Origin of the sequence: Candidatus Chlorohelix allophototropha, assembly GCF_030389965.1 — a bacterium.
GTDB classification, from domain to species: domain Bacteria; phylum Chloroflexota; class Chloroflexia; order Chloroheliales; family Chloroheliaceae; genus Chlorohelix; species Chlorohelix allophototropha.
On sequence record NZ_CP128399.1, the window covers coordinates 1,384,117 to 1,441,787 of the forward strand.

The window sequence follows — 57,671 nt, forward strand, 5'->3', positions numbered from 1 at the left end:
CGCCGCTAAGTATCCATTCCACCAACAGCGCGGGAGTGAGTTGTGCCGCTTCTTTGCGACACTCGGCGATAAAGGTTTGTAGTTCTCGCAATTCTTGAGGTACTTCCGCCAACTCCTCTATCCCTGCTTCAAAACTCCAGTTGCGTTCTTTGGTTACGGCTCGTGCCTTTAACGCTAGTTCATAAAGTAGCGCTTGCTCTAGTTTGAAAAGGGGTGAATGTGCCAGTCGGTAAAATGCCTGCCCATCAGAGGGGTCTTCTACCAGTCTCAAGATGGCAATGAGGTCTCTTACCTCTTGCCGATCGTAAAACCCTCCTGCGCCCCAAGTTACATACTCAATTCCCTCTGCCCTGAATATTTCTTCGTAGGGTCTGCTCTGGATTCGCACACTCCTGAGAAGCAGAGCGATAGTTTTATCCGGTTGCGTTTCCTTGAGTTTCTTTATCTCACTAGCAATAAAACGCGCCTCTGCTTTCAGCCCCTCTTCTTTTGACACGCTATCTTCTGGGCAAGCCAAAGTGACACAGCCTTGCGGACCACTCTTGTTATTAGCGGTAATAGTGAGTTCTTCGGGTAGGAAAAGCTGAGAATCCGCCAAGGGGAGGATTACTCTGGCAGCAATATCGAGGATTTCTTGGTAAGAACGGTAGTTAAGCGTCAGGGGAACTTGGATTGCTCCGGCAAGCTGCGGGTCATCGAAGTTTTCAGGGCGAGCGTTTCGCCAGCCGTAGATGGATTGTTTGCGGTCTCCTACCACCGTCACTCGGCTTAAGTCCGGGGAGAGGAGTTTTAGTAATTGTAGCTGACCCCGACTGGTATCCTGAAACTCATCTACCAGAATGTGATGAAATCGCTCTCGGTAGGTTTGGCAGAGGTCGGGATTATCTTTCAAGTGATAATATGCCTGATAGACCATTTCCGGGAAGTCCAATCGCGCCATTTCTGCCAGCTTTTCCCGGTAATAGCGGTAGAGTTCGGCGGTAAAGCCCATAATATCCCGCCGATAACCCTCTTCGCCTGAACTCCCGACAGGGTGGAGTTTTGCCAATATCTCCTCCGGAGTACAGTAAGAATCCCGCAGCCTTTCGATAGCGAGAAAAGCGGCATCAAAAAGAGCAGGGTGGTCGGCAAAATCCAGATGGGGATAGCTTTCCGACAAGTCAGGCAGTAATAGAATTTCACGAGATAGTTCTTGCCGTAGTTTCAGCCGCTCTAGCTCGGTCATTATGTGAGGACGGGTTATCTCTGTCTCCGCTTGTCCTCCCAGTATCCGGAGGCAAAAGCCGTGAAAGGTGCTAATCCAGTGCTGACTTAGGGTAAGCTTATTTTGCTGATAGAGTTGGCTGGCTCTTTCTACCATTTCCCCGGTGGCTTTTTCGGTAAAGGTCAGCGCTAGTACCCGCTCTGCCGGAAGCGAATTTCCCAGTGTCAGCGCAAGAAAACGTGCCACCAAGGTTTTGGTTTTCCCGGTGCCGGGTCCTGCTACAATCCGAAGCGACATTTCAGATGCGCTGGTTACTGCAATCCGCTGATTTTCGTTTAATTCTTCAATCAAAAACTCTTCTAGGTTCATACCGCTGCTCATTCTTCCTCACCTTCCTCTTCTCCCGCTCCCTCGCAAGCGAAGGTGTAGGGACACATCTGGCACTCCCGTACACTGGAGGGGTGCGTGGGGAAGTTCTGGTTCGCCTGATCCATTTCCTCAAGTACCTGAAGGAGAGCGGGAAGTATTTCTTCCATTTCCTCCTGATACAGATATTTGCGGTTACCCTTTAGCCGCTCTTCAGGAGTAGGCGCACCCGGTCTTATTTCAATCAGGGTAAGGCGAGGACCTTTGGAATGTTTGAGTTGGTAATGCCCGATATAGCGGGGAGGCGTGCCGGCTACCGCACTCCAGTAGAAGTAGTAGAGAGGCAACTGGTAATCGGTAGGCTGCCAAGTGGACTTTTGTGCTAGGTTGATAAAGTCCTTGATAAGCGCATTGTGACCTTTTTCCCCACTGCCGGTTTTGTAATCTATTATGGCGACTTCCCCACTTCCAAAGTAATCCACCCGGTCTATCCGTCCTGCTATTGGGAAGCGACCTAGATGAAAGTTTTGTTCAAAGGAGCTTTCGCTGGTGGTGCGGATGGGAACATCTGCGCCGATACGCTGAAACTCGACCTGCGTATAGCGCTTGAGGAGGCGTTGCGCCTTTTGTCGATAGGCTTTTTGAACTGCCGGGTAGATAAACCCCTTACCTGCTTCTTGCCAAACTTCCTCTAGGACTAGTTGGCTCTGGGCATTCGCATCTTCGTAAATGGGGCGAATGGGCTGTGCCCCTGCCCAGTTGTGCAGCTTTTCGAGTGTATCGTGAATGATTGTGCCGAATGAAGCGGTAGTGGAATAGGGCTGCGGCAGTCGTAGAAGGCTGGAGTAGTAAAACTTGCGGGGGCAGCGCAAATACTGGTTTATGGCAGACGCGCTAAAACGATAGCCTGCCACATCCGTTAAAACTATTGGTTTCATGCTTTCACGCCTTCCTGATTTGTACCGAGATTCCACTTGGTAGGGTCAAAACCGGAGAGAAGGGGAGAAGTGGTCTGGGCGGGAATCAGTATGAGTAAGGTTCGCATAGCGCGTGTCATTGCTACGTACATAGTGCGCCGTTCTACCGACAGGTATTCGGCTTTTTCATCTTCCTTTATATTGGGAGGTTGGTTTGGATAAGCAGTATCCTGAAAGCCTGCTAAGGCTACCACCGGAAATTCCAGACCTTTGGAGGATTTAAGGGTGATTACTTTTACTTCCCTTCTGGAAAGGTTCAATTCTTTGCCGGGCATAAAGGTGGCTTCCACACCTAGTTGGCGCAAACGGGCTGCCACAGACCTACCCGAATTTTCGGTTGGGCACAATACCGCACACGCACCGAGGCTCATACGCGCTTCTCGTGCTGCCTTTGGCAGAAATAGCGCCAGCAGTTGGGCTTCTTCTTCGGTATCTTCAACCGATCTTGCGCCGGGAGGTAGTCCCGTATTGATATATTCGCGTTGGGCTTCTTCAGCTTCAAGGCTACCATTGGAAAGGTAGGAGTGAGCCGCCTCCCCTATTTCACGGGTAGAGCGATAGTTGGTGCGTAACACTCCGGTGCGTCCCTGAAACCGTAGATCAGTATGCACATCTTGCCAACTGAACCCGCTTCCGTAGATGGATTGGTTGGCATCGGCGGTAACGAAAAAGCGGTTTGGGCTTTTACAGAGAGACACCAGTATGCGTAGGACACTTGGCTCTAGGTCTTGCGCCTCATCTACCACCACCGCGTCATAAGTTTCGCGGACAGAAGAAGTAGCCAGCATTTTTTGAGCATCGCTGCGGGCGTGGGAAAAAGTGGTCTTTTGTGCCTCTTTCAGCAGTTCCAACAAGGCTAAATGTACCTGCCAAACTCCTTTGCGTTGGTTGGCATTGAGCGACATCCTTCTACCGGGACGGGCTGCTTTCAGGTATTCTTCCAGAGTTTCAAGTTGCCTGCCTACGAGTAGTGTGCAGATTTCCTCTAAAAGGTAGTTCTCACTCATGCGGTCAAGCGCCAGTTCCTGCGAAGTTTTTTGAATAGCGTTCCCCTCTAAGTGGCTTTTCGCTCGCACTTTCGCTCTCCGCAGCAGCGCTTTTAACTCTTCGTCTGCGACAGGGTGGTGCTGTTTGCCTGCTTTTTGCAAAATTGACCAGACTAGGCTATCAGCGGTTTGCACCTCTACCAACTTGGCATCCTCGCCAAGCAGTTGTTCTAGAAGTTGGCGCGAGGAGGTTACAAGAGCGTTGGTGTAAGTGGTAAATAGAATACGGGGCGCAGTTACGCCCTGTGATTTAAGCGCCTTTAGCAGCGAGCGGATGCGGTAGAGCGCAATGGTGCTTTTTCCGGTGCCGGGACCGCCTTTTACCAGCGTTGGACCTGAGGCTTCTAGCGCCCAGTTTACATACTTTTCTTGGTCAGGGCTGAGTTTGAGCAGGAAGGAAACCAGTTCCCCTTCTTTAAAGCGCAGCAAGTCTTCAACTTCGCCCAGAAGGTAATCTGGCTGCTGGGTTACCTGTACGAGGGGACGCTCGAACATGTACTCGTCGAGTTTGAGGAGGTATTCGTCGGGAATGCCGGGGCAATCATACAGCGCATCGCGAGTGGTAAGTTGTATCAGACGGGCATGACATTCGGGAGGAATCCTTAACATATTCAGGAGTTCTGGGGTAATGGCTTCTGGCAACTTGGTCTTTTCCGGTTCGTGGGTTGCGAAAAACTTCTCCCAATCCGGCTGGGTTTTGGGGGTATCTCCTCCCAACTCAACATCCAAGCCACCGAGAAATTCCACATCATAATCTTCGTCGTAGGTGTCTTCGGCACGCTTTTTGAGAGCGAGAAGGCTCACATATTTCTGGTCAAAGGTGTAAAAGATGCGGTAATCTCCGCTCCGAATTCGATGCAACTTGCCGTCTAGATATTTAAGTTGTTTTTTAACCTTGGCATCGGGATGGGGGTCTTGTTCGAGGAGCTTGATTTTTTCAAGCACTTGGTGCAATTCTTTAGGCGGGAGTTTTAGCCAATCGGTGGTAAAGCTGGGTTTCATGGTTGTGAGCCAATTTGTAGCCAAAATGGGTTTCTCCGGTTTAAGTGTGCGATTAATTAGTAAGAAAAAACTGGATTTGGCAAAGATTTAGGGTGAAGTAAGGCAATCAAGGCTGTAACCGATCATTAGCTTTATGAACTTTCGTATGTCCAAATTATGCAGGCTCTTATTCGCCTATCGTTTGCATTGTAATTCCTCAATCGGAATTAGGCTCTATCCAAGGTAAATTGCTAATTTGTTCATCTCCATAATAGCACACGTTTCAATCCCTCAAGCAGCACAGTAGTAGGCTCTATCTGATAGGGGCTAAGGTCAAAACTTTGGTATCACCGATTTTAAGTTGACCATGCTTTTATGCCTAAAATTGTTTCATTAAGTCGTCAATATTCACAAAAGTTGTTATAATCCATTCGACATTCATGCTTTCCTCCGTTGCTAAAGCTGGTTTTGACGCACAAATCTTGCAACAACAGCACATAAACGGCAATTAGCTATCAAGATAGGATATATATCACTATGACCAATTCAAAATTCCTGAACGATACTTTCTCGATCGGTGGCGATTTAAAAGTACGCAGACTCGGTTTTGGCGCAATGCGTATCACCGGGCAGGGCATTTGGGGCGAACCGCAGGATAAAAATGAAGCTATTGCGGTTTTGCGCCGCACTATCGAACTTGGCATCAACTTTATAGATACTGCCGACTCTTACGGACCGGAAGTGAGCGAGCGGTTGATTGGCGAAGCGCTCTACCCATATCCGCAAGATTTGGTAATCGCTACCAAAGGTGGGTTGATGCGGGGCGGTCCTGATAATTGGTATCCCAACGGCCGCCCTGAACACTTGCGTGCCACACTGGAAGGTAGCCTCAAACGGTTGCGCCTTGAACGAATCGACCTTTACCAGTTGCACCGGATTGATCCCAATGTACCCGCTGAAGAAACGCTGGGAGTACTGGCAGATATGCAACAGGAAGGCAAAATTAGACATATCGGTCTCTCCGAAGTTAGCGTTGAACAATTGGAACAAGCACGCAAAATCGTCAAAGTGGTTAGCGTGCAGAACCTTTACAACCTGACCAACCGCAACTGGGAAAATATGGTAGATGCATGCGAAAAGGATGGAACAGGTTTTATACCATGGTTCCCACTGGCGGTGGGGCAGTTAGCGAAACCGGGCAGCAAGCTTGACCAAATAGCCCACAAATATAACGCTACCCCTTCGCAAGTGGCTTTGGCGTGGCTACTGCAACGTTCACCGGTAATGCTGCCTATCCCCGGCACAGGTTCGGTGGCACATCTAGAAGAAAATGTGCTGGGAGCGGAAATTGAGTTGAGTGCCGAGGATTTAGCGGAAATCTCCAAACAATAAGAGCTTTTATTGCGAAGGCGCAAAAAAAGAGAAGCTGGCTATGCTTCCGGCTTCTCTGGCAATTGAGTAGGATAACCCTGTTAAGTTATCAAAAATGGACATCGCTTTAGATCGCCCAAAAGGGTAAATTTCTAATTCTTATGAGTGTGTTTGTGGTTGGTTATATCATCCACTTTCTCTTTAACCGCATCTCCCACGTCTTTAACCGCATCTTTAACTTTTCCAACGGCATTTTGGGTTTTACCCTTATCAATGTTAGCTTCACCTTTGGCTTTAAGTTCATCATCACTCAGCACCTCGCCAAGCTTACGCTGAACATTGCCACCAATTTCTTTTGCTTTTCCTCTGGCGCGATCGTTTTTGCCATCTTTCATAATTAAATCCTCCATTATGATATTTTAGAAATCTTAGGTCACTATCAAAAACACAATGAATTTCTCTATTGCAATTCTTGTGCCATCGGTTTACCTAAAATCTAAGCTTGTAAAACTACTCTACCATTTTTACTGGAGTCAGCCTGATTAAAGTCTGTTGTACTTATCGGCTGCTCTACTTAGGAACAAATAAATCATAAAGTAACCTGACAATATCCTTTGAGGGTAATGGTTAGATTTATTGTTTAACAACTTTTTCTCGGCGAATGTGGAACGTTGGCAGGATTTTCTATTGTTATTTAGTCATTTTTCAAAGTTAGGCGTGTCTTGACAGGCTTAATAATTATTTCTTGGAAAAAGAAATAAAATCAAGTCGAGGCTAAAACGTATCATATCTAACCCCATGATAAACTGAAAAGATAAAGTCGTCTGTTTGTTACCACACTTATGGTAAAACTGGAGTAATCGTAATCTAACTGGTTTGAACTCTACTAAAGATTTTAAGTGCGGAGGCACAAAAAAAGAGAAGCTAGATATCTATCCGGCTTCTCTTATAAGCAAGTCTGGCAGACCTAGTTACTTCTTAAAACCGGGTTCTAATTCAATTTCCAACGCACTGGCAATGCGAGTAAACATATTGGCGGCAGCCACCGAAAAAACCAGTTCTACAAGCTCCTCATCATCGAAATAACTTCGCAAGCTATCAAAAGTAGCGGCAGAAAGTGCAGGAGTGCGGGTTAGTTCTTCCCCCATTTCAACAATTAGCCGTTCACGCGCATCAAAAGCCGGATCGCTGGAAATATTCCCTTCTCGTTGAAAAGCAGCGGCTTGCTCAGATGTCAAACCCGCTTTCATAGCAGCAGCAGTATGGCGCACTAGGCAATATTCGCATCCGTTAATTCGGCTGGCAGCGAGATAGGCAATTTGCTTATCTTTAGGCGGCACGCGGCTGGGCGCACCTATGAAAGCGGCAACATCAAAAGCCGAACTGAGCATGCCGTTGTTATAGCCAAGCGCCATAAACATATTTGGAACAGAGCCGCCACGCGCTTTTTCAATCGCTTCATAAGTAGCGGTTAGTTCGCCACTAGTTTCACTTTTCTGGACCAGTTTTACCCGATTCATTTTCTTATCCTCTTTCCGAAAAATAATCAAATCCCTTGCCCGATTGTGACCACCCTCAGCATATTGGTTTGCCCCGGCACGCCCACGGGCAAGCCTCCGGTTACTACTATCTTGTCACCGGGCTTAACTAACGAACGTTCTAGCAACCTCTGCTGCAAACGATTTACCACTTCGGAAGTGATAGAATAATGCTCGGTTTTGATCGCTTCCGTACCCCATACCAACGCGAGTCGGCGATAGGTGCGCTCCTCGGCGGTAGCTACCAGCAACGGCACTGAGGGGCGGCAGCGTGAAATCATTCGGGCAGTCGAACCACTGGAAGAAGTTGCCAATATCAAGCTGACACCCAACTCCAAAGATATATCCACCACCGATTGACTGATAGCATCAGTAATATTGGTAGCATAGCCGTAATGGATACGGGTGTGATACGAACTAAACAACCATTCGCGTTCGATGGTTTCCGCAATGCGGCTCATTACCCGCACCGCTTCGATTGGGTAAAGCCCGCTGGCAGTTTCGCCGGAAAGCATTGTAGCATCTGAACCATCGATAATCGCATTAGCCACGTCCGAAGCTTCGGCACGAGTAGGGCGCGGATTACGAGTCATTGAGTCGAGCATCTGGGTGGCGGTAATTACAGTTTTGCCCGCATCGTTGCATTTGCGAATAATCCGCTTTTGTAGCACCGGTATCTGCTCGGTGGGTAATTCCACTCCTAAATCCCCACGTGCTACCATTATCCCATCTGCTGCTGCCAAAATCGCATCGAAGTTAGCAATTGCTTCATGCTTCTCGATTTTAGCAATAATTAGCGGCAAATGTAACGGGTCGTCCGTTCCAGCATATTTCTGAATCAGTTGGCGTAATTGGATAACATCTTCGGCTTGGCGTACAAAGCTCAACGCTACATAGTCCACATCCTGTTCAATACCAAAACGCAGGTCTTCTTTATCCTTATCGGTTATCGTTGGTACGCCTAGTGTTACGCCCGGCACATTGATACCCTTATGGCTACCAAGCAATCCGCCCTCAATCACTACACAATGCACGGCATCAGCAGTAGTATGCAAAACCTGTAACTTAAAAAGCCCATCTTCAATCAGAAGCAAATCACCTGACTTCACATCAAGCGATAACCCGGCGTAATCCACCCCGATCATATCCGGCGAAGTTGCTACAAAATCAGGCTGAGTGGTAAGAACTACTTCTTTTCCCTGTTCTAGTTGGATTTTTTCTGCCACCTTGCCGGTGCGAATTCGCGGTCCCTGCAAATCCTGCAAAATAGCTACATTGCGCTCGTTTTCATTGGCTAAGCGACGCACCAGTGCGATAGTTTCAGCCGCTTTGTTGTGTTCTGCATGTGAAAAGTTCAGCCGCACCACGTCCAACCCCTCTTCAATAAGGCGGTGCAACACCGGTTCGTCCCATGAGGCAGGTCCAATGGTTCCCACGATTTTTGTCCGTCGCGTCATATTGCTCCTTAGCTTTATCTTTCTCTCGGTAAATATAATGGCATATTATACACTAAACCCTGCTAAGCAAAATGAGAAGGGGCTGAACTATCCCTATACATTATCAAAAGCAAAGACACTTCAAACACAATAAAGAACGAAGCTTTAAACATTGTTATCCTTCTTGACAGCTATACCGTCCAGACGGTACAGTATTTGTGTGGGTAGCATATGATATTCGCCGTATAGGCATATGAATTATGTTAAAGCAGATAAACAATAAATGGTTAGTCAAAGGATAAGTAGAATTTGAGATGAATAATAATAACAAAAGTACCTTGATAATCGAAGGGGCTTTCCGATTGGTGGAACGCGAGGGGACGGAAAAGCTGACCCTTGAAGCGGTAGCACAAGAAGCCGGTATTAGCAAAGGCGGATTGCTATATCATTTCCCCTCCAAAGAAGCACTTGTAAGCGGGATGTTGCGTTATATGGGAGAGCAGTTCGAGCAGAAAATAGAATTAGCAGTGGCGAATGACCCAGAACCACAAGGACGCTGGCTGCGGGGCTATATTCGCGCCAGCCTTGAGCCGGATGAAACACCACAAGCAGTATATATGGCAATTACCGCAGCGGTTGCCACTAACCGCACACTACTGGAGCCGTTGCAAAAAGCTAATACCGAATGGCAAAAACGCATTGAGGAAAGCAGCGGCGACCGTGCTACTGCAACCCTCCTGAGAATGGCGGCAGACGGGTTCTGGTACACCGAAGCGTTGGGGTTTGGGGCAATGTCTCCTGAACTAAAACAAGAGATTATGGAATTAATGTTGAAATTATCGAAGCAGAATAGCAGCACAGAAAACGGGGAGAATTAGTATGGGGCTGGTATTGCTGGGCAGCGCAATTGTATTGGAAGTGTGCGGTACAACCTGCCTAAAATTGAGCGAAGGCTTTAGCAAACCGCTGTTTGGGGCACTAATGTTCGTTTTCTACGGCGGTTCTTTCACCGTAATGTCCTTTGCTCTGAAAGAAATAGATGTAAGCGTGGCTTATGCTATCTGGAGTGCGATGGGTACGGCGATGATTGCCACTATCGGTATCCTTTGGTTCAACGAACCGCTAAACGCCCTCAAGCTAATTTCGCTGGTGTTGATTATTGCAGGGGTAGTGGGCTTGAATCTGAGCGGGACAAGCCACAGTTAGCATAACAAAAGGTAAAAGGCGCGGTTGAAATTAGCACCATCCGCGCCTTTTGAGTCGGCTAAAGGACGAGAATATCAGGGCGGCGTATGTCGCCCAACCCTTCGATTTCAACGTTGGTGCTAGGCCATTTCGAGTTGGGAGACTGGGTTAAAATCTCCATGCCCTTTTCATTGCTCACCAAAATAGTATCTTCGCTTTTAGTGCCTGTTATGGAGGGATTCCAAGCAAACGCCTGCCAATCTAGCGCGGTTTCAGAGCTATCAGGTGTACCAACATAATCGCGGGCTTCGTAGCCTGCCGCACCGCCCTGATGATGCAATTGCCATTCGTCCGGGAAACCTTCGCGGGCATATTGCGCCAAACCCTGCTTGAAAACCTCACTAATAGCTGCGCCCGGTTTTGTAGCTAGATTAAAGACCGCATCAATACGCTGAACTGCTGCATGGCGCTTTGCCAGTTCCGGCGCAAGCGCACCAAAATGTACCAACCGGGTGCAACTGGCGATAAGACCACCGCTGCGGGCGCATACCACCAGCATGGCGTATTTCTCCAGCTTCTTCGAAGTTGGTACAGGATGGCGATATTGCCAAATACGTTCGTCCGTAGCTACCAACGTAACCGGAGCCAACAGAGAACGGCTAAAACACTCTTGTGCCAGCCTTCCCGCAATCTCCCATTCGCTCATACCGGGCTTAACCTCTGCCGTAGCGATTTCTAAAGCTTCGCATGCCAATCTACCAAGTTCCCGGAAACGCTGCGCCTCATGCGAGGTCAAACTCCAACGTTCGCGCGCTAATAATGGGGCAAGATTTTCTGCTCCTTCGAGCGGGAAATCCGCGCCAACTTTTGCACCTTCTCCACTTAACAACGCTTCCAAAACTACTTGTTTGGCGGAGTTCCCTTCCCACCAACGATGCGGTACAACCTCAAAGCCCAGTTCTTTCAAACCTTCTTCATTTTCAAAGCGAAGAACTTCAATATTCTGAGTAAGGGCGTAAGCCTTACCAGAAGCAGTATAAACCAACGAGGCTGCGCCAAGATCCGTAGCGGTATTCACCCAATTCACCCCGCCTCCTGTAGCCCACGCAAAGTTGTTTTGTCGCCCTAAAACCAGCGCCCCCAACCCGTTTCGCGCCATAAAAGCGCGGATACGAGTATGTTTTTCCTGTGCCTCCAACTTTTGTGCTTCACCAATTGCCATCTTTCTAATCTCCTCTCTGTGAGGGTATAAAATATTAATATCTTTTCTCAATTGTTTGATTTTTTTAGCCGTGCTATAATTCGCAGCAAATATCCGTCGTAGAATTGGTTTACATTATTATACTGCTCAGGCAAACATTAATATGAGCAGCCAGAACGTTATCTGACAGGTGATCAGATTTGTTAACCAGCAGTTTTACCGGGACACTAAGCTCTATTCGAGCTAATAATGAGCAAGAACCTCAATTTGCTATTATTCTTTATGCCCCTACAGAGGTTTCTACCGCACTGGATTATGTCAGATTTAGATATGATCCGGGCTTCAAGATGAAAATACCCCCTCATATTACCTTAAAACGACCAGCTTCAATCGGTAAGCAACCTAATTTATCCGCCCATTTTCACACTGTATGCCGCGCTATAGAAGAAATAACCCCTACTATTAATCCATTTGCGGTTGCGCTATCGGGCTATGATGTTTTCAGGAAACCGGATTGTAATGTGGTTTTTCTGAAAATTGCGGATGCCTCGCCTCTGTGGCATTTGCACCAGAAATTGATTGAAGTGCTTTCACGCTTCTATCCCGATGGAGCAGCAGATTCTCTCGAAGGTGCAAAATACCACCCGCACCTAACAATTGGCAACAAATTAAGCGATATAGAACTGGCTGTGCTTCAACATGAGTTGGATACCGGTAGCTACAAACTTGATTTCCGTTTTATTGCGGAGGAGATGGGCTTACTGGCGCAGTTACCTATAGCGGATGATCGCTTTGATTGGCGCACCATTTCTCATTTCAAATTTGGGTCAATTCCCGCTGCAAAATAAAAGGCGGCTGATTGCGCCGCCTCTACAGTTCGTATTGTAATACTACAGCTTATTCCTTGCTGCGTTTTTCCGGATACAGCTTAGCAAGCTTGGCACGTGCCGCTGCCTTATCGCTGAAGTAAAGCTTATTAATGCCGATGAACGCATTCCACTTATCCGGCACTTCTTCTTCCGCAAAAATCGCAGAAACAGGGCACTCTGGTTCGCACGCGCCACAGTCAATGCATTCATCCGGGTTAATAAAAAGCGAGCGGTCTTCCTCATCATTATAGATGCAATCAACCGGACAAACGTTGACGCAGGATTTATCCATTACATCCACGCAAGGCTCGGTTATAATGTAAGCCATCTCTTGTCTCCTCTTTTCTAGTTTCTATTACGCCCAATCGGGCAAATCATTTGTGGATACCAACCTAAGAGCCTAGTTAGCGATTGGTGGCAGTAGCAGAGGTTCACTTCAGCATATGGCACTTTAAGATCAACTCTTTGTGAATGCAAAAGTGTATATAACCGGAAATTTGTGAAATCATACCACTTTCTAGTATGGTTGACAAGTGCGTTTTTGCACAAGCTTCACACAAAAAAAGATGGGCCAGGTGGGAGTCGAACCCACACGAGTTTCCTCAAGCGATTTTAAGTCGCTCGCGTCTGCCATTCCGCCACTAGCCCACGCAGCTTTTGATGTTCTAAAGTATAGCAGAAAGCTAGCGACATGTCATGTCGTGCTTATACAAAAACGCAGATTCAAAGCAGAAATATTAAAATGTGTACCATCTCTTTAAGGCTAAGAGAACGGTACACTAATGTTTCAGGAGAGCAGCATCCTTACCCCTATTAAGCAGTTACCAAACCTTCTCTAAGGGCGAATCGCACTATCCCTGTAATATCAGTAACGCCGATTATTTTCATTATCTTGGAGCGGTACAAATCTGCTGTTTTAGGACTCAGGTGTAATTTTTCGGCAATCTGCTTACTGGTTTTACCTTCTGCAATCAGCTTCAAGGTTTCGCGCTGTTCGGGTGTCATCAGGGCAAGCAAGCTAGGGCAAGATTTCACCGCTTTTAAATAATCCTTGATGAGACCACTCGATACGCGAGGGCTGATGAAGGTTTGTCCGGCAGCTAGAGCATCCAACGCAATTTGCAGTTCTTCCTTGCTAAAACCCGCCAAGAGAATTCCGGCAGCGCCTTTTTGCAGCAGCGACCAGAGAGATGATTGGTCATCCTGCTCTGAGATAACCAGAATGCGATGATTAGGACTTTGGTTCAACTCACCGATCATATTGAAATTGTGAGTAGAGGGCTTAGCCAACCCACAAATAATGGTAACAGGTTCGCTTTCAACGGGGAGTTCCTTTGTAGTGCTAACCTCTTTGAAAAGCGAATAATTACGAAGTTGGTTTAGGATTCCAACAACGCGCATTTTATTTTCACGGCTTAAATCAAACAAAATTATTTTGCTCACAAGCTTACTCTATTTATTTCAATGTAATTGTTTTATTCACAATGATTGAATTATAGTAAACTACGCGCCGATTTACAAGATGTATTTCATTACTCATCGTTAATGATACAAGGTCATTATACTTACATTTTATTAACAGCAATAATCTTCCATAAGCACTTATTAAATCTAGTTTCCTAGAATTGATTTATTATATTATTTATCTATATATAATATAATTATAATCTATATGATAGCTTCGGCTAGTTCTATTCACCTCTTTTATCGATTATTAGATAGTTCGCCGAGATTTGAGAATAAGAGGAAACTTACTTTTAGAATTATCTGTAATGATTCCTTAAAAATAGATTAGGAAAACACCTGATGCATTCCCAAAATAGGTTTGGTATCTTAGTAGTATAGAATTTCTGATGTTGGGAAAACCTTATTTCCCACCTAGCACTTTGTTCTTGTAGAAGATCGTGGAAACTCATGCTTTAGCCTCCCAGTGATCAGTTGAGGTCTATTTGTTCTAAGCAGCATTTTGGGATAGGGGTGCTAAGTATGAGATACTTAAATATATTACTGGCAAGTGCTTCACCTGAATTCCTGATATCGTCCAAACATTTTATCTCGTCCTTACCGGCAGTTGATTATGTAACCAGTGTAGTGGCAGCCAGTTCGATATTTGAAAAGCTGGCTGTAAAAGACTTTGACCTTATCGTATTAGACGCTAGGTTACCGGATATGACCGGTATCGATGTAGCAAGATTAGTAAAACTACAAGCGATGCCACCAAAAATAGCGTTAGTTGCTTCTAATGATTACGAGTTTTATCTAGATACAAATACATCCACTAATATAGACGGTTTTATTGACCGGACTGAGTTCGTAACACAGTTTCAATCTTTACTCGAATCTCTCTTCCTTCTGGAGAAAATGGAAGGGGATGACAATTAACTCAAAGACATTGGACAAATAAAATTTAAACGAGGCTGACTATGTGCAGTTTATCGCGCCTAGTCGGTAGCATTGTTTAGTTTACCCTCCGAGTGTGGCGGATAGGGAGAGTTTATTTTGCCTCTTACTATTTCCATACCCACTAGATAATTTTTGGCTGTCATTTTTGGTTTACCCATACTCCGGTTTAATTACCTTAAGTTAGTCGTGCCTATCAGAAAATTCCCTTAAGCTGAGGATCATTCTTCAGAATGACGCAGGCTTACTAATAACAGTAGATTTTCTACGAATACATTGGTCGTAGTTGTCTTAGGTTTGCTTTATTTCTCGGGGAAATTTTCCCCGGGAGATAAATGCATGCCGTAGTTCTTCGATTCGAAGGAGTAAAAATGAGACGAAGAAGAAATCCCAAAATCTTGTTGAGGCTCGCGCTGATAGCAGTGATGATAATTACTGCGATGCCTGCCCTGCCATTCGACAATATAGTTAGTGTTGCAGATGCTGCCAACACTAGAATCCTGAAATTACAGGTAATCAGCGCGCGCGACGAGCCAAATTGGAAAAACGCCGCTGGTACTGTGGTGGGAGTCCATCAAGGCGATATCGTCCCCAACTATAAATTTATTATTAACCAAGATACGTCCGGCAATCCGTTGCAGGCGCGTTATCCCAATTGTTCGCCATTTACCGACGCGACCAATACTACAATCAATACTAACTATCCGAATAATTGTAATTGGCCCTCGATTCATCAAAACGACGCATATAATCCGATTGTAGCGCAAGGCACGCAAGCCAACTTGAACGCTACCACCGGGTTGAACTTGACGGGTTTACCCAACGGAAATTACCTAATTTCGGTTTGGGCAGATGGCTACAAGATCGATGGCACAAATTTCAGTCTTCCTCTGACAGGCGCTTCAGGACCTACCCTTGGGCTAGTAACAGTAGCAGCACAACCCTACCCGCTACCTCTCGCCGCTATCAAACTCCAAACCTTTGAAGACTGCAACACTGTAAACGGGCAATTCGACTCGCCGGGTGAGGAATCTACGCCGGGCGTGGTTACTTGCACTTCAGATCAATTCAAACTTGACCTGCCTAATTTCAAAGGGAAACTTTTTGATGTATTGGGCGAAGTAACTACCGATTGGTTCGGCAATCCGCTCTGTACAGTGTACGCCGCAGATGCAGCTAACACCATTCCGGCGCAAAATCCCACCAATGGTAATCTCCCTGTTTACCTTGACCCCACCAGCGGCAGACCTATCGTATTCAAGTTAGGCGCAGGTTGCCACCCCGATACCGATGGGGTAATCACTTTCAACAACATGGGACCTAACCGCTATACTTCTCAGGTAGTGCCACCGGACGGCAGCAATTATATCCAGACTACGACTCTAGAAGGTAACCATGACTACGACGTATGGACTCAGGAAGGCGCGACCGGTTTCGACACCGAAATGATCGGTCCCGGCGGCGAGCCTGTGCCTCCCACGCCTTTTGGTTATGTTTCTCCTACCAACAATCCTACGCTAGTTAAGGCCCCTACCACCGGAACCGCCGCAGACCTCGGTTCTATTAAAGGCTGGATACGCGGCTCCAAAACCTACATCCCGCAGCAAGGCGGCTTGCCTTATAACGGTCAAAACGGTGGCGTAGGTGCCAGCGGTACCAAAATTGACCCTAAACCGATAACCGACGCAGTAATAGCCTTATCTGCTTTGCAGGGGGGCGACCGCCCGGTTTATATTGGAATGGCAAACACCGATGGTACATTCCAGATTAACAATGTGCCAAACGGCGACTACTCGCTGACTTATTGGGATAAATCCCAAGAGTTCTTGCTGGACACCTTGAACGTCACCGTTGCTAACGGACAAGTCGCCGATACGGGAACTTTGTTGTTAGCGGGTTGGTGGACTACCTTCGAGGGAAGAGTCTGCATTGACCAGAACGGCAATGGCAAATGCGAAGCAAACGAACCGGGCATCCCCAACGCTCCTGTACAATTACTCTCTCGCGCTAATAATACGTTGGAACGCGGTATTTCCGCTGTATCCACCGATAACAACGGCAACTATATTTTCCGCGAAGCCTACCCGATGACCTTCTGGTTAGTCGAGCAGGTTTATATGGATCGTTTCAAGACGGTAGGTGTCACCTATCAGGCCGATAATGACCCGAATGAGCATACCATTCTGGGAGTTGGTCCGGACGTGAGCGTTTTCCCGGTTATCGGCTTGAGTGGTCGTATGGACTGGGCATTACAGCCGTATAACCTCGCTACTCTGGAAAACGGCGGTATTGTGGGTACGGTTACTTACGATAGCACCCGCAACGAGCTAAACGCACGCGAGGCTGTTACCGAAATCTACCAACCCGGTATTCCCAACATCCCTGTGCGACTCTATGCCACTACTTCCTGCACACCTAATCCCGCGCTTACCAGCGACCCTACTTGTACCTCTCCTAATGGTGACGGTAAGTTTTACCTGACCAATGCCACTACCGGCGCATTAGTTAAGGGACATCAACTCAACGAGTATATTTCGGAACAATGGCAACGCCCAACAGATTGTACGCCGCTGGATGTCAACGGCGCTCCGGTGGTTCAATTGGTAACCCCACGCACTACCGGTAAAGATTGCCTAGAAGCGCCTTTCATGGGCACTCAATTCCAGACCGGGTTCTCCACAGTGGACGGCAACTATGGCTTTAGCACCGTTTGGCGTTACAACAGTAACGGTAACCCGGTTATGTTAAACGGCAAACATGTCGAAGACCCGATGCCAATTGGAGATTACATCGTGGATGTAAATATACCCAATGACAAATTTAACAAACCCCAGTACGAAGTTACCAAAGAAGAAGATGTCAATATCTTCACCGGCGATGCCTATACCCCCCAGGTACTGAATCCACCTTGCGTAGGACCTTTGCATGTGGTTGACGTAAAAGGAATCCTACCAGATGGTGCGAACGCAGTAGATAATCCGGCTTTTGCAGCGGGTGGCGGTAGCCCCTTCGAAGGCAAGAATATGCCGCTTTGCGATGCAAGGTTATTTCAGGTGAAACCCGGTAAAGCCGCTTCTGGTAACTTTAACCTGTTCACCCAAGTGCCTATACCGGGCAAGCTATGGGGGTTGATTAATGATGACTTGAACCTTTCGACCAATCCTCAAGACATCATGTTTGGTGAAAAACGTGGGTTGGCGAACGTACCGGTCGGCATCTACGACTACAGCAACCGCCTGATCACCACCGTAATGTCGGACCCGAACGGCTTCTACGAAGTCATTCTACCTTCGACCAGCACCTATAACTGTCCGCTTCCGGCAGGTCCCTGCCCGAACGTTTACCGTCTGGTAGGCAATGACCCCGGTCAACCCGGTAACCTGAACCCATACTACAACCCGCAATACCGCACCATTTCGGCTTCCTTTGAAGTGTGGCCCGGTCTGGTAATTCCTGCCGACCACGCGCCGATAGCAATTGGTTCGATGATTGCAACTCCCGGTTCGCAGAATAACCAACCTGCTCAATGCAAGTTGGATACCACTACACCACAGATATTGGCGGTTGAGAAACCTTACATTCGCTTGACCGATACGGCAGCTAGCAAACGTATTACCATTAACGGTACTGGCTTTGGCACTACTGCCGGACAGGTATTGCTTGACGGTGTTGCTGTACCGATTGTTGCCGGATCGTGGCAGGATGGGCGCGTTGTCATGAACCTTGCCAATTACAACACTCCGGGCACACATCAGCTAGTGATTAAAGATAGCAACGGGCAGTCAACCGTTACTAACCTAACCTTCCACGTACTCGGTACAGTTGGTCCTAACAGCTACACTCCTACGTTATACGAAGTTGGATATGGAACGCAGTACGGCAAGTACAACTTAAATAATTACACCTTCCCTTATACCAACACTGCTGGTAAAGGACCAATCCAAACCGCCTTGGATGACGCTGCCACCAAAACACAAGCCTTGGTAGTGGTGTATCCGGGAACGGGGAAAATTCCTACCAACCGGAACGGCAATAGCTTGTTCAATGCCAACGGCGCTTACTTTGAGAACCTCGTGATCCATTCCAATGTTAAGTTGCAGGGTGTGGGACCCGGCGGTTTCCGCAACCCCAACAGCATTTTGAATACAACGGTCAACGGTACGGTAATTGACGGTCTCGCTTTCGGCGACGAAACCTATGGCGACACCTGGCGCACCAATTATTCGGGGTTGGCAGGTGCAACACCGCTAGGTGAAGGCTCAGTTATTACCGTAATCGGCAATAACAGCTTTAACAGTACAACTTGGAAAGCCTCTATTGATGGTCTCCTTATCACCGGTGGCGATCAGATGGGACAGAATAGTAAAGCTAATTCAGTACCCGGTGGTGTAGTAGTGACGCAGGGCGGCGGTATCTTCGCCTACAACAACGCCAATAATCTGCAAATTACCAATAACATAATTCGCAGCAACGGCGGCGCATACGGCGGCGGTCTCCGGGTAGGTACACCTTTTGCTAATAGCAGCAACGCCAACCTGAAGGTTTCCTACAACCGGATTATCTCCAGCGGTGGTACTAATCTAGCGGGTGGTATCGGTCTCTTTAACGGTTCCAACGGCTACGAAATTGACCACAACGATGTTTGCGGCAACTATTCGGGAGAATACGGCGGTGGTATCAGTCAGTATGGCTACAGCCCTAACGGCAAGATTCACGACAACCGTATCTACTTCAACACCTCCTTCGACGAAGGTGGCGGCATATTCCTTGCCGGAGAATTACCGGCTAATCCGCTAGCTTTGTCGGCTGGCACAGGTCCGGTTGATGTTTACAACAACCTGATCCAAGCTAACTTGGCGAATGATGATGGTGGTGGTATCCGCTTGTTGATGGTGGAAAACTTCCCGATCAACCTCTACAACAACATGATTGTGAACAACGTCTCAACCCATGAGGGTGGCGGTATCGCAATGGATGATGCGCCAAACACTCGTATCTATAACAACACTATCATGAAAAACCTAACCACCGCAACGGCTGCTACCAGCAACGGACAACCGGCACCCGCAGGTATCTCTACTACCGGTAACAGTTCCATATTGCAGGCAACTTTGCCAATCGGTTCACCCACTTTCAGCAACCCGCTGTTGTTCAACAACATCCTGTGGGACAACCGGGCAGGTCAGTGGAACCACACTACCCTGCAATTGCAAGGCATCGGTCTCACTGGCGACACTAGCCCAATCAACTACTGGGATATGGGAGTAGCGGACGGTTCTGGACAGTTGTCACCTACCAATTCAATATTGCAACCGACAACTAATCCGGGTGTAATCGCTAGCCCTACCAACATTTTGTCTGACCCGTTGGTAGTGGACAGCACTTACAACGTGAGCGTGGCGGTCTTCCCGTGGCGCACCAACCCCACTTTTACCGGTGCAACTGTTGTAGCGCTAGATTTGCCAGTTAACCTGATGGGCAACTATCACCTATCGGCTACTTCTCCGGCGCTCAATCTGGGTGCCGCAAGCAAAGTAATTCCTTCTTACCAAGTGGTGAATGGGGTTACTAACCTGGCTGCGCCAGCCTTCGATATTGATAACCAAGCACGCCCATTAAACGGCGGGTTCGACGCAGGTGCAGACGAACGCTAGTAAGCAGGAACCAACTTCTCTTCGCTCGCTTCCTACGGGAAGTGAGCGGGGAGGGGTGAGGTATAAAAAGGAGATGAATGTAACATGAAAAATTACAAGCCTCTACGCAATGTCTCCCGGCGCCGGTTCCTGGCTCTGGGTGGTGGCGCGATGGCAGCAGCAGCGGGCTTAAGCGCATTGCCCGTCAATAGAGTTTTAGCCTATAACGATTTACTTGCACCCAATCAGGCAACCTTGCCTTTAACCTTCGATATGGTGGCAACCGATGGTTGGATTGCCCTGCCCGGCTCGCTTAACCCTATTCCGGGCGTAACAACCTCATACTATCCCGACCCTTACGCCGCCGCGAACGGCAACCAGCAAGGGCAAACCACCTATATCTTCGGTTTTCGGCAAGTTCCGACAGGTACTGACCCGCTAAGCCTTAAAGGACAGGCGCAAGCCAGCGCCCCTTTACTCTATGTGAATGAGAATACCGATGTAACCATCCGTTTGACCAATGCCGGATTACAGCAACGCCCTGACTTAGTTGACTCGCATACGATACATTGGCATGGCTTCCGCAACGCCATTCCCCTGTTCGATGGTGTACCGGAAATGTCGATTTCTGTACCGATCGGGCAAAATTTCACCTATTACTATAAACCCATCAATCCGGGTACATATATGTACCATTGCCATTTTGAAGACGTAGAACACGTGCATATGGGCATGACCGGTGTAATTTTCGTTCGCGCTCTCCAAAACACTGGGATGATGCGATCAAATCCGGCAGACCCGATCAACAGCACCCTAGTCCCGGCTGTAGATTCCACCAATACGCCTATTCCGTTAGCGCGTCTTGCGGGGGGTCCTGCTAGTTCACCACTCGGTTATGTCTACAACGATGGGCTTCAGCCGACCGACCCTAACTCATCCGCTTACGACCGTGAGTTTACGATTTTCCTTTCAGAGGTATGGGCAAAAGCACACTATAACGACGCTCATATCCAACCAACCGATTGGAGCGAGTACGCTCCCGATTTCTGGCTGATGAACGGGCGTTGCTATCCCGATACGCTCGCACCTAGTAGCAATCCACTCGTAGCTCCTAGCGACCCAAGACTCCAGTTCCAACCGATTTCGTCACTGGTTACGGCGAATGAAGGGGAAAAAGTGCTGCTACGCGCGGTTTCACTGGGTTACCAGCAATCTTCATTGAATATAACCGGAATAGATTTGCGATTAGTGGGCAAAGATGCGGTATTCCTCCGATCAAATACCGATGAAGCCCTTCGTACCGGCATCCCGCGTATCAACCCGGTTAATACCGAGTTCAGCACCAACACTATTTATATCGGACCCGGTGAATCAGTTGATGCAATATTTATCGCGCCTACTTTCAGTGGTGGAACAGGAACTAGTGGGTTGGGCTATGACACCTACCTGTTCTACAACCGAAATTTTGCCAACTCAACCAGCGGCAGTTCATCGAGTTACGGTGGGCAAATGACCGAAATTCGAATCTACCCGGCGGGTACTTTACAGTCTCAGACTGCCCCTAACTATTAGTATTTCAGGTTTCCGGTCTCGGCTTTCAAAGCCGCAATTTGAAACTGATTAAGGAGATTAAACGATGCGTCTAGCGCAGAACAAGATAAATCTTAAAAGGGTGAGCCTGGGGCTAGTGCTGTTGATGGTTGCGATGCTGGTAGCGACCGTGCCAACCGGTAGCGCAGAAGTCAAGGCTGCCACCACACCACCCAAAACCGGGTTGATATGTACCACCGGTACATCACCTAACCCTACCTTTAGTCTCACCGCTCAATCCGGTTATATTACTTTACCGGATGGCAACATTTCGTTTATGTGGAGTTACGCCCCCACCGGAGGTACTTTCCAGTTGCCCGGTCCGTTCCTGTGCGTCAATGAGGGCGATCTGGTAACAATTGTACTAAATAACAAGTTGCCGGAAGATACCTCAATCGTTATTCCGGGTATGGAAGGGGTAATGGCAAACGGCGTGGCTGCCCAACCCCAGTTCGATACAACCAACACGCTGACTTCGCTGACCAACGTAGCGAAAGCTAACGGCGGTAGCATCACTTATACCTTCACTGCCGGCATGCCGGGTACTTACCTGTATGAGAGCGGTACTGACGAAGGCAAACAGGTCAATATGGGCTTGTTCGGCGCTTTGATAGTACGACCGAAAGCCACGGGTTTACCTGTTATCCCCGGAACCGCCTACGCCTACAACCGGGCTGACAGCATTTACAACGCAGGTAACGAGTATGTGATGATTACTTCCGAGCTTGACCCTGCTCTGCACCAAGCGGTGGAAAACGGGCAGGCTTACGACATTACCCAAAACCACCCGCGCTACTGGATGATCAACGGGCGCAGCTTCCCGGATACGATTGCCGATAATGGGGCGGCTTGGCTTACCACTCAGCCTTACGGGGCGATGGTACACATGCAACCGTATGACCCTAGCGCCACTTCCGCTTACCATTATCCGGCGATGGTGCACTATTTAAACGTGGGTATGCTAAATCACCCCTTCCACCCCCACGGCAATCACGGTCGTGTAATCGGACGTGATGCCCGCCCGTTGGCTTCGCCAGCTGGGGACGACCTATCCTATGAAAAGTTTTTGATCTTGCTGGGTTCGGGTCAAACTTGGGACGTGCTGTACCAATGGTCGGATGAGTACCACTGGAATGCTGCTACCAATCCGATTCCGGTAACTGTACCACAGTTGCAGAACCTGACTTTCAAAGGTGGCATTACATGGTATAGCGGTAGCCCCTATCTAGGTGTTCAGGATGGTCTGCCAACTGGCACAACTTCTTACAACCAGTGCGGTGAGTACTATCAGGTCTGGCACAGCCATGCTTTGAACGAAGCAGCAAACTATGACCTAGGCTTTGGCGGTATGTTCACCCTTCAGCGAATTGACCCACCGATGGCGCAACAGGTGAGTAACAATCGCCTGTGCAATTAGGAAGGATTTTGAAGAAGATGCAAATAAATTTCAAGCAAATTCTGAGGGCGGGTATGTCGCTGTTGCTGGGAATCGCGGCTTTGTCAGGGGCATTCGCTCTGACAGCCTTTAACCAAGCAAGCGCGGCTCCCGGAGAGGCAAATTTCGGGGTGATACGTAACCCACTGCCTCTGGCGGCAACATTGCCACCTGCAAGTTGTACCTTGACCGGTACGGTACGTGCCTGCGACCTGTGGGCTACAACCGGAACAATTAATGTACCCGGATTAGCTACACCGATTAACATCTGGGGGTATTCAACTACTCAGACAAGCGCAGCTACCTTACCGGGTCCCACTATTATTGCTAATCAGGGTGAAACGCTCCAGATTACCTTGCACAACACCCTGCCCTACATTACCAGCCTCTCTTTACCGATGATGTTGGGCGCGCCCGACCTGAACGGTATCGGAGCGGGTAATGTTACGCCAACCAGCAAAACCTATACCTTTAACAACCTGAAACCCGGCACCAGTCTGTATGAAGCCGGATTGGCTAAAGGTGCAAACGGTAATGTACAGGTAGCGATGGGTATGTTTGGCGGTTTAATTGTGCGCCCTACCGGGCAACCGCTTCAGGCTTATGACGCAAACAGCACGTTTACCGATGAAGCCTTGCTGGTTTTCAGCGATATTGACCCGGCGTTGAACGCAGCCCCTACCACCTTCGACCTACACACCTACGCGCCCAAGTACTGGTTGATTAACGGGCAGGCTTACCCGAACACTGCGACTATTAGCAGCGCAGCGGGCAACAATGTTTTGTTGCGTTACCTAAACGCGGGTCTGCGCGACCATGCTATCGGCACTATGGGTCTCCATAGTTGGGTCTATGGGGTGGACGGTAAAGCCCTGAAATACCCCTATCAGGTGGTAGTAGAAACCATTGCCTCTGGTCAGAGCATGGATTTGATTACTACCATTCCGGCAACTGCTCCGGCAGGCAGCAATTTCGCCCTGTATAACGCGGCTAACCACCTCGACAATAGTGGGGCGCGTACCAGCACAACAGTAGCAACCAGCCCAATCAAGTATGGTGGCATGCTTACCTTTATCAATGTGAGCGGTACTCCAAGTGGCGGTACTAGCGGTCCGGTGGTCAGCAACGCTACCGTTAATCCGAGTACGGCTAACGGTTCGGTTAATGTCGTGCTAAGCGCCAGCATCGCGCCTGCCTTTGCCAGCGCCGAATACTTCATTGACACGATTGGCACTAACGGAGCGGGTATTGCTATGAACACTACCGGCTGCCCTACCGGAGCCAATGCTTGCGCTACTATTACTACCGCTACACTGGCAACCCTTTCTAACGGTAATCACACTTTCTATATCCACGCCTTAGGAACAGGCACTACCGGAGTATATGGCGGGTTTGGTTCGGCAACCCTGAACTTGTCGAAAACCGGTCCGGTTGTAAGCGGTACTGTGTTGCCTACTCCTGCCAACGGTAGCGTTGACGTAAACATTAATGTTCACGCCGATAGCACCAGCACCAGCAACCTGAATGTAACAGCAGGTGAATACTTCCTTGATCCGGTCGGCACACCTGCTACAACTACTCGCGGTACAGCGCTTACCCTTGGTCCTGCCGGAGCAGCGCCGATCACAACCTTGACCGGTGCAATTCCTGCGGCTACTGTTACTGCTTTGAGCAACGGGACACATACCGTAGCAGTACGCGCTCAGGATGCGAACGGTTCATGGGGCAACTTCGCCAATATCACGGTGACGGTGGATAAGATTGGTCCGACAACCAGCGCAGTGACAGCCTTGCCCTCACCAAACAACGGTACGGTAATGTTCGACCCTAACACTCCGTTCAAGGTAACTGCAACGGTTTCAGATACCGCTGGTGGTAATTCAAACATCGTAGCAGCAGAAGCCTATGTGGACAATACCACCAATCCGGCGGCTTCAATCCCGATGCTTCCCGTCACCGGGTTCAACTTCGGTAGTTCTGCAAGCGTGAATGTGTACATCACTATCGCGCTTAACGACATCAAGCAACTGGGTCAAGGGCAACACACGCTTTTTGTGCGGGGGCAGGATGCTGCCGGTAACTGGAGCGCGTTTGCTTCGAAAACCTTTATTGTTGATGTGACTTCGCCTACTGTTACTGGATTAACTGCTACAGCAGTCACGAATAGAAGAATCAGACTGAACTTTACAGCCACCGACCCGGTCAATACAGCCAAGGCACCAGCAACTGTTTCAGCGCCTGCTTCCAATATCGTGGCAGCAGAATACTTTGAAGGCACCGACCCCGGCGCAGGCAAAGGTACTGCAATCACCCTGCCAGCAGCAGGAACAACCTCTAAAACCGTAAGCTTTACTACAACTCAACAGTTCAGCCGTGGCACGCATACTCTGTATATCAGAGTTAAGGACGCAGCGGGTAACTGGAGCGTAGTGTACTCAGTAAGGGTTACCGTTTAACGGCAAAAGGGACGGGACTCGTTGAGCCTGTCCCTGAATTGGATTACAACAAACAGTTCCAAGTAACAAGTTCCGGGCTTAGGTCCAAGCCTGAGCCTGGAACTCCATTAAGCCAAATCAGGCAACTTGGAAGGTAAGATTTGGCATTTGGAACTCATAACAATGTAGTGAATAAAATAGAATTTGGAACTTGAAAGGGATTTTACAGAAATGGAAAAAGTAACCGGAAATAGCATCAAAAGCCGTCCAAATTTCGCGCTTTTTACTCGAATCGGCGCAGTGGCGCTGTTGGTTTTTATAGTTGCGGGTGCGCTATTTGTCATAATGAACCAGCAAAGCCCCAAACCAACACAAACAAACGTGCCACCTATGCCAACTAACCCCCAAATTGAAGAGAAGTGGGGCATACGAGTCACTCAGATTGGCGTAACAGCGGATGGGGGTATGGTAGATTTCCGCTTTATGGTGATAGACCCTGAAAAAGCTTTGAATATGATGTCCGTACCGGATAACTTGCCTATTTTGGCGGCGGAAGATTCTGGGATATATGTAAACTCGGCTGCAATAATGTCCACTCGCCACGATTTAAATGCCGGTGGAATCTATTTTATGCTGTTCCGCAATACGCAAGGGGCAATCAAACCCGGCGGTAAGGTAGTAGTGCTATTCCCTGACGAACAAAAGCTTGAACATGTGGTTGCTCGCTAGCAATAAGAGGCGTAACTCTTGTAATTCGAGGAATTGAAATGTCAAAGCAGCAAATTAGAGCAATATCAGCATTACTGGCTTTTAGTTTCGCATTGTTTTTCGGCAATATGGCGAGTGCATCGGCGCACGCGATTTTAATTCGTACTGACCCGCAGGATGGGGCAAATCTAGCAGAGACACCAAAGCAAGCGCACTTGTGGTTTAACGACCTAATCATTATGGATTTTACGAGCGTCGAATTGGTGAATGATGAGGGGCAGCATCTTCCGGCAAAAGCGTTGCGACTCAATACCGAAATGACCGCCGCTGCCGTCAAAGAATACGACAACCCGAAAATTATGGTACTGGAGGTGGATTTACCTGAATTAACCCCCCACGCTTATCGTCTGGACTGGAAATCGCGCAGCGCGGACGACCTACATACCATAACCGGCACAGTTATTTTCGGAGTGCAACACTCGATAGCGCCGGAAACCCGAAAAGTTACTGAAACTACGCCACCTCCGCTAGAAGTTTTTATGCGTTGGCTCAGCTTTGGCGGGATTTCGGGGCTTGCCGGGGCGTTTACCTTAAGCCTGACCATCCTACCCAAAGCTCGAAAAAAATTAGAGCAAGAGGGAGAGTTCGCAATTCCAGTACGCGCCAGATTAATGAAATTGGCAGGTTGGTCGGGATTGTTAGCCTTTGTAGCCGGATTAGGGCTTTTATTGGTGCAAGGCTTTGCCGGAGAAGGCGGAGTGGACGGTTGGTGGGTGATAATTTCGCGTACCGCCTATGGGTTGCGCTGGCTAATCAGTCAAAGTTTGTTACTAATACTGGCGGTTTTATTCCTGAAAGCAGTGAAGCCTGAGAAATTCAGCCAGTCTGTTGTCCGGGTAGCAGTAATAGCCTTGACATTGGCTTTGCTGGTAGTTGAAGCTTTGAACGGACACGCCCCTGCTGAAGGGGTTTCGGGGCTGAGCCTGAGCATAGATGTAATTCATCTATTGTCCAGTGGAATGTGGGTAGGCGGATTGTTCGCGTTGGTAGTAGCGGTAGTGCCGCTCCTACACAAGAATCAGGCGGGAAGAGCCACCGCAATTGCGATGCTAAAACGGTTCAGCGGAGTTGCCGCCGTAAGTCTAATTGCGGTAATTGCCAGTGGGCTTTACAAAAGCGGTAAGCAGGTTGCCTCTATCGATGCGCTGCTGGTTACTTTGTACGGGCAGGCGTTGATGCTAAAAGTATATTTGGTGCTTTTTATGGCGCTGCTAGGGCTGGTAAATACTGCCGTGCTACACCCGCGAGTGGGAGCTTTTCTGGGCAAACTTTTGCGAAAACCGCAAGACTGGAAACCCACTTCTTCACGCTTATTGCGCCGAACTATTCTAGTAGAAGCGGGAGTTGCCACACTGGTGTTACTGCTGGCAGCATTGATCGGAACTTCGCAACCGGCGCGCGGTCCTGAGTTCGAGCCACTCTTTACAGGTGAGGCATCGAGTAGCCTAACCGCAAACGCCAACGATCTAATATTCAATCTATCCATTAAACCTAATCGTCCGGGGCAGAATTTTATCTCTATAGGGATTTTCAATTCGCGCCGTCCCGCCCCTGCCCCAATAGAATCGGTAGCTGTAAAGCTGGATTCACCGGGACAACAAGGCAGTGGTATTACCGTAAATGCGGAATCTTTAGGCAACGGACGTTATCAAATTGCGGGCGGCTATCTAAATAAAGCCGGGATTTGGAATTTAGCGTTGGTGGTTAACCGTCCCGGTATGGAAGAGACAAAATTGAGCGTACCATGGACGGTTGCCGCCGGAGAAGATGCCAGCGAGAAGCGTCCTGTAATTGTATCAAACCAATCTATTGGGAGTTTACTGGACTGGGCAGCCGCGTTGGTAGCGTTGCTAGCGTTCACCGGGCTAGGCGGTTGGCGGCTCAGTAAGAAATTATCTTGGAATTTTAATAGTTTTCTGTTATTCAAAACTTTGAGACAAACCCGCTCAGAGCGAAGGGAGTAAATATGAGAAAAGTAAAAACTACTTTGGTTAGAGGAGTCCTATGCTTCTGGCTGGTTTTCGGGCTTGCCTTGAGCCTTTTCGGGTCATTAGCTTTCACCAGCAACAACGTGGCTGAGGCAGCTTTCAAGCCTGTTTACGTAGAAGATAGTATTCTAGTAGGCTATCGTGCCGGGGTTAATGATACCGAAAAAGATAATATTGAACATAACGAAGGGGGCGTTCGCGATAAAGTAGTGGGCGCTAAACAAACCCACGTTGTAAAAGTTCCTAAAGGTCAAGTAGCAAATAAAATTGCGAGCTTCAAAAAATATGGGGCAGTTGCCTATGCCGAACCAAATTATATAATTACCGCCGCGGACGTACCTAACGACTCCTATTACAACCAACTCTGGGCGATGAAGAACACCGGGCAAGCGGTGAGCGGGATTAGCGGCACCGCCGGAGTGGACATCCAAGCCGAGGCAGCTTGGGCTGTTACAAAAGGCAGCCAATCCATTGTAGTAGGTATTGTAGATACAGGCATCGACTACACTCACCCGGATTTGGCAACTAACGTTTGGAGTAATCCCGGTGGAGTGGGTGGGTGTGCAGTGGGCACACACGGCTTTAATGCCCTCACCAACACCTGCGACCCAATGGATGATAATGACCATGGCTCGCACGTATCGGGAACTATCGGTGCGACTGGAAACAACGCAACAGGAGTGACCGGAATCAACTGGAATGTCAGCTTGATGGGCTTGAAATTCCTGAATTCTACTGGTTCAGGCAACACCGCCGGGGCAATTGCTGCGATTGATTTCGCAGTGAAAGCCAAGCAAGCGGGTGTAAATATCCGGGTTCTGAACAATTCGTGGGGCGGTGGTGGCTTCAGCCAAGCATTGCTAGACGAAATTAATCTCGCTAATTCCAATGATATTTTATTCGTAGCGGCGGCTGGTAACTCTTCTCTCAATCTTGACTCAACCCCAAGTTACCCCGCTAGCTATAACGCGCCCAACATCGTGGCAGTAGCTGCCACCACCCAAACCGATGGACTGGCAGGCTTTTCCAATTACGGCGCTACGTCAGTACATCTGGGCGCACCCGGCGTGAATATTCTTTCTACCACCCGCTATAGCAGTTATTCCTACTTCGACGGTACTTCGATGGCTACGCCACATGTGGCAGGGGCTGCTGCGCTGGTACTTTCTACCGGCTCTTTTACAACGGCGCAGCTTAAAGACAAATTGCTGAGCAACGTGGATACCGACCCCGCATTGGTAGGTAAAACTGTTACAGGCGGTCGTTTGAACTTGTGTAAAGCGGTAAACGGTAGCTGTGGAGTGGTAGTAGCGCCTGACTTCACGCTGAGCGCGTCTCCTGCTTCCCAAACCATTAGCGCTGGTTCATCCGCCAATTACAATGTGACACCTACCGCAATTAACGGTTTCAGCAGCGCAATTAGTTATTCCGTGAGTGGACTTCCGAACGGGGTTACTGCAACATTCTCACCTAATCCGTCGACAGGTACAACTACCCTAACCGTTTCAACCGCCAGCAGCGTTGCTGCCGGAACTTCTACCTTGACTATCAGTGGTACAAGCGGAAGTTTGTCGCACACTGCTAATGTGAGCTTGACTATAAGCATACCAAAAGCAGATTTTAGTCTGAGCGCGTCGCCTGCTTCTCAAACTGTCAAGCGTGGTTCGACTGTTGCCTATACCGTGACACCTACCGCAATTAACGGTTTCAGTAGCACAATTAGTTATTCCGTGAGTGGGCTTCCGAGCGGAGTTACTGCAACATTCTCGCCCAATCCGACGACTGGCGTTAGTACCCTTAGCGTAAAAACCACTAGCAACACCCGAACCGGCACTTACACCCTGACCATTAAAGGTATTAGCAGCAGTCTATCACATACCACTACCGTAACATTAACAGTTACTCGGTAAGATACTTTTCCTCAGTTCTATAACTATCAAGTACTCAACAAACCCGGCTAGCTATTTCTGAAATAACTAGCCGGACTTTTATTCCCACAATACTGCGTAGCCATCGATACTAACATTTTTGCCTCTTTACACCATAATGGTAACTATTGTGATAAACTCTATTCGTAGCTCCCAATGATATATGATGGACAATATGGTAGCAGTTTTGGAGAGAACAAGATGAAACGTTTGGTAATTCTTGGAGCAGGATACGGTGGGCTGACGTTGGCTCAAAAGCTGGACTCTTTAAGTAAAGGACACAATAACTGGAAAGTGACTCTGGTTGACCATAGAGATTATCACCTTATTCAGGTACGTATTCACGAAGTTGCAGCGAATAGTGTCCCAGCGTCTCAGATAAAAATCCCACTTTCCCAACTTCTAAATGGTCATAAAGTTGAATCAATTCAAGCAAAGGTATTAAAAATTGACCCAGTGGGGCGAACGGTGGAGACTACCTCCGGCACTATCAACTATGATCGGTTGGTGATAGCGTTGGGAAGTGTTACCGATTTTCATAATATCCCCGGCTTGCAAGAGCATGCCTTCGCCATGAAAACGCTGGAAGATGCGATTTCATATCGAAAAGCGGTTATCGAGGCTTTCCGCAACGCCACAGCAACAGGTGCAGAGCCTTTGCGCAAAAATGACCCGCGCCTAACTTTTGCGATCATTGGGGGAGGGTTGACAGGCACAGAATTAGCGGGAGAGATGGTAGATTTCTGCAATGATCTGTGCAAGAAAGTTCCGGCAGCCCGCCACGCCTACCGAATAGTGCTGGCAGAGTTAGCGCCACGCTTGTTACCAGAGTTGGAGCCGGAGAGTGGCGAGTATGCCATGAACGACCTGCGTCGTAAAAATGTAGCGATTCTCACCAACAGCGGCATCGACCAAGTTGTGCCCGGAAGTGTTCATCTGATGAATGGGAAAACAATCAAAAGCAATGTAATTTGCTGGGCAGGTGGAATAAAAGCGCAACCATTGATTAAGGAAAGCGGCTTCAATACTACTAGAGACGGTCGTGTTGAGGTAAATCATTATCTGCGCAGCAAACAGTTCGAATCGGTTTATGTCATCGGTGATAGCGCCTTTATCCACGATGGACGTAACGGCAAGCCAGTTCCTCAAACCGGACAATATGCCGAGCTTCAGGCGGGGTATCTGGCAAAATGTTTCGCCAACGAACAACCGGATGTCAAACCCGAACCTTACGTACCTTTCTCGATGGGTATTTCAATTTCGCTTGGACGTGGAGAAGCCCTTAGCTTGAGCGGTCCGTTAAAGCTGACCGGAATACCGGGGCGGGTAGTAAAAGACCTTTCCTACACCAAACACGAACTAGGGGTACGCAATGTGTTACCGGAAGTGAGGCTCGGTTAGGGTCTGTTTCTTGTTTCATTTGCAATCGCCGACCTCATGCCTTGAGTGTGAGGTCGGTTTTGATTCGATTGTCTTTTACGTAGTAAGAAGTTCAGTCTCACCAGCAGACTTTCGGTACTTTTCCCCAAGTAGTTGGTTATAGTTAGCCAATCCTAGCTCTATGATAAAATTTGCCAATAGCAATAATTGTGTAAGCAGACGGAAGAATGTATTGTTTATTTGCTAGTTCGGTTGGACAGGTGAGAATACATAGATAATCAAATAGGTTACAGTCTGACCGACAAGTATCATAGTCAGCCGCGCTTGAGCCAGCGATAAACGATTGTGTATTACCAACAATGCGGCAAGCGCCAGCGGCGTGTGGTACTTATCTGCGATTTTTTTCACTCGGAAAGCGAGTTATAGTGGTATAACTAATATAATCATATGATAGTGGGTTAACGGAAGAGGAGTATTATCTGGTGAATCCAATAAAAATTAGTTCCTTTAGACGCACAATGCGGCTTTTCGCCTTGATTATTGCTGAAATAATCGTGTTGAGTCTATTTATGTTCGGGCAAACCCCGGAAGCAGCCCAAGCTTATGGCGGCAGAACTCCCGGCTCGGTGGTGGCTTTTTACTATCCATGGTACGATCAACGCGACCCAAAGGTGTGGAATCGGGGCTTGATGAGCAGCCTCCCCAGCCCAATCTACGATAGCCGCGATGCTAACGCCTTGCGCGGGCATATGGATAAGGCGCGGGCGGCGGGTATCGATGCTTTCGCTGTGACTTGGAACGGCTCAACCGGAGATTGGGCGGATCGTTTCAAAACCATGCTCAATTCTGCCAGTGGCGGCTTCAAACTGACAGTTCATTATGAAACGACCCTTTCGGATACGTCAGTCAACGGTACTATTAATAACCTACGCTTCATTCGCGATAATTATATGAGCAGCCTCAATTATCTGCGCTACGAAGGCAAGCCGGTATTATTCTTCTGGCGACCCGATGCGGTAGGTGACATGAGTGTATGGCAGAATATTCGCAATCAGGTTGACCCCAATCATGAGCAACTTTGGTCAACCGATGCGATTGATACCACGCCGCTCTCAGTGTTCGATGGCATACACTTGTTCAGCGCAGCAAAGTGGGATAACAACCCGGTCGGGAAAGATCAGCAGTTCCGCAACGATGTGAACAATTATCAGGCACGTACCGGACAGCGACGCTATTGGTTGGCGGGAGTAACTCCCGGTTACGATGACCGCAAGTTGCGCTCTCCCGGCGAGTTTCGCGACCGCGAGGGTGGCTCATATTACCAACGCAGTTGGCAAGCCGCCATTAGCAGCACTCCCGATTTGATTACGATTAGTACTTGGAACGAATGGTACGAGGGCAGTTCCATCGAACCCGGTGAGCAGTGGGGCAATCAATATGTTGATATGACCCGACAATATGCGCAGCAATATAAAGGCACGCTCAAGATGTTCGGCGAAAGCAGCATCATGAAAGTGTGGAGTCACACCGACCTGTTGGTGGACAACGGGGCAGTGCCACGCACATGGCTGTGGGGACCTGAAAACTTTGCGATGTACCGCGAACCTTACAATGAGGGACCGGGCGGTTCACGCATAGTTTATTACTTCGACAAGAGCCGTATGGAAATTACGCGCCCTACCACCGACCCAAACGGGCAATGGTTCGTCACCAATGGCTTGCTGGTGCGCGAAATGATGCGGGGCAAAATTCAGGTGGGCGATAACCCCAACGCCGAGCAGAATAAGGGCGCAGCTAATATTCCGGTGGCGGGGGATTTCCAGAACAACCCGAATAGTCCCACTTTTGCCAGCATGGCGGGAGTCGCTTCATTGGCTGCCGACAAGCGCGTGGATAACAAGAACGGACAATTGGTGCTTTCGACTATGGCTGCCAACGGACAGGTGGGCGAAAACGCAGGTTTCACTCAGTATAACGTGCGTTATAACGCTTATGTGAACGAAACCGGGCATAACATCGCCTCGCCCTTCTGGGATTTCTTCCAGCAGAGCGGACCAATTTGGGAGAACGCCAGAGTCACAAATGCCAATGTGATTGATTGGGTTTTCGCGATGGGCTTCCCAATCTCCGAAGCCTACTGGACTACCATCAAAGTAGGCGGCAAAGATATGAAGGTGCTGGTGCAAGCTTTTGAACGCCGTATAATGACCTTCACGCCTGATAACCCGGACGGCTTCAAGGTGGAGATGGGCAACGTCGGTCGCCAATATCACCTGTGGCGCTACGGGAAGTAGCCTATTCTTAATAGAAATGGAAGTCAGCAAGGGGCGGGTTTTGAACTCGCTCTTTTTATTCTTTATGCCAAGCAAATCCTCACAAAATTGTGGTAAAATTTTGCAAAGAATGTTACCTGATAATAGCGCCACAACCTACTCAAATATAGATTAATAAGGTGAGTTTTATAATATAAAGGTTAGAAAAGAGGTCGCTCTTGGGTGCGCTCGACCGGATTAAAATAAGTGGATATAAATCTATTCGGGAAGCTGATATAAAGCTTGGCGCATTAAATGTGCTTATCGGCGCGAACGGGGCGGGCAAAACCAATTTTATATCTGTATTCAAGTTGCTCAACCAAATAGTAGAGGAAAATTTACAGAGGTATGCTGGGGAGGTAGGAGGCGCAGAGTCTCTTTTATACTTCGGGCAAAAAGTTACTGGTGGCATTTCTATAGGATTACAGTTTAACGTAAATGGTTATCAGGTCGAATTAGTACCTGCAAGTAGCGATACTCTCATCTTCGGTGAAGAAATTTGCTGGTTTCACAACAAACGGTATCCAATTCCTTATAGAATCAGCCTTGGCAAAGGTCATAAAGAAACATTATTGATTGAGGAATCCTTGAAAAAAGGGGGAAATATTCCAAGATATGTTCTTGAGAGTTTAAAAAGCTGGCAAGTTTATCACTTTCACGATACCAGCGATAGCGCAAAGATTAAAAAAACGGGTGATATTGGCGATAATCGTATTCTAAGGGCAGATGCCTCAAACCTAGCAGCCTTTCTTTATCTTCTTGAAAAAAGACACCGTGAGAATTACGATAACATTGTCAGAACTATTCGTATGGTTGCGCCTTTCTTTAGAGATTTCAACCTAAAACCGAACTTGCTTAATCCTGACAAAATACAACTAGAATGGCGAGAGGTAAGCGCGGATACTTACTTCAACGCAAATTCTTTATCAGATGGTACATTACGCTTTATCTGTCTGGCAACGTTACTGCTGCAACCCACTTTACCGTCAACTATTCTAATAGATGAGCCAGAGTTGGGGCTACACCCTTACGCCATAACAATTTTAGCGGGGTTGTTAAAAAGTGCGGCTACTAAAACACAGGTTATTGTTTCAACACAATCAGTTCCGCTGGTAAACCAACTTTCACCGGAAGATATTATTGTGGTTGACCGGGAAGATAACCAATCGGTATTCAAAAGATTGGATCAACAAAACGTAGAGGAGTGGTTGGAAGATTACGGCTTGGGAGAACTTTGGGAAAAAAACATTCTGGGTGGCAGACCGCATAGATGAAAAAGGCGCTTATTCTAGTAGAGGGTCAGACGGAAGAAACCTTTGTGCGTGAGATTCTTGACCCCTTTTTAAATGAGAAGGGGATTTTTATAATACCGAGCCTAGTTGTAACCAAAAGGGTTAAGAGCGGGTCGAATTTTAAGGGCGGTATAGTTTCCTATGATAAAGTTAAAAATGACCTCTTAAAGTTATTGAAAGACTCAAGCGCCGCCATAGTAACTACGATGATTGATTTTTACGGATTACCAAATGATTTTCCCGGAAAAGCCACCTTACCGACAGGAAATTGTTACCAGAAAGTTGAATACCTCGAAGGAGAGTTCAGCAAGAATATAAGTAACCCCAAATTTCTCCCTTACTTTTCCATACACGAGCTTGAAGCATTGGTGTTCGTTGAACCAGCCCAAATTGCGCGCGCTTTTCCTAACTCAACAAAACTTTCAGACCTTGAAAAGATAAAAGCCGCTTTTAACTCACCGGAAGAAATAAACGACAATCCGCAAACTGCCCCCTCAAAACGGCTTTTGACCGCTTTTCCTGAATACCAAAAGGCTTTATATACTCCGCTTATCCTTCTTGATATTGCTTTGGATAAAATCAGGCAAGAATGTCCCCACTTTAATGCTTGGGTTTCCAGTATTGAGAAAATAGTGGCAAACTAACCGAATTCTTTCTAATTGACAAACAGAAAATTTGTTTCTATTATTTAAACGGCACTCCCTCTATGGTGACCTTTATTGAAAGAGTGTGAGTAATTATGTCAAGTGAAGCAGGGCTTTTACTGGATAAATTGAGACAACTTAATGCAGAGGTAGTACAGCTTGTAGAGAGCATCTCGCCGGAAGATTGGCAAGGGCAGCACACTGGGGAGAACTGGACGCTCGGCATTGCAGCGCATCATATTGCGCTGGGCTACGACTACGGCATGAGCTGGATTGAAAATGCCAGCAGCGGACAGCCCATTACCACAACTCCGAACGGTATTGATGCGCTTAACGCTGAAGGGGTTACGCTCTATGCCAACCTTAGTCAAGGCGAAGTGGTGGCACGCTTGAACCAAAATTTGGCGACACTGGAAAAAATGGTACTTGGTTTGAGCGAAACAGGCCTGAACCGCAACGTGCTATGGGTTACTTTTGGGCGAGAGGTTAACGCCCTCTACCTAATGCGAACTACGATTCGCCACACCACTAACCATCTGGAGAGCCTTAAACAGGCGCTAAATTCACAGAGTGTATAGAGCGATGGATACAATTTTCTTTCAAACCGAAGCGGAATTTCGAGAATGGCTAGAGCAGCAACACGCTCAAATGCAAGAGCTTTGGGTTGGTTTTTACAAAAAGAGCACAGCTAAACCCGGCATCTCCTACGGGCAAGCGGTGGATCAGGCGCTTTGCTTTGGCTGGATTGACGGTATCCGCAAAACCATAGATGTGGAAAGCTATATGATTCGCTTTACGCCTCGCAAGCCCAGAAGCATCTGGAGTGCGGTGAATCTCAAGCGGGCGGGGGAATTGGTTGAACTCGGCTTGATGCATGCCTCCGGGCTTAAAACCTATCAGGAGCGCGACCCAGATAAAGCTCAGCTTTATTCTTATGAAAACGATAAGCGCGCCCTTGTGGATTCATATGAGGCACAATTCCGCGAGAATCCCGCCGCGTGGGATTTCTTTCAGGCGCAACCGCCCTATTATAAAAAGGTTGCCAGCTTCTGGGTGATGAGCGCAAAAAAGGAAGAAACGCGCTTAAAAAGGCTTGCCACTTTGATAGAGGATTCGGCGCAGGGGCGCAGGTTAGCGCAAGTGACTTACCAAGCCGCTAAAAACGCTACCTCTGAAAATGGCGAAGATTCTCGCTGATTACCGCACCTCGCTAACTGTTATTCAGAAACTTTACAATTATTTTGGACTTTTTTAACCTCAATATCACTCCCCGCTGATTTAATTCAACTATACTGTAGCAGGGTTGCTCGAATCGGGTGTTATGGTTTTAGCACAATTTAGCCCTATCTAGTTGGATGAACTTCATTAAGGATATAAAATTTGCTGCGTTTTTTTAGATTATCATATCTATTTTTGATATTGCTAGCGCTTAGCCTGTTGTTGGCAGCTTGTGGAGATAGTACCGCTACTCCGATGCAAACTACCGCTGCTGCAACCCCCACCCTTCAACCTGTAGCGACTACCGCGCCCACGCTTACAACTGCTGAACCTTTCACGGTGGCGCTAGACCCTGGTCATGGAGGGAATGATTGGGGAGCAGGTCACTTCGACTCTAACGATCAGCCCGATTTGCTAGAAAAGGATTTGACTTTACAATTGAGCATGGCTACCGCGACACTACTGCGCCAAAGCGGTTTCAAGGTGGTGCTAACCCGTAGCGGGGACACGCTTGCCAACAATCCGCCTCAAGACCTTAACGGGGACGATGAAATCAACGAATTGGATGATTTGCAAGCCCGTTTAAATCTTGCCAATAATAGCAAAGCCGATTTATTGCTATCCTTGCATATAAACAGCAGTACGCCGGGTGACGGAGCGGGCGGATTTGAGACATGGTATTGCGCCGACCGTTCTTTCGAAGATCGCAACAAGCTATTTGCGCAACTAATCCAGCAAGAGAGCGTGGCAAGCATGTCCTCTCTCGGCTATGAGGCGCAAGATCGCCGGGTTGCGGACGACCTTGAAATTGATTGGAACGGGAATCACCTATTTATGTTTGGACCACCCACGCCCACCCGCAAGATTGCCACCGCCATGCCCGGTGCATTGACCGAGGCATTATTTATTACCAACGATACCGAGGCAAATTTACTGAGGGATAACAAAACTATTAAGGCTTTGGCGGAGGGCTACACACGGGCGATTCAGCAATACTTCGCCCGTTACAAGGTTTAAGCGCCTCCCTTGTAGCCAGCCTTCGATAAAGTTCAGCGGTTTTCGCAAGCGTATAATTTCCTTTAGCTTTTGCTACAAACCCGGCTACTTCACCCAGAAAACGCGCTCTACCCCAATGGCGCGTGCCAACGGTTGGGGATTCTTCAGGTCGGGCGCGCTGCCCCAGATGGTGTTGTTCTGGTAAAACGCTAGAATCGGTTGGGAGGGCGACCAATCGAAAAAGCGCGAACGGAAAGCGTAATAGGGGGGGTTATTAAGTTCCAAATCATATTGCTGCCCGTTGCTAAGCTGAATTACGGTTACGCGCTGCGAATATTGGGACGAGATTGCGCCGTTTCGGGTTATATCATAGCGCGAATAAACCGCCACATACTGCCCGGTAGCATCTATTTGCGCGCCGCTGCCGGGTCCATACATGCGCCAGTTGCCGGTGGCAAGATTTAGCACCTGCAAATCGTTGTTCTGGCTGTAGTTGGCAGTGGTGGCGACCAATCGAGTACTATCGGGGCTGAAAGCGTTGATACGATTTATTACACTACCCCCGGTTATCTCTGTAACCTGACCTTCAGGAGTTACCAGCCAAGTGGTAAAGCGCGAATAGGTGCTACTTCCGGTTATCGCGATGGTTTTGCCGTTCGGCGACCACAATAAGCCCTTGCCAAGCGCCGAATAATTCGAGTTAACCGCTCCCACTTTTGCCACAAGGCGATTGTTAGAGCGGGGTGCATCCACTTGCGAAAGGTAAAGCTCGTATTGTGTTTTGTCTAGCTTGTATGCCAGCGTGCGCCCATCGTTTGACCAATCGAAAGCCGATACCGACTCCGTGGTAATTAGGCTGGGAACAGGGGTTTCGTTACCGCTTTGTTCCAGCGACAACACGTACAAACCCGCCACCAAACGCGGGTCGTTGCCAAGCGCTTGATATGCCACCCGCTTGCCATCCGGCGACCAGCGCACCGATTGAGTCAGATCGTCCGGTTCGCCCACGCCTTCGCTCAATTTCACCCGTTGCTTGCCGTCAAGACTACTAACCCACAGCGTCCCGGTGTATTGATCACCCACTTCCAGATAAGCTAAGCGTCCGCCTGTCGGTGCAACGCTTGCATCCAGACCGCGGAACGCGCCGCTACTGATTACGGTGCGCTGCCCTGTTTCAAGGTCAACCACGCTTAGATACTGCGTACCTACTCCACCCAATAACACCAGCTTACCACTCGGCTTGAGGTCGTTTATAGTCGGAACTGTGACAGGACGCGCGGCAGGAGTGGCAGGAGTAGAACCTACACCCAACGCATCGGTTCCACAACAACTCGCCCCGATAAAGCTGCCATTTACACCGAGCGAAGTAATCGACTTGTTAGCAGTATCCAACACTTCCAGATTTTCATCGAACCAATCAAAGATATAATTATTCGCTTGAGTAATCAAAGCGTTGCGCCCCGCCCCGGCGCGCTCAAAAGCGATACGGCGATTGTCGGGCAGCCAGCTAACCGATAACACCGCATCTTTGTCCTGCCCGATAGCGGCAGAACCAACCGGAAAGGTGCGAGAGTTGCCCGTATCCACTTCGCTCACGGTAATACGCGGGCTGGCATCGGCAAAAGTTATATAACGGCTGTTAAACGACCAGACCGGAGCAGCCTTGAGGCGCGGTGCAGGGCTGTAGTAATCGGCATACGCCCATACCAAGCTATAAAACTCGCGTCCGCTTCCGGCGTAATCGGTCAAGCGACGAAAGGTAGTACCTTCCGGGCTGGCTTTGTACAACGAAACCTTGTCACGTTGCGCATCAACGGCAGTAAAGGCGAGACTTGAGCCATCCGGTGACCAGCTAACGAACAGCACATCCAACCCGCTCAGCTTCAGCTTGTCGCTCAGATTCACCCGATTCGAGCCGTCCACGTTGATCAGATATAAACTACGGGGTTGGTCGATCAGGTTATTGCCGCTTATATAAGCAATGCGCTTGCCATCCGGCGACCACACCCCGTATAGGGCGCGATCTGCCAACAAAGTTCCGGCATCCTTGCCAGAAGCGCTACCATCGGCGGGAATTATATAAAGCGCAGATTTCTGCTTGACCTCAGTTGGAATAGGCAAAGGCACGGAAGGACGCAAAAAACGGGTAGAGGATGAGGGAGTCGGAGAGGGCGTTGTATTGGGCGCGTCAGGGTCGGATACGGTGCGAGTGAATAACACACGGACGCTATCGGGCGACCACTGTGGGTTAAAGCCATCTGCGCTTACTATCTTGCGATTTTTGCCGTCAGAGTCCATGCTTACAAGTTGGTGGGTGCGGTTATATTCCCCCGCTGCCTGATCGCCGTTAAGTGCGCTAAAAATCACATGCTTGCCGTCCGACGACCAATTTGCCCCGAACTCTGCCTCGGCGCTTTCGGTGAGCCGCCCCGACACCTTGCTGCCCGGTTCAACAGTATACAGATCAGGCCAACCATCCGCATTACTCAGATACATCAGACGGTCTTTTGGTAAATCTTTTTCAGGGTTAGCGGTGGGGTTCTCATCGCCACAAGCTGCCAGCAGCAAAGTTACCAGCAGCAAGCAAGCAAAAACCGGGCGGATAAACTTGTACGCACTCACCTGACAACAGCCCCTTTCACCTTAAACAAACAGCGAAGCTATTTTCAGCCGTTCCGACATAATATGCATCTCTACCAATGAGGGTTGTTCCACCGGGTCGGCGGCAGCTTTCAAGACTTTGGGCAAAATGTTAATGTCGCCAATGGTGTTCAGAAAAATACCGGGGCGTGATAGCGCCCAACTTACCATTGTATTAATATCATCCTGCTCTTCTAACGGCTCATACCATGTAGCGCAGGTGCGTTCTTGCTCTCCCCATGGGCGGCGGCAAAGCGATTTGATAGTTTGTATCGCCACATTTCGATTCTGGCAAAATGCCGTCACTGTACTAAAATCGGCGGCATAGGCTGAGTTCTGCATCAGGATATAATTGTATGGCAGTAATACCGAGTCGAAATCGAAAAGGGAGAGGCTACGCAAATGCATCGCGGCAATGCCCAACCCATGCCCGGTAACACCGATGTAGGAAACGAGATTCTGCTCGCGGGCTTCGATAAGCGCTTCGAGTGCGCCGCCCGGTCCCATCGCAATGCGCCATTCTTCCGGGTCTGCCAGATTGTGGAGTTGCAGCAAATCCACTCGCTCTACTTGCAACCGCTCTAGAGAACGATGAATTTCGTCACGGGCAGCCTGATAAGTGCGTTCGCCCGTTTTGGTGGCGAGAAAGAAATTTTGGCGATGTTCCCGCATCCACGGACCGATTCGCAATTCAGCTTCGCCATAGCTAGCAGCAGTATCTATGTGGTTTATGCCATATTCCAGCAGTAATTCAAGGGTGCGATCGGCATCGTCCTGGCTTACCTGACCAAGCGCTGCCGCTCCAAAAATTGTGCGGGTGCTAAGGTGTCCAGTTCTACCAAAAGGTATTTTCTCAATCATAAGTTATAATCTTTCCGATATCTTCTTTATATCCTTCAGGATTGTCGCTTTTTGAAAGGTTTCGAGCAGTCATTTTGTATAATTATTTTACAATAATGATAGGCAGCAGTCCTGATTTTTCTCCAGTAATTCTGGTACTATTATGTAACATAATTGCTATTTTTCATATCCATTAGGGTGATGTATAATTAAGGGCAAATGGAATACAACGGGAAGAATAAAATTGTAACATTGTGCGGTGGAGTGGGAGGCGCGAAGTTGGCGCTCGGTCTCTACCGCTGTCTTAAAGAGCGGGGGCGCGCCAATGACCTTGCCATTATCGGCAATACGGGCGACGACCTCGATATGTTTGGGCTACATGTTTCCCCCGATTTGGACACGGTGATGTACACGTTGGCAGGGTTGTCAAACCCTCAGCAGGGGTGGGGCATCGCGGACGATACCTACCGCGTCCTCGATTTGTTTAAACGCTATGGCGAGGATACTTGGTTTTTGCTGGGCGATCAGGATTTTGCCACGCATATTCTACGCACCCGTATGCTCAAAGAGGGCGTTAGCCTCACCGAAATAACCGCCACTTTGACCGTTTCACTTGGTTTGGATTGCGCCCTATTGCCCATGTCCGATTCCCCCGTGTGCACTTATGTAGAGACTCTCGAAGTGGGCGAAATCCCTTTTCAGGAATATTTCGTGCGGCGGGGCGCTACCGATACGGTGGTGGGTATCCGCTACGATGGAATCGAGCAAGCCGAAATAACCGCACCTATCGCGGCAGCAATCTGGCAATCGGAGTTGGTCATAATCGCACCTTCCAACCCTTACCTGAGTATAGAGCCGATTTTGCAAGTTAAAGGCATGGAGCAAGCTCTTTTACAATGCAATTCTCCGGTGGTGGTGGTCAGCCCGATTGTGGGCGGGAAAGCCCTCAAGGGACCTGCCGCCGATATTATGCGCAGCTTCGATGGGGTAGAACCTTCCGCGCTGGGTGTCGCCAAATATTATCAGGGCTTGGTAGGGGGCTTTGTGCTGGATGTAAGCGATGATGCGCTAGCAGAAGAAATCGCCGCGATGGGTTATCAGGTGCTGGTCACGCAAACTGTCATGCAGACCAATGAGGATAAGCAGTTACTCGCCGAGCATATTCTGGAGGAATTCCTGCCACGATGAGTCAGGTTCAGCTAATAGCGCTTGAGCATGTCCCACTGATCAATCAGGGTGCTGATCTTGCTGCACTACTATTTGATTGCCTTCTACAACAAGGGCTGCACTTCGAGGACGGCGATATACTGGCGCTGGCGCAGAAGATTGTGAGCAAGAGCGAAGGACGGCTGGTAAATTTAAAACAGGTAGTACCATCCGAGCGCGCCCTTACCATCGCCGTCGTTTACGGCAAAGACCCCCGCCATGTTCAGGTGATTTTGGATGAGAGTCGCGAGGTTATCTGGGTCAGTCCCGGCATCTTCGTAGTAGAAACGCAGCAAGGCTATGTTTGCGCTAACGCCGGAGTAGATCGTTCTAATATCGAGCAACCGGGGGCGGCGCAAGGTGACGAATGGCTGGCGCTTCTGCCCGAAAACCCCGATCGCAGCGCCGCTAATCTGCGCCAACGGTTGCTGGAACTAAGCGGCAAAGAGATAGCGGTAATCATAAATGATACACATGGTCGCCCCTTTCGCATGGGCGGCATAGGGGTTTGCCTCGGTTCTGCCGGGCTAGAAACTCTGGTGGACAAACGCGGTGAGAGGGATATGTTCGGCTATGTACTGCAAGGTACGCAAGTGGCAACGGGCGATGAGCTTGCGGCTGCCGCTTCACTGATAATGGGACAGAGCAGCGAAGCCGTTCCGGCGGTGCTAATCAGAGGTTATCACTATCGCCCCGCATCCGATTCCGGCGCTGCCCCACTGGTGCGCCCCGCTGCTACTGATGTTTTTCGCTATCCGGCAAACCGTAAGTTATTTTAAGCAGGAGTTTATGCCACTTACCAGCGATAATGCGCTGAATATGCCGCTGTTCAAGTTCGAAACCTTGAGCGGCTTTCCCCATCTTAAACACGGAATCAGCACCCGCTACGCCCCCGCCAACCCTATATTTCAGGAAGCGCAACCCGAACGCCCCGATGATTACAAAATGGGCGGCGTAAATGCGGGTCTGTCGGATGAGGTTATGAATTTGCGGCGCAGCGAGTTCATCGAGGCGGTGGGCGGCGATTGGCGTGAGCATTTTCCCAACCTGACCAGCGGCTACCAACAGCATACCGCTAACGTGGCGGTGGTGGACGAAAAATTCTACGGGGCAGGGCGCAACTGGCGCAATTCCATTCCCGCTACCGATGCGCTGGTGACAAATTTATCAGGCATCCCTCTACTTACCGGACACGCCGATTGTCCACCCATCTTGTTCTACGACCCGATTAAAGGGGTGATTGCTGCCGCCCATAGCGGTTGGCGCGGTACGGTGCAAAAAATCGCTGCGGAGACGGTGCAAGTGATGCAAGCACGCTTCGGCTGCGACCCAACCGATATTCTGGCGGGTATTGGTCCCTCGATTGGGGGCTGCTGCTACACTGTGAACGAAGCGGTAGCATATGAGGTGTTTGCAGCTTTCGGTGAGGAAGAAACGCGCGGCTTTCTGTCGCTGCGTGAAGATGGGTTATACCTCTTTAACTTGTGGTCAGCAATTGAACATACTTTACGGATAGCGGGCATTAAACCCGCTCACATCGAACATAGCGAATTGTGCAGCCTGTGCCACCATGATACCTTTTTCAGCTACCGCGCCCAACCCCCCGAACTGAAAGGCAAGCAGGGCAACTACGGCGCGCTGATTATGCTGGACTAGCCGCGTTGGTTTTCGCTTCTAACTGTCACCCAATTTTTAACGAACTAGATATAGAAGAAATCAAAGCAAATATACATATTACAGTTAGGTACTACTCAACAGCCAGGACTCAAGTAAAATCGTCACAGGCTTGAATCTTGTTGCCATTTTACTTAAATATTAACTTCGAGAGAGCTTTTATAATTTATACCTTAAACTTATTCTTTTGTAATATTCTATTCTGAAATCAACCCCGCATTTAAAAGGGCAGAATAGAATTGGTCAGCGTAAAGGTGTATAATACAATATTGGTAAGCTCTATTACTGGATTTTACTTTGATTTCTCCGCTAACCTTTAAATTTTTGTTCACGTCATTATGTTTCCAATTATTTAAAATATCCTTATATTTGCTATCTTTCTGTTCGTCATCCGCACAATCTCTCAGTGCTCTAATTGTTGCTATTTGGACACGAAGTAATTGATTACTTAGATCAATGAGTGCATTTGGAAAAAGTAAGTTTATTATCTCGTAAAGATCACACAAAGCGTTTAAACATTGCTTACTATTTATAGTCAGTGGCAATGAGTTTGGGTCGTGAAAAAAGCTATTGCGTGTATTTCTTCGATCTTTTATACGATGGAGGATAGAATGTATGAGTTGATTCGCAGGTAATAGATGACGGTTTTTAACCTCCTCTACAATTTGGCTGAAGCTTTTAAACTTACCTGCTGATATATCTGCGGACCAATCTTCAAGATAAGGATAATCAGTAAGAATCTTATCTAACTTTTCTATTTGACTAGCTTTACTTTCAATTTCCAAATCGTTTTTAAATGTAGCTAAACCGTTATCAATGTTTTTGCAATATTCCTTAAAAGCATTCTGGTGTTTTTTAGTTATAATCAATTTAGCATTTTTCAGTTCTATTAAACATTGTTGCTGATAATCACCACTGTCCTTAATTAACCAACTCTTCAATGTCAACTCACAAAGATCATCAATTTGAATAAAAACAGATTTTACGTGACGTTCAGGATTAACATTCAGGAGATAGATTTCGTTAGTAGTTTGAATTAATTCTATCAAATCATCAATATGAGACATTAATAGGATGCTCCATTAACTATCATATCTTCTATTTGTTGCTTGGCAGTTTCTAAAAGTCGTACCGCATCCTCTTCAGCATTTCGTGATTGGGTTAATTTCTCTTGGATTTTAGCACTTAATCTTTTCATTAATTCGTTGTCGAAAAGTGGAATAAGGATTTGACGCAAATTGCTTAACCCCAAAAATGGGTTAATTTGTCCAGTAGAGAGTTGCTTTGCTAATAATTTTCCTGCTTCAGAATTTAAGAAGCCAACAATAAAATAAGAATAAGGGTTAAATTCAGGTTTTAATCGAAGTAAAGCTATATCCTGGTTTATATTTATTGGACTAGGTAAATTAGTTACCAATACAGCATTACCGATACGTCCTTTGATGGTGACTAACAGATCACCTTCATGTAATTGAGTTCGTTTTAATTCATTTTGGTGATGTTCAAGGGTAATGCGATTTTCTGTATTAAAATTAATACGGAAATCATAAATATTTTCAGCAGTTAAAAAGGGGATTTCACCTATAGACAAATTATGTCGCAAAGGCGTATGCCCATTAGTTAGGACATCTAATAAATCCCCTAAAGGAACTAACTGTTTTGGTTTAAGGGTTCTAATAGAATCGATTAATTGATAATATTTTAATCTGAAAAACTCAGCATCAAGACGTTGAGAATCCATAACTTCGTTAGAATTAGCTATATAAGTTAATTGTGAGGAAAGGTCTTTAATGTTAAGATCTAATTCCTTAATTAGTAGGTTTTCGGCTTCAACATAAAAAGCTTTTGCTGTATGCCTTAATTCACGCGATTGTGAAACATATGAGGCAATTTCTTCCTCAAAACGAGAATCTAATTTTGGAATTGGAATTGAAGCTAAATCATCAGGATAAATTTCAATTTGCCCTGAAGACCCACGCTGTCTCTGCTCAATTAAAGCAAGCCCAACTTTTGATTGAAGGAACACGCTTATAAATCTCGGGTCTCTTTGAGTAATACCCCTCAATATAGATATATGACCATCAGCGAAAAATGGAGTGTTTTCATCTACATATGTTACACGCCCTAAAGTTCCTACACCCGTAGAAGTAATTAAAATATCAAGGTTATAAACTTGACCACGAGGATTTTGTTGGTAAAAATCTTCATTTACGTATTCTTGACGTGTATCACTGAATCCTTCTTCTCGAATATTTACTGTTCTTAAAACTGGTATGCTTCCATCCCCATTATATACTGGTTGTAGCCCTCTTTTTATGTATTGTGCCACTTTACCAAGAGGGGTCCATTCAAAACCTTTGACTTTTTTCTCAATATCTGCATAATCCTGTCTAAAATATTCAGAATCTAATCTATGATTTTCATATGTTTCTACAATACTTCTAACACTCCATAGAGCCAAAATTAACACTCCTCGTTCTATGAATATATGAATTGAAAATTGTTAGCTTTGGCAAATTCAATAAAAGCTTCGGCAATAGTAGGGCGTATAGGGATATAATTGAGAAGTTCTTCGCAACGTTTCTTATGATCTTCAAGCCTTTTAGGGTTTGTTTTATCACGTTTTAACAAATTAGCTAGCTGCTGTTTGAGAACATAATGTATATCAAATAAATCCTGGTCAATTATCTTGTGGTTATAAAGATCGAGCAGAGGTTGCCCAGTCTTATCTTTAAGATAAATATATTCCCCAGAGTTATCTTTGCCTGGATGTTGGCTGACAGCAAAAAAGATAGGATAATCTGAGAGGGGAAGACAAAGTGGTCCTACTTCAATATCTTTATTCCACTTTTGTAAAAATAAAACACTAGTTTTTGTGCCAGTATGCGGCTTAAAAGTGTTAACATCCAAACCGACAACTGCGAGAATACGGCAATGCTCAGAGATAAAGCGACGAATGCGCTCATCACCAATATTATTTAAACGACCTTGAGGAAGTACGATAGCCATTCGTCCACCGGGTTTAAGGAATTCTAAATTACGCTCGATAAAAAGTATATCCCGACCAACGCTATTCTGCCATTTGCCTTTACCTTGACGAGCAAGATCATATTGATAAATTATACGGGTATCTTTAATGTCTCCTGCAAAAGGAGGATTTGTAAGAATAACATCAAAGTCGAAATAACGAGGAAAGTTATAATTGTCTTCATCCTGTTGAGGATTTTCCAAAAATCGGCGGCGGCGTTCACGCATGTGAACACGAGCTTCATCACTCCATGATTGAGGATCTAAAGTATTCACTCTGAAAACATGAGTGCGACCATCTCCAGCAATCATGTTAATTGCTTTTGCGATTTTTACACTTCGAGCATCAAAGTCCAAACCATATACTTTTTCGCTAGCATATTTACGCTGCCATTCTTCTGGTTTTTGAGCAGTAAGTTCTCCACCCCAAACATGAAAGATACTGTGAACAGTAAAACCACAACTTCCTGAAGCTGTATCTATAACATACTCTTCAAAACGGGGATTTAACATTTTGACTGCCATATCAATAACGGGACGAGGAGTAAAGTATTGACCTTTAGCACCTTTAGCAACCTGAGTAACAAGGTATTCAAAGGCTTCATCAATAATTTGAAGATTAGCATTAAATAGTTTTAAATCCTGTAAGAAAGAAACGCAACTAGCCAAGTGGGCAGGAGTTAGATCGATCTTTTCACCCGGCAAGAAAACACCCGGCCATTCCCTCTGAGCTAAAATAAAAAGATTGTTGATTCGAGTGTAAACTTCCTGATAAGTACCTCCAAGCCGAAATGTTACAACACGATGTCGGTTCGGGTTATTTTCAGCCATTGATTCATCATAGAGCTTTGCATAAATAAGTTTAAAAACCTCCTCAAAACCATCTACACCAGCATTGGCTAAAACAAGATTCTCCATAGTTGTAATGACATCGCGCAGAGAGACTTTTTCAGTAACAAGTTTGTTACGTTCAGCTAACTCATCAATGGTTACTTTTTCATTAATAATGTCGTTTAGGGATTGATCAATACGTGGTAGATCGCTAATGCTAAGATAGATATTAGGTTCATCTCTACGCCATACTTCCTTTTGTCTACCATTTGTCCAAACAGCTATCGGCGCGCCTTGAGCGTTGCAATAGGACTTTAGTTGCTCCTCGCCGTCTTTACGCTTGGGTTTTTTGACTTCTACAATAATATAAGAAGTGTTTGGGTGGTCTTTTTCACAAATCCAGATATCAGCACGTTTATCAGCTATTGTAGAACCGAATTGTACAGGTTTTTCAAGAGTGATTCGGCTAGGTGGGTATCCATATTTATGTATAAGCTGGTAAAGAAATAATTGTCGTACTATCTCTTCAGGGGTAGCGAGTCGCTCTTTATTACCAGAGAAATCACGCAGATAAAGTTTATCGTTTTTTTCGATAAATTCAAGTGCCTCGATTTCATTCTTGTCAAAAATATCAATTGAATGGTCGCTGGTGCGAAAAATATCAGCTAATATATTACTATTGGTAGTAGCCAAGCTATTCTCTATCCTCTCTAGATTCAACAAATCTATGATGTCAATTCCAGTAAATCTAGCAATATATTAATGCGTTTTATAAAAGATAATCAAACTATTGGGAAATTACACTCTATAATACACGATCTTTTAGTGGGGAATTTAGGTTCTATTGCTGTCGATAATAACATAAAAATCCCCAAAAGAACATGTAATTAACTACAATCCCATAAATTGCAAGGAGATGTAAAATTAAAACCATAAAGCAAATAATTGACAAGTGATGCTTGCCAACTACTTGAAAAAGCGTACTATGTTACGTACGGGAAACCGCGCAATTGCTGAACTACTCTACGAGAACTATTCCTCTGCGTGGGGCGTTTCCTGTAGCAACAATACCACTTGCCGGATGCGCACTCCTTCCATTTTCTCTACTGTAATGGTGATGGTTACATTTACGAAAGTGATTTCATCCGAGTCAGGGTCGGGGTCGGGCATAGGACGCACCTGCGACAAGCTAATGACATCACCGGAGGCGGCAATACGCCCCAGATGTTTCAGCACTAACCCGCTGATCGTTTCCACTTCTTCTTCTTCCACTTGCAAATCGAGTGCCTCGTTCAACTCGTTCAGGGTAGTTGCGCCATCCACCAGAAAACGCCCATCGCCTTCCGACTTGATGCGGCTCTCCTCCATGTCGTACTCGTCCTGAATATCGCCCACGATTTCCTCAATGCAATCTTCGAGAGTTACAATTCCCGCCAACCCGCCATACTCGTCTATCACAATCGCCATCTGGGTACGGCTTTTCTGCAACTCCGCCAACAAATCGCCTACCCGCTTGGATTCGGGAATGAAATAGGGCTTCCGCAGTATATGACTTACCGGTTCATTAGGCTGATTTTCTATCAGATGCTTTAGAATATCTTTGGCGTATGCCACCCCGATTATATGCTCGCGATTTCCAGACTTATGCACCGGATAGCGCGAATAGCCCGAATTTACAATCTCATGGGCGGCGGAATGAATGGTTACAGCCACATCCAGCATCAGCACATCCATACGCGGAATCATAATCTCGCGCACCTGTCGATCGGTAAACTCAAAGACCCGATTGATAATATCGCTTTCTTGCTTCTCTAGCACCCCTTCTTCTTGCCCGGTTTCCACCATCGAAACGATTTCTTCTTGACTGACCGAGGGCATATTTGCTTTGCGCCGTCCGCCCAAAAGACGTACAAAGAAATTGGTGATTCCGGTAAGCATCGCCACCAGCGGATTGGCTACCTTTGAGATAAACTCAATGGGATGGGCTACAAACAGCGCTACCTTTTCTGAGGATTCCACCGCCAAGGTTTTTGGCACAAGTTCGCCGAATATCAACGAGATAAAAGCGATGAGTACCGTCACGAGGATAAAGGCGAGGGTAGAAGCAGCGGCGCGCACAAAATCAAGTGGTACGGCTTTGAACCAGCTCTCAAATATTTTGGTCAGGCTCACTGCCCCAAAAGCGGAAGCGAAAAACCCTGCCAACGTGACCCCAATCTGGATGGTGGAAAGAAAACGCCCGGTGTTGTCGGTAAGGCGCAAGATACTACGGGCTGAACCGTTGCCCTCGTCCGCTAGTTGCTTAACCCGCGATTTTCGGACAGTAACCAACGCAATTTCGCTAGCAGCAAAAAAAGCGTTAAGCAGCACCAAAACCAAAATAGCCAGATATTCTAACAAACTGGTGTCCAAATATTATAATCTCCCAAGAAATACCTTTTGATTTTTACCTATGATTTTTCAGCGTATCAGGGGCTTTTGCACTACCAACCCACCACGAAACTGTGCAAATGCCTCACTACAGTTAATTATAATACCATTATGTGACCTTAAAATGTGGTAAAATGTTTAAATCAAAGAAGAAATAACCCAATGTCGGTTTATTTGTAACCTGACAAAGATAGGGCTTCCCAAGATTCACATTACCGGAGGAACTGATAATAATGACCCTCATGCGGGAAGAGATCTTTGACCAACCGGCTGCGCTGGAACGTGCCTGGAAACAAAACAGGATATTGGTGCGAGAAGTCGCGCGCAAACTAACTTCCTTCAAGCCTGAATTGGTCATGATTGCGGCACGCGGTAGTTCTGACAACGCTGCTATATATGCTCGCTACATTTTTGAAGCTTATGCCAGTTTACCGGTTTCGTTGGCGGCTCCGTCACTTTTCACACTGTACCGCCGCCCACCGAACCTGAAAAGGGCGTGGGTTATCGGTATTAGCCAATCGGGTACTTCGCCCGATATTGTAGAAGTCATCAGCGAGTCGGCGGCGCAAGGCGCATTCACACTCGCCATTACCAACGACCCTGAATCGGCACTGGCACATGCAGCCTCAATAGTTATGCCGTTGCATGCCGGGTCTGAAAAATCGGTAGCTGCTACCAAAACTTACACCAACGAGCTGATGTTGATGGCGATGCTTGCCGCCGAATTGGGCGATGATAACGGGCTACGAGTTGGGTTGGAGAGACTACCCGAAGCAATTAGCTCTGCGCTCAAGCTCGAAGATAAGATTACCAAAATAGCGCAACAACCGATATACCACGAGGCGAAGGATTATCTGGTGCTGGGACGTGGTTATAACTTCCCTACTGCTCTTGAAATCGCCCTCAAGCTGAAAGAATCGGCTTATATTTTCGCAGAACCCTACTCCTCCGCGGATTTTCTACACGGACCTTTCGCTTTGGCGCAGAAAAGTCTGCCTGCTCTGTTGGTAGGCGCAAGTGGTCCCGCCGTACCGGGTTTATTGGATCTGGCGCGAAAGCTGATTGAGCGCGGGGTAGAGATTACAGCGGTAGGAGACGACCAGACTCTATTGCGTACCGCCACCCCTAACGGCGCCGCTTTACCTGTCAATTTGCAGGGCATACCGGAAGCTTTAAGCCCGATTCCATGTGTAGTGCCGGGACAATTGCTGGCGTTACATCTGGCGCTTGCCCGAAACCTTGACCCTGATAAACCGCGCGGCTTGAATAAAGTCACGCAAACCTACTAGAAGTCGACCCCCTTCTTTCTAAAAATTGAAGGGGGATTTTTTACCCCGCGATTTCAGCCTACTTTGAGCTAATGGACCTCAGCTATACAGGATTCCATTAATTAAATTTTATGAATTTTTTAGGTGGAAGCCCTTTCAAGATTAAGCTACATTATAAAATCTTTAGGGTTTTGTAAACAAAAGTTTATAAATATGTGGTGTGAAGTCATGATACAATTCTATTAGATAGTGATAACTCTATGAGGACATACAAACGATGAATTATTACGACACAGAAATAAGCAAATCGGCAATTTCTAGTGCCGTAGTCGTTACAAGTAGTCTGATCTATAGAGTGGGTACTTGAAAATACGTGGGTTTTCAAAACACTAGTTGGTATGTAACTGCCTGAGGTGAATAAGCTTAAAACTATTAACCCATAAGGAAGTTAGCGATGAAAAATAATTCACAAGGGCAGAATATCTACTTGAATGGGGCTGATTCAATGCTTTATGCACCACAAGCCAGAAAAATAAATGTGCGAGGAAATCTTTTTCACGCTCATACCGTGGGTGATAGCACAAGTTACCCACAGACAAGCAGCATTAACCACCTGATTGATTCGCTACGGCATGAAGATTGGGGAGTGCGCCAGAATTCTGCGAAAAAACTAGGGGAGCTTGCAAATAAGCATGCCCTTGAACCGCTTATAAAAACCTTGCGTGACGATAAGGATAGTTTTGTGCGATACCGCGCCGCCGAGGCGCTAGGTAAAATCGCAAACAAGCGCGCTGTGGATGTCCTGATAAATGCTTTGTACGACCCGGATTTATTTGTGCGCCGCACCGCCATCGAAGCGCTGAGCATAATCAAAGATTCACGCGCTATCAAGCCCTTGCTGTGCAAAATCAGCGGTGATGAGGAATGTAGCGTGTGCGAATCTGCTGCCGAGGCGTTGGCTAAAATCGGGGACCCGCGTACCTTGCCGGGATTAGAACAAATTATCAACAGCGATATTGATGAGGGGCGGAGAGCATTAGCCATCCATACCTTTGAAGTAATTAAAGCACGAAGATAATCCGGCAAAATCACAACATTGGCATGGGGGTCTTTGCCCCCCTTTTCTTTTTCATACGATTTAAGCGTTACCTACTGCACCCGGATGGTAACGTTGGTGTAACCTCGCTTTTTTATAAGCGATTAATCTTTCCTTTAATGTTAGTGTGCTATTATTGATAGTAAATTATCAGTTTTAAATATATCAGTTTAATCTTGAAGCACATGGACGAGCAAATTTTCAACCACGCCATCGCAATAGCCAAACACGGGTTTAAAGCCGAAGCTCATTCTATTTTGCTCAAATTGGCGCAAGCCAACCCCAACGACATCAACCTGTTGTTATGGCTGGCTTACACCGCCGATGATTTTGCCACTTCCAAAAATTACATTGAATCTGCTGTTCGGCTAGAACCAGAAAACCCGCTGATTTCACTGGCTGAATTGTGGCTGACCGATGCTCAAAAGAATGAGTTAAATCGAACAGCTATCCCTGACGAAGCAAAAGCAATAATTCAGGCGCAATCCGCAGAAGCAGAAGAACTTGCGCGAAAAAAAGTAGAACTGGCAGAACTGGAATCACGGTTGGTGCAACTTGAGCAAGACCTCGCTACTATTGAAGCCGAGTTGCGCGAGTTTGAAAACCTGTATTTAAGCATAGTCGGTAAAAAGCTGGCGGAACTTGACGCGCTTACCGCCCAGATTGCCGAAATAGTGGCGCGGCAACAGCCCTTTAACCCAGTTGCCACCGAAACGGCAGAACAAGCGCGTGCCAAAGCGCAAGAATCGGCGCAAGCTACCGAAGAAGCGCAGGAACGAGTTGAAAAGCAACCGAAGTTCCAGCCTAGCGAAGATATTAAACAGTTATATCGCAAGGCTGCCAAGCTGATTCATCCTGACCTTGCCGATAATGAGTCAGAGCGGGAGAAGCGCACTCGACTTATGGCGGAAGTTAATCGCTGTTACGCGGAAGGGAACGCTGCCGGATTGCAGCAAATACTAGAACACTGGCAAGATAGCGCGGAATCTGTGCCAGGCGCAGTAACAAAGGCAGAGTTGGAGCGCATTCTTCGCAAGATAGCGCATGTCAAAAACCGGATTGCGGAAATCGAAACCACCCTATCGCAACTAAAGGAAAGTGAAATCTACACGCTGAAATTGCAGTCGGAAGCAGCAAAAGCGGAAGGCATTGACCTGCTGCAAGTAATGGCAGAGCAGCTAAGCGTTGAGATTGAACAGGCGCGAATACAGCTAACCCAATTGCAGGAGGCAGAAGATGAGCGATAAACCGGACGAGCGAAATGACATAATCCCCTCTGTCCCGGCAGGACGCTATGTAGTACGCTCGGAGAGACTTATCGGGCGCGGGCTGGAACTGGCTAACTCCATTCTCAACAAACCCGCCCGCCCCGCTATACTGGACGAAATTGACCGCTTGATTGCCCAAATCCCAAAAGATCGTTGCGAGTGTCGGCAACTCAGCTTTGATTTCTGTGATGATGGTAAATATAACCGTTCCGTTGTTGAAGCATTGGTCGAAATTGGTGAATCATCTGTGTTGCCTCTCATCAACGCCCTCAACGATGAGGATAGCTTTGTGCGTGGAAAGGCTGCCGAAGCGTTAGGTAAAATAGGAGACCCTCGCGCGGTAGAACCACTTATCCTTGCCCTTAACGATGAGGATAGCTTTGTGCATTACCTTGCTGCCATAGCGTTGGGCGAAATTGGCGACCAGCGTGCTGTGCCGCCGCTTATTGCCGATCTAATTGAGAGCGGGAATACAGAGGAAAGTGCTGCTGCCGAAGCACTAGGTAAATTCGGCGAACCAGTTATGCTGCTTCTTACCCATACCCTTAAGGATGAGGATAGTAGTATGCGTTACTGGGCTGCTTGGACTTTGGGTAAAATTAAGAACCCTCGTGCCATAGAACCACTTATCTATACACTCAGCGATGAGAATTTTGAAGTGATTGAAGCTGCTGCCGATGCATTAGCCGGTTTCGGTGAATTATCTGTGCTACCCCTTATTAACGCTCTCAAGATTAACAATATCGGGATATATTCCTGGTCAGCCCGTGCGTTGGGTAGAATCAAAGATCCTCGTGCTGTACCACCCCTTATCGCCGCACTTAGAGATGAGGAGGATAGCAACGTGCGTTACCGGATTACCTGGGCGCTGGGCGAGATTGGTGATCGCCGTGCTGTCGAGCATCTTATTCTCGCTCTTAACGATGAAGATAGCGAGGTATGTTTTGCCGCAGCCGGAGCGTTGGTTAAAATCGGGGACTCGCGTGCCTTGCCGGAACTGCAACAAATTATCAACAGCGATATTGATGAGAGGCGGAGAGCATTAGCCCTCCATACCTTTGAAGTAATTAAAGCTCACCGCTTAAATTAATCCCCTATCCCGTAGCGACTTGAGCAAAAGCGGCTCGATTTGCGCCCGAATGGCAGCGTTGGCGTATCCCACCCAACTAACGTCCGTCTCCACATTCAGGGGCGGATTGAGCGACTGACCATACTCGTCCGTAATAATTACGCCCATCTCACGCGCTATCAACTCGGTACACACATCGTAAGGATGGCAGCAAATGCCAAGCCGAAAGCCCTTTTTCAGCACGACTTGCTCTAAGAGGGGACGAATATCGGCAGTAAAGCGATCATGCCCGGAGAGCAATTCGTAAAACTGCCCCGCGCTAGAGGTGTACTGATCCTCGAAACAGTGAGTCTTGCCAGGAAGGGGCGCACCGAGCGCCGCGAACACAATCTCATCGTCAATTGCTGCCAACTCCGCGCGAGTGCCGGGGAAAAAGCGCACCACCTGAGCGTAACCATGCCGAATAGTAGCGCTATGGCTAGGGCGCAAAGTTATCGGCTGTACCTCTCCGCTCAAGCGGTTGTAGCGTTGCGCGAAATAGCCGTCGCCTCGGATAGCCCATAGCTCATCGCAAAGGTGCTGCTTTACCAACGGCAATTCCGTTTGAACGGCGAACTCGATGTCCTGCAAGCGTGTATCCTCGCCCAAGTTCGGAGCAACCCCGGTCAGAACCCATGCGCTGCGCTTTTGGTACATGATACAGCGCGTTCCGTCTATCGGGTCAACGATGATACGCACTTCCGCCTGTTCGGGCGTGATGCCACGCGGCAGAGGCAAACGCCCTTCACCAAAGCCTGTATCGTGCAAACCTTCCGCAATCAGTAGCATGGGGCGTTCGGGCGCAACTACACGCTCGAAAAACTCCACCAGCTTTTCCTCACTCACCCGGTCAATCGCGAAAATTGTATCGCCTTCGTAAGCGTGGTCGTCACCCTCCACTGCGGAAAGCTGCTCTAAGGCAACCGCTTCGGTTTGCGCCACCACCGCCGCCCTGATTTGCCGATGCAACTCACGAATCTGCTCCAGCAAATGCGCTCTATCTCGAATCATGTTTAGGCTCCGTATAAATAAAAATAGGCTCCGGCATGACACCGAAGCCTATCATAATGGTTTTACGTTTCAAACGCTACTTAACTATATAGAGTTTGCCATCGCTGTTACCGATGTAAACCCGACCATTCGCGACTACTGGCGAGTTGTTGCCGAAACCGCTCAGCCCATTGACCAACTGGTTTGCATTGGCAGAGTTTGCCGCTTCCACCTGATACAATATGCCGTTGCTGGTGCCGAAGTAGATAAACCCATCTACTAACGCAATAGCTCCGGCAGGGTTGCCGCTCGCCCCAAAGACGAAGCGATTAACATCCCCCAAATTTGAAGCGTTAATACCATAAACCTTGTTTGCGGTGTCCACCCCAAAGTAAACCTTATCCGCCGTCACTGCCGGTACTGAGCTAATCGTGCCATCTAGCGTCACATCTTTGATGGTAGTGCCGGAACTATTCAAGGCAGTTAGGGTAGCGCCATTTGGCACGTACAACGTGTTATTGGCGTAAGCCATCGTCAAAATTATGGGGTTCAGGGCTGGCTTAGTCCAAGTGGCAACTTCGCTGCCGTTCGAGGTCTGGAAAGCATAAACCTTGCCATTAGTAGAACCAACGAAGAGATTGCCGCCATAGGCAAAGATCGGACCACTTGCCAAAACACCCAGAGGAACAGATTGCCAGACCTGTACACCATCTGACAAACGGATTGCTAGCAAGCGACCACTGGCAGTATTGAAGTAGAGGTTAGTACCATCGGTAATTGCTGCACCTACCACTGCACCAAAAGACGCGCCGGCATTGCTGGGGGTTGTCCAAACAGAAGTACCATCAGCCAACTTGATGGCATGCATATTGCCATTGTCATCTCCGATGTAAACCACGCCATTGTACAGGATCGGAGTAGCAAAGGAGATAGGCGGAACAGTGCCGGAAGCGGGGTAAATCCACTTCTGGGTCAGGTCATTCAGGCTAGCAGTTAGGTTCAACGCCACTACGCCCTTATTATTAGTAGCGTACACCGCGATACTTTGGTCGCTGTTCACTACCGGCGAACTAGCAGAGATACCGGCTGCGCCCACCGAA

General features: G+C 47.6%; 44 protein-coding genes and 1 tRNA gene (2 of these 45 only partly in view). 26 read left to right on the forward strand and 19 right to left on the reverse strand.

What is annotated here, in order from left to right; translation table 11 throughout:
* The 3 genes in view from OZ401_RS05800 to OZ401_RS05810 are tightly spaced (each overlapping or abutting the next) and all read right to left on the reverse strand, a layout consistent with a single transcriptional unit that may run on beyond the window.
* Nucleotides 1-1,585, reverse strand: the 5' portion of a protein-coding gene (locus OZ401_RS05800) for an ATP-dependent helicase (protein ID WP_341469763.1). 644 nt of this gene lie to the left of the window's left edge; the window shows 1,585 of its 2,229 coding nt (coding positions 1-1,585); the start codon lies at nt 1,583-1,585; its stop codon lies beyond the left edge, outside the window.
* Entirely contained in the window at nt 1,582-2,508 is a 927-nt protein-coding gene (locus OZ401_RS05805; protein WP_341469764.1) for a RecB family exonuclease, read from the reverse strand. The genes OZ401_RS05800 and OZ401_RS05805 overlap by 4 nt, the downstream gene beginning before the upstream one ends.
* On the reverse strand, nt 2,505-4,619 hold the full coding sequence (locus tag OZ401_RS05810) for a UvrD-helicase domain-containing protein (RefSeq protein ID WP_341469765.1): 2,115 nt from the start codon (nt 4,617-4,619) through the stop codon (nt 2,505-2,507). The genes OZ401_RS05805 and OZ401_RS05810 overlap by 4 nt, the downstream gene beginning before the upstream one ends.
* Nucleotides 4,620-5,111: 492 nt before the next feature.
* Between OZ401_RS05810 and OZ401_RS05815 the strand changes: the two genes are divergently transcribed.
* Nucleotides 5,112-5,966: an aldo/keto reductase gene (locus OZ401_RS05815; RefSeq protein WP_341469766.1), complete on the forward strand. Its 855-nt coding sequence runs from the start codon at nt 5,112-5,114 to the stop codon at nt 5,964-5,966.
* Between the two features lie 131 nt (nt 5,967-6,097).
* Here OZ401_RS05815 and OZ401_RS05820 read toward each other — a convergent pair whose 3' ends face one another.
* The 3 genes from OZ401_RS05820 to pyk form a co-directional block, all read right to left on the reverse strand.
* Nucleotides 6,098-6,340, reverse strand: a complete 243-nt coding sequence (locus tag OZ401_RS05820; protein ID WP_341469767.1) for a CsbD family protein — start codon at nt 6,338-6,340, stop codon at nt 6,098-6,100.
* 576 nt (nt 6,341-6,916) lie between these two features.
* The gene (locus OZ401_RS05825) at nt 6,917-7,465 is read right to left on the reverse strand and encodes a carboxymuconolactone decarboxylase family protein (RefSeq protein ID WP_341469768.1); all 549 of its coding nucleotides are present in this window, start codon (nt 7,463-7,465) and stop codon (nt 6,917-6,919) included.
* Between the two features lie 26 nt (nt 7,466-7,491).
* Nucleotides 7,492-8,940: a pyruvate kinase gene (pyk, locus tag OZ401_RS05830; protein WP_341469769.1), complete on the reverse strand. Its 1,449-nt coding sequence runs from the start codon at nt 8,938-8,940 to the stop codon at nt 7,492-7,494.
* 293 nt (nt 8,941-9,233) lie between these two features.
* On the opposite strand from pyk, the gene OZ401_RS05835 reads away from it, so the two are divergent.
* Nucleotides 9,234-9,797, forward strand: coding sequence for a TetR/AcrR family transcriptional regulator (locus tag OZ401_RS05835; protein WP_341469770.1), 564 nt, complete (start codon nt 9,234-9,236; stop codon nt 9,795-9,797).
* 1 nt (nt 9,798) lies between these two features.
* Nucleotides 9,799-10,125, forward strand: coding sequence for a DMT family transporter (locus OZ401_RS05840; protein WP_341469771.1), 327 nt, complete (start codon nt 9,799-9,801; stop codon nt 10,123-10,125).
* Nucleotides 10,126-10,183: 58 nt separating this feature from the next.
* Here the strand turns inward: OZ401_RS05840 and OZ401_RS05845 are convergent, their stop codons facing one another.
* The gene (locus OZ401_RS05845) at nt 10,184-11,326 is read right to left on the reverse strand and encodes a M24 family metallopeptidase (protein WP_341469772.1); all 1,143 of its coding nucleotides are present in this window, start codon (nt 11,324-11,326) and stop codon (nt 10,184-10,186) included.
* Nucleotides 11,327-11,505: 179 nt separating this feature from the next.
* On the opposite strand from OZ401_RS05845, the gene OZ401_RS05850 reads away from it, so the two are divergent.
* A complete protein-coding gene (locus OZ401_RS05850) occupies nt 11,506-12,153 on the forward strand; it encodes a 2'-5' RNA ligase family protein (RefSeq protein WP_341469773.1) in 648 nt (215 codons plus the stop codon).
* 49 nt (nt 12,154-12,202) lie between these two features.
* On the opposite strand, the gene OZ401_RS05855 is transcribed toward OZ401_RS05850, so the two are convergent.
* The 3 genes from OZ401_RS05855 to OZ401_RS05865 form a co-directional block, all read right to left on the reverse strand.
* A complete protein-coding gene (locus OZ401_RS05855; protein WP_341469774.1) occupies nt 12,203-12,502 on the reverse strand; it encodes a 4Fe-4S dicluster domain-containing protein in 300 nt (99 codons plus the stop codon).
* A gap of 239 nt (nt 12,503-12,741) precedes the next feature.
* A tRNA-Leu gene (locus OZ401_RS05860) sits at nt 12,742-12,822 on the reverse strand.
* A gap of 165 nt (nt 12,823-12,987) precedes the next feature.
* Nucleotides 12,988-13,617, reverse strand: coding sequence for a LuxR C-terminal-related transcriptional regulator (locus OZ401_RS05865; protein ID WP_341469775.1), 630 nt, complete (start codon nt 13,615-13,617; stop codon nt 12,988-12,990).
* 543 nt (nt 13,618-14,160) lie between these two features.
* Here OZ401_RS05865 and OZ401_RS05870 point away from each other — a divergent pair.
* From OZ401_RS05870 to OZ401_RS05910, 9 genes are all read left to right on the forward strand, one after another.
* Nucleotides 14,161-14,556 (forward strand): response regulator, encoded by a 396-nt coding sequence (locus OZ401_RS05870; RefSeq protein ID WP_341469776.1) that lies wholly within the window; start codon nt 14,161-14,163, stop codon nt 14,554-14,556.
* A 389-nt stretch (nt 14,557-14,945) separates the two neighbouring features.
* Nucleotides 14,946-20,228 carry a hypothetical protein gene (locus tag OZ401_RS05875; RefSeq protein ID WP_341469778.1) on the forward strand — a complete coding sequence of 1,761 codons (5,283 nt, stop codon included), beginning with the start codon at nt 14,946-14,948 and terminating at the stop codon, nt 20,226-20,228.
* A gap of 84 nt (nt 20,229-20,312) precedes the next feature.
* Nucleotides 20,313-21,779: a multicopper oxidase domain-containing protein gene (locus OZ401_RS05880; RefSeq protein ID WP_341469779.1), complete on the forward strand. Its 1,467-nt coding sequence runs from the start codon at nt 20,313-20,315 to the stop codon at nt 21,777-21,779.
* Nucleotides 21,780-21,843: 64 nt separating this feature from the next.
* On the forward strand, nt 21,844-23,214 hold the full coding sequence (locus OZ401_RS05885) for a multicopper oxidase domain-containing protein (protein ID WP_341469780.1): 1,371 nt from the start codon (nt 21,844-21,846) through the stop codon (nt 23,212-23,214).
* A 17-nt stretch (nt 23,215-23,231) separates the two neighbouring features.
* The gene (locus OZ401_RS05890; protein ID WP_341469781.1) at nt 23,232-25,688 is read left to right on the forward strand and encodes a multicopper oxidase domain-containing protein; all 2,457 of its coding nucleotides are present in this window, start codon (nt 23,232-23,234) and stop codon (nt 25,686-25,688) included.
* 210 nt (nt 25,689-25,898) lie between these two features.
* A complete protein-coding gene (locus OZ401_RS05895; RefSeq protein WP_341469782.1) occupies nt 25,899-26,396 on the forward strand; it encodes a hypothetical protein in 498 nt (165 codons plus the stop codon).
* Nucleotides 26,397-26,434: 38 nt separating this feature from the next.
* Nucleotides 26,435-28,399 carry a copper resistance CopC/CopD family protein gene (locus OZ401_RS05900; protein WP_341469783.1) on the forward strand — a complete coding sequence of 655 codons (1,965 nt, stop codon included), beginning with the start codon at nt 26,435-26,437 and terminating at the stop codon, nt 28,397-28,399.
* A gap of 2 nt (nt 28,400-28,401) precedes the next feature.
* Nucleotides 28,402-30,333, forward strand: coding sequence for a S8 family peptidase (locus OZ401_RS05905; protein WP_341469784.1), 1,932 nt, complete (start codon nt 28,402-28,404; stop codon nt 30,331-30,333).
* 219 nt (nt 30,334-30,552) lie between these two features.
* Nucleotides 30,553-31,752 (forward strand): NAD(P)/FAD-dependent oxidoreductase, encoded by a 1,200-nt coding sequence (locus OZ401_RS05910; protein ID WP_341469785.1) that lies wholly within the window; start codon nt 30,553-30,555, stop codon nt 31,750-31,752.
* Between the two features lie 222 nt (nt 31,753-31,974).
* Here OZ401_RS05910 and OZ401_RS05915 read toward each other — a convergent pair whose 3' ends face one another.
* Nucleotides 31,975-32,139, reverse strand: coding sequence for a hypothetical protein (locus OZ401_RS05915; RefSeq protein ID WP_341469786.1), 165 nt, complete (start codon nt 32,137-32,139; stop codon nt 31,975-31,977).
* A gap of 74 nt (nt 32,140-32,213) precedes the next feature.
* Between OZ401_RS05915 and OZ401_RS05920 the strand changes: the two genes are divergently transcribed.
* The 6 genes from OZ401_RS05920 (at nt 32,214) to OZ401_RS05945 (ending at nt 38,214) form a co-directional block, all read left to right on the forward strand.
* A complete protein-coding gene (locus OZ401_RS05920) occupies nt 32,214-34,025 on the forward strand; it encodes an endo-1,3-alpha-glucanase family glycosylhydrolase (RefSeq protein WP_341469787.1) in 1,812 nt (603 codons plus the stop codon).
* A 197-nt stretch (nt 34,026-34,222) separates the two neighbouring features.
* Complete coding sequence (locus tag OZ401_RS05925; protein WP_341469788.1) at nt 34,223-35,317, forward strand: AAA family ATPase; 1,095 nt, start codon at nt 34,223-34,225, stop codon at nt 35,315-35,317.
* Nucleotides 35,314-35,979 carry a DUF4276 family protein gene (locus tag OZ401_RS05930; protein ID WP_341469789.1) on the forward strand — a complete coding sequence of 222 codons (666 nt, stop codon included), beginning with the start codon at nt 35,314-35,316 and terminating at the stop codon, nt 35,977-35,979. The genes OZ401_RS05925 and OZ401_RS05930 overlap by 4 nt, the downstream gene beginning before the upstream one ends.
* Before the next feature lie 95 nt (nt 35,980-36,074).
* Nucleotides 36,075-36,557 carry a DinB family protein gene (locus tag OZ401_RS05935; RefSeq protein ID WP_341469790.1) on the forward strand — a complete coding sequence of 161 codons (483 nt, stop codon included), beginning with the start codon at nt 36,075-36,077 and terminating at the stop codon, nt 36,555-36,557.
* Between the two features lie 4 nt (nt 36,558-36,561).
* Nucleotides 36,562-37,176, forward strand: coding sequence for a YdeI/OmpD-associated family protein (locus OZ401_RS05940; RefSeq protein ID WP_341469791.1), 615 nt, complete (start codon nt 36,562-36,564; stop codon nt 37,174-37,176).
* A gap of 183 nt (nt 37,177-37,359) precedes the next feature.
* Entirely contained in the window at nt 37,360-38,214 is an 855-nt protein-coding gene (locus tag OZ401_RS05945) for an N-acetylmuramoyl-L-alanine amidase family protein (RefSeq protein WP_341469792.1), read from the forward strand.
* An 84-nt stretch (nt 38,215-38,298) separates the two neighbouring features.
* Here OZ401_RS05945 and OZ401_RS05950 read toward each other — a convergent pair whose 3' ends face one another.
* Together OZ401_RS05950 and OZ401_RS05955 are read right to left on the reverse strand one after the other, a co-directional pair.
* Complete coding sequence (locus OZ401_RS05950; protein ID WP_341469793.1) at nt 38,299-40,815, reverse strand: hypothetical protein; 2,517 nt, start codon at nt 40,813-40,815, stop codon at nt 38,299-38,301.
* 21 nt (nt 40,816-40,836) lie between these two features.
* Nucleotides 40,837-41,694 (reverse strand): aldo/keto reductase, encoded by an 858-nt coding sequence (locus OZ401_RS05955; RefSeq protein WP_341469794.1) that lies wholly within the window; start codon nt 41,692-41,694, stop codon nt 40,837-40,839.
* Nucleotides 41,695-41,892: 198 nt separating this feature from the next.
* Here OZ401_RS05955 and cofD point away from each other — a divergent pair, with 198 nt between their 5' ends.
* Genes cofD through pgeF form a run of 3 tightly spaced genes read left to right on the forward strand, consistent with a single transcriptional unit; the run spans nt 41,893 to nt 44,535 of the window.
* Nucleotides 41,893-42,861 carry a 2-phospho-L-lactate transferase gene (gene cofD / locus OZ401_RS05960; protein WP_341469795.1) on the forward strand — a complete coding sequence of 323 codons (969 nt, stop codon included), beginning with the start codon at nt 41,893-41,895 and terminating at the stop codon, nt 42,859-42,861.
* Nucleotides 42,858-43,658: a coenzyme F420-0:L-glutamate ligase gene (gene cofE / locus OZ401_RS05965; protein ID WP_341469796.1), complete on the forward strand. Its 801-nt coding sequence runs from the start codon at nt 42,858-42,860 to the stop codon at nt 43,656-43,658. The genes cofD and cofE overlap by 4 nt, the downstream gene beginning before the upstream one ends.
* A 10-nt stretch (nt 43,659-43,668) precedes the next feature.
* A complete protein-coding gene (pgeF, locus tag OZ401_RS05970; protein WP_341469797.1) occupies nt 43,669-44,535 on the forward strand; it encodes a peptidoglycan editing factor PgeF in 867 nt (288 codons plus the stop codon).
* A 215-nt stretch (nt 44,536-44,750) separates the two neighbouring features.
* Here the strand turns inward: pgeF and OZ401_RS05975 are convergent, their stop codons facing one another.
* The 4 genes from OZ401_RS05975 to OZ401_RS05990 form a co-directional block, all read right to left on the reverse strand.
* Nucleotides 44,751-45,620: a hypothetical protein gene (locus tag OZ401_RS05975; RefSeq protein ID WP_341469798.1), complete on the reverse strand. Its 870-nt coding sequence runs from the start codon at nt 45,618-45,620 to the stop codon at nt 44,751-44,753.
* Nucleotides 45,620-47,014: a restriction endonuclease subunit S gene (locus OZ401_RS05980; RefSeq protein ID WP_341469799.1), complete on the reverse strand. Its 1,395-nt coding sequence runs from the start codon at nt 47,012-47,014 to the stop codon at nt 45,620-45,622. The genes OZ401_RS05975 and OZ401_RS05980 overlap by 1 nt, the downstream gene beginning before the upstream one ends.
* A 17-nt stretch (nt 47,015-47,031) precedes the next feature.
* Complete coding sequence (locus OZ401_RS05985) at nt 47,032-49,104, reverse strand: type I restriction-modification system subunit M (RefSeq protein WP_341469800.1); 2,073 nt, start codon at nt 49,102-49,104, stop codon at nt 47,032-47,034.
* A gap of 339 nt (nt 49,105-49,443) precedes the next feature.
* Nucleotides 49,444-50,823 carry a hemolysin family protein gene (locus OZ401_RS05990; protein WP_341469801.1) on the reverse strand — a complete coding sequence of 460 codons (1,380 nt, stop codon included), beginning with the start codon at nt 50,821-50,823 and terminating at the stop codon, nt 49,444-49,446.
* Nucleotides 50,824-51,074: 251 nt separating this feature from the next.
* Between OZ401_RS05990 and OZ401_RS05995 the strand changes: the two genes are divergently transcribed.
* The 4 genes from OZ401_RS05995 to OZ401_RS06010 all read left to right on the forward strand — a co-directional run bounded on the left by OZ401_RS05995 (nt 51,075) and on the right by OZ401_RS06010 (nt 55,563).
* Nucleotides 51,075-52,130: an SIS domain-containing protein gene (locus OZ401_RS05995; RefSeq protein WP_341469802.1), complete on the forward strand. Its 1,056-nt coding sequence runs from the start codon at nt 51,075-51,077 to the stop codon at nt 52,128-52,130.
* A gap of 433 nt (nt 52,131-52,563) precedes the next feature.
* A complete protein-coding gene (locus OZ401_RS06000) occupies nt 52,564-53,187 on the forward strand; it encodes a HEAT repeat domain-containing protein (protein ID WP_341469803.1) in 624 nt (207 codons plus the stop codon).
* Between the two features lie 203 nt (nt 53,188-53,390).
* Nucleotides 53,391-54,452, forward strand: coding sequence for a coiled-coil domain-containing protein (locus tag OZ401_RS06005; protein ID WP_341469804.1), 1,062 nt, complete (start codon nt 53,391-53,393; stop codon nt 54,450-54,452).
* Entirely contained in the window at nt 54,442-55,563 is a 1,122-nt protein-coding gene (locus OZ401_RS06010; RefSeq protein ID WP_341469805.1) for a HEAT repeat domain-containing protein, read from the forward strand. The genes OZ401_RS06005 and OZ401_RS06010 overlap by 11 nt, the downstream gene beginning before the upstream one ends.
* Here the strand turns inward: OZ401_RS06010 and OZ401_RS06015 are convergent.
* Together OZ401_RS06015 and OZ401_RS06020 are read right to left on the reverse strand one after the other, a co-directional pair.
* Complete coding sequence (locus OZ401_RS06015) at nt 55,555-56,592, reverse strand: inositol monophosphatase (protein ID WP_341469806.1); 1,038 nt, start codon at nt 56,590-56,592, stop codon at nt 55,555-55,557. The genes OZ401_RS06010 and OZ401_RS06015 overlap by 9 nt on opposite strands.
* A 76-nt stretch (nt 56,593-56,668) precedes the next feature.
* Nucleotides 56,669-57,671, reverse strand: partial view of an outer membrane protein assembly factor BamB family protein gene (locus OZ401_RS06020; RefSeq protein WP_341469807.1) — the 3' portion only. 1,076 nt of this gene lie beyond the right edge of the window; the window shows 1,003 of its 2,079 coding nt (coding positions 1,077-2,079); the start codon falls outside the window, past its right edge; the stop codon is at nt 56,669-56,671.

Coding starts and splice junctions, on each gene's coding strand:
- OZ401_RS05805 (WP_341469764.1), bottom strand. CDS start 2,508: ATGAAACCAATAGTTTTAACGGATGTGGCAGGCTATCGTTTTAGCGCG.
- OZ401_RS05815 (WP_341469766.1), top strand. CDS start 5,112: ATGACCAATTCAAAATTCCTGAACGATACTTTCTCGATCGGTGGCGAT.
- OZ401_RS05820 (WP_341469767.1), bottom strand. CDS start 6,340: ATGAAAGATGGCAAAAACGATCGCGCCAGAGGAAAAGCAAAAGAAATT.
- OZ401_RS05825 (WP_341469768.1), bottom strand. CDS start 7,465: ATGAATCGGGTAAAACTGGTCCAGAAAAGTGAAACTAGTGGCGAACTA.
- pyk (WP_341469769.1), bottom strand. CDS start 8,940: ATGACGCGACGGACAAAAATCGTGGGAACCATTGGACCTGCCTCATGG.
- OZ401_RS05835 (WP_341469770.1), top strand. CDS start 9,234: ATGAATAATAATAACAAAAGTACCTTGATAATCGAAGGGGCTTTCCGA.
- OZ401_RS05840 (WP_341469771.1), top strand. CDS start 9,799: ATGGGGCTGGTATTGCTGGGCAGCGCAATTGTATTGGAAGTGTGCGGT.
- OZ401_RS05845 (WP_341469772.1), bottom strand. CDS start 11,326: ATGGCAATTGGTGAAGCACAAAAGTTGGAGGCACAGGAAAAACATACT.
- OZ401_RS05855 (WP_341469774.1), bottom strand. CDS start 12,502: ATGGCTTACATTATAACCGAGCCTTGCGTGGATGTAATGGATAAATCC.
- OZ401_RS05870 (WP_341469776.1), top strand. CDS start 14,161: ATGAGATACTTAAATATATTACTGGCAAGTGCTTCACCTGAATTCCTG.
- OZ401_RS05875 (WP_341469778.1), top strand. CDS start 14,946: ATGAGACGAAGAAGAAATCCCAAAATCTTGTTGAGGCTCGCGCTGATA.
- OZ401_RS05880 (WP_341469779.1), top strand. CDS start 20,313: ATGAAAAATTACAAGCCTCTACGCAATGTCTCCCGGCGCCGGTTCCTG.
- OZ401_RS05885 (WP_341469780.1), top strand. CDS start 21,844: ATGCGTCTAGCGCAGAACAAGATAAATCTTAAAAGGGTGAGCCTGGGG.
- OZ401_RS05890 (WP_341469781.1), top strand. CDS start 23,232: ATGCAAATAAATTTCAAGCAAATTCTGAGGGCGGGTATGTCGCTGTTG.
- OZ401_RS05895 (WP_341469782.1), top strand. CDS start 25,899: ATGGAAAAAGTAACCGGAAATAGCATCAAAAGCCGTCCAAATTTCGCG.
- OZ401_RS05900 (WP_341469783.1), top strand. CDS start 26,435: ATGTCAAAGCAGCAAATTAGAGCAATATCAGCATTACTGGCTTTTAGT.
- OZ401_RS05905 (WP_341469784.1), top strand. CDS start 28,402: ATGAGAAAAGTAAAAACTACTTTGGTTAGAGGAGTCCTATGCTTCTGG.
- OZ401_RS05910 (WP_341469785.1), top strand. CDS start 30,553: ATGAAACGTTTGGTAATTCTTGGAGCAGGATACGGTGGGCTGACGTTG.
- OZ401_RS05930 (WP_341469789.1), top strand. CDS start 35,314: ATGAAAAAGGCGCTTATTCTAGTAGAGGGTCAGACGGAAGAAACCTTT.
- OZ401_RS05935 (WP_341469790.1), top strand. CDS start 36,075: ATGTCAAGTGAAGCAGGGCTTTTACTGGATAAATTGAGACAACTTAAT.
- OZ401_RS05940 (WP_341469791.1), top strand. CDS start 36,562: ATGGATACAATTTTCTTTCAAACCGAAGCGGAATTTCGAGAATGGCTA.
- OZ401_RS05955 (WP_341469794.1), bottom strand. CDS start 41,694: ATGATTGAGAAAATACCTTTTGGTAGAACTGGACACCTTAGCACCCGC.
- cofD (WP_341469795.1), top strand. CDS start 41,893: ATGGAATACAACGGGAAGAATAAAATTGTAACATTGTGCGGTGGAGTG.
- cofE (WP_341469796.1), top strand. CDS start 42,858: ATGAGTCAGGTTCAGCTAATAGCGCTTGAGCATGTCCCACTGATCAAT.
- pgeF (WP_341469797.1), top strand. CDS start 43,669: ATGCCACTTACCAGCGATAATGCGCTGAATATGCCGCTGTTCAAGTTC.
- OZ401_RS05975 (WP_341469798.1), bottom strand. CDS start 45,620: ATGTCTCATATTGATGATTTGATAGAATTAATTCAAACTACTAACGAA.
- OZ401_RS05995 (WP_341469802.1), top strand. CDS start 51,075: ATGACCCTCATGCGGGAAGAGATCTTTGACCAACCGGCTGCGCTGGAA.
- OZ401_RS06000 (WP_341469803.1), top strand. CDS start 52,564: ATGAAAAATAATTCACAAGGGCAGAATATCTACTTGAATGGGGCTGAT.
- OZ401_RS06005 (WP_341469804.1), top strand. CDS start 53,391: ATGGACGAGCAAATTTTCAACCACGCCATCGCAATAGCCAAACACGGG.
- OZ401_RS06010 (WP_341469805.1), top strand. CDS start 54,442: ATGAGCGATAAACCGGACGAGCGAAATGACATAATCCCCTCTGTCCCG.
- OZ401_RS06015 (WP_341469806.1), bottom strand. CDS start 56,592: ATGATTCGAGATAGAGCGCATTTGCTGGAGCAGATTCGTGAGTTGCAT.